The sequence below is a fragment of the Frondihabitans sp. 762G35 genome (assembly GCF_002074055.1).
In the GTDB taxonomy this organism is placed as follows: Bacteria; Actinomycetota; Actinomycetes; order Actinomycetales; family Microbacteriaceae; genus Frondihabitans.
The window spans coordinates 3,237,351-3,293,924 of sequence record NZ_CP014619.1; the positions used below are offsets into that span (position 1 = coordinate 3,237,351).

Consider the following 56,574-nt stretch of genomic DNA (forward strand, 5'->3'; position numbering starts at 1 on the left):
TGCGGTGATCGCTCCGGGACACGAGGGTCGGGTCGACCGTGCGGACGGCGGTCCCCGTCGCGGTGTACTCCCACGCCTGGCCGTCGAGCCGGGAACGCCCGATGGTCACGCCGACGACGCCCTCCGCTCCGAGGAGCGCCGCCTCGGTGAGCATCCGGTCGAGGGCACCGTGCCAGGCGGCCTCGTACGTCTTGACGTAGGAGCCGAAGCCGCTGCTCCTGCCCCTCGCGCCGCCCGTCGTGAGGACGGGGCTCGTCGGGAATGTCCGGGGCCCGCCGGTGGTCCACGCCGACTGGTAGGCGTTCACGGACGACGCGTAGCCGAGGCCGTAGACGCCGCAGGTGCCGCCGGACCAGCCGATGTTCATGACGAGGCAGCCGAAGACCTCGCCGACCGGGGCGAGGCCCGCGCTCCGGAGGGCCGCTGCGGCGGGCGCCGAGAGAAGGGAGCCGGCCGTGCCGCTGGCGCGCTGGCGCTCGATGCGCTCGTGCGCTGCCGGGGGGAGGTCGCCCGTCCACTGGTCCACGTGCTCATCCAACCACTGCGGTGCCGGTGGGCCGCCCGGCCCGGGGCGTTCCGCGGCTCCTGCCGCCCAGACTCCACGACTCGCCGCTCACTTTCGGGAAAACGCGCCAAACGTGGAGTCTCGCGGGCGGACAGGGGGGGGCGCCCGCGGCTCCGGCCGCCCAGACTCCACGATTGGCCACGCCGGCGGAAAGTGAGCGGCGTGTTGTGGAGTCTCGCGGGGCGGGACGGGACGGGGCGGGACGGGGCGGGGCGGGACGGGGCGGGACGGGGCGGGGCGGGGCGGGACGGGCAGCGGGGCGCGCTAGACCGCGCGGACCCGGGCGGGCAGGTGCAGCAGCATCGCGATGCCGACGACGATCAGCAGGATCCCGCCCACCGTGACGAAGGCGGCGAGCGCGGCGACGGGCAGGATCATCATCACGACGCCGGCCGCCACGGCCACCACTCCCCCGAGGATCGCCGTCCACCGGGGTCCCGCGGAGTAGCCGACGGCTCCGGCGAGGATGCCGGTGATCCCCTCGAAGAGCCAGCCGATGCCGATGATCAGCCCGAGCACAGCGAGCGACTGACCCGGGTCGATGAGGCAGACGATGCCGGTCACGAAGATCAGGAGCCCGACGATGCCGACGAACCAGCGGACCCCGGAGCGGAGGCCCTTCCCGAGGAAGGCGAAGACCGCGCGGAAGAGACCGACGACGACGAGCGACAACCCGAAGAGGACGGCGATGGTGACGAGCGACGCGCGCGGGAAGAACACGGCGACGACCCCGAGCACGATGGCGACGACGGCCACGCCGACGATGAGCCCGCGGTCGACGGAGTCGCGCGGTCGTGCGCTGCGGACGGATTCGGACATGTCGGCCTCCCGGTGCGTTCGTGATCACCCGGAGCGTAGGGCCGTTCCGGTCTTCGCGACACCGCCCGAGGTCGTGCGACCCACTCGGGGTCTGGCGCGGACGGCTCCGGGTCGTCAGACTCTCTCCATGAGCAAGCCCATTCGCGTGAGGGTGCTCGACGACGAGGTCGAGCAGGAGTGGATCCGGGACGGCGAGGACTACGAGGGCGTCGCCGCGCTGAAGATCCGCGGAGAGAAGGAGTGGCCCTGGCAGGTCGCCGTGGCCGCCGCCGAGTTCGTCCGGGAGGAGCCTCTCGAGGACGACCTGGCCGACGCGGTCACCAGCGCCCTGAGAGCCGTCCGAGGCGTCGTCGAGGTGGAGCACGAGGACCGCGAGGTCTGGATCGTCTCCGGCCGCCCGCGCGGCAAGGCCCTCGTCGTCGCGGCGGCCGCGGCGGTCGACGGTCTGGCCGACAGACTCCGGCAGGAGTTGGCGCGCGGGTGACCTCGGTCCGCTGCGGTGGGCGGCGGGTCGCCCCGCACTAGCCTCGACCCATGGAACCGCGCATCCGACTCCTGCTGGCCTCGCCGCACTCGCGCTTCGTCGGCCGGCCCGCCGACGGCCCCGCCGAGGCGAGAGGGCAGGAGTCGCACGAGAGCGTCGAGATCCGCGCCGGTCTCGGCGTGGTCGGCGACCGGTACTTCAACGCACCCGCGCACCGGCGGGCGTCGGTGACGCTCTTCGCGATCGAGTCGCTGGAGCACGTGCACGAGGTGCTCGGGCTGGCCGAGCCGCTGGATCCTGCCGCGCCCCGGCGCAACGTGGTCACGGAGGGCGTCGACGTCGACGCGCTGGTCGGCGAGACCTTCGCCCTCGACTCCGGCGACGGGCCGGTGCTCTTCCAGGCGAACCGCCCCGCGAACCCGTGCGCCTGGATGGATCAGGTGCTCGCCCCCGGCGCCTTCCGCGCGCTGAAGGGCCGGGGCGGCGTGCGGTGCGAGCCGCTGTCGAGCGGGATCCTGCGGCTCGGTCCCCTGTCGGTCGAGACGGAGCGGCTGGGTGACAGCCGTGCCGTGTAAGAAGAGACCATGAAGCGCGCACTCGTCCTCATCGACCTCCAGAACGAATACGTCGACGGCGGGCTGCCGATCTCGTATCCGGCGCTCGACGTCAGCGTCCCCAACATCGTGCGGGCGCTCGACGCCGCCGACGCCGCGGGTATCGCGACGGTGGGCGTCCAGCACGTCGACGACGCCTCGTCGCCGGTGTTCGCCCGGGGCAGCCGCGGCGCCGACCTGCCCCCTGCGCTCGACGGGCGCGTGTTCGCGCACCGGGTCGAGAAGCAGGAGGCGTCCGCTCTCGACGGCACCGACCTCGCCGACTGGATCGCGCGCGAGGGTGTCGACACCCTCACCTTGATCGGCTACATGACCCAGAACTGCATCGAGGCGACGGCCCGCGACGCGGCGCAGCGCGGCCTGTCCGTCGAGGTGCTCTCCGACGCCACCGGCACGCTCGACCTCGCGAACGAGGCCGGCAGCATCTCCGCGAAAGACCTGCACGAGAGCGTGCTGATCGTCCTGCACACCGGCTTCGCCGCCGTGGGCACCACCGAGGCGTGGGTCGGAGCCGTGGCCGCGGGCAAGCCCCTGGCCGCAGGCGACCTCTACTCGAGCACCGAGGTCGCCCGCAACCGAGCCTGACCGAGGCGCGATCGCCGACGTGACCTCCGAGAGCGACCCGCGCTGGTCACGACGCTCCTCACGACCGAGATCGTCGCTCTCGGAGTCGGCCTCGTCGTGTCGGTTCTGCTCTGACCGAGGTGCCTAGGGCAGAGCGTCGGCCGGAGCCGTCACTTCAGCCTCGTGCTCGCGCGCGTAGCGGCGGGCTCGACGGATGCGACTCGTGTACAGGGGGATGAACACGGCGAGCGCTGCGATCGAGAAGCCGACAAGAACCATCGGGAAGACATCGCCTCTGATGAGCGCCCCGACCTGCTGCAACATGATGCCGGCGTAGAGCAGAACGAGGTACGCGAGCTGAACGGGCATCGTGATCGACGTCACGGACGCGAAGCGCGCCGCAGCCGTCTTGTCCTGCTCGTCCAGGTCGAGTGACTTCCGACCGAGGACGACCTTCGCCACGCGCCGGAGTCGGGACGGATCCCGGTCGGTGACCTCGCGCAGTCGGCGGGACCAGGACAGAGTCGAGAAGACCAGGACGAGGCCCGCACCGATGACGGCGAGCGAGAGCGAGTAGGGCAGCAGCGCCAGTAAGCTCGGGGCGTCAAGACCAAGCCCGGTCAGGGCCGCGGCGGCCACGACGGCGAGAACCACCAGGGCGCCGAAGACGACGAACGCGATCAGGATCTTCCGCCTCACCTCGGCCGGCTGGATCGCGACCCAGCCGCGCGAAGGCGCGGGGTGCGCGCGATCCCAGCGGGCGGCCACCGGTCCCACGATCAGGGCCGCTGCGGTGAGCACGATGCCGATCCCGACGAATGCCAACGAGACGACCCAGCCGCTCGACCTCGCGACCGCGACGCCGACCGAGGCGATCGCGGCGACGACCTCGAGTCCGAGCGTGATCCGGACGACGCGGCGGTAGTAGGTCCGCGACTCCTGCGAACCCTCGACGTCCCAGGCCGCACGGAAGGAGCCCATCGTCAGGGGCCCGTAGACGAGCACCGTGAGGGCGAGGGTCTGGACGATCAGCGAGACAGGGTCGAGGGCGTCCTGCCCGAGGACGAGGAGGACCACGCCCCCGAGCAGGATGCTCGTCGAGAGAAGGACGACGATGACGAACGCCGCGATGCGCATGGGCCGACTTCCGGGTAGAAGGTGAGGTTCCGTCATCCTGCCATGCGCCCGCGGCGCCGGCTCAGCCGACGAACCAGTCGCGCGGGTGCTCGTCCGCGGTCAGAGTGCGGAGCTCGACCCGCGGCGCGACCCACTCGGCCGCGTTCGCCAGCACACGACGGATGTCGGGGTGGTGGTAGACGGGATACTCCTGGTCGCCGGGCGAGAAGTAGAACACCCGGCCGAGCCCGCGCTCGTAGGCGACGCCCGAGCGGAAGACCTCGCCACCCTCGAACGTCGACAGGAAGATCTCCTCGTCGGGACGCGGGATGTCGAAGAACTCCCCGTACATCTCCTGCCGCGGGATCTGGATCGGGTGCGGCACGCCCTCGGCGATCGGGTGCTGGGGGGCGATGGTCCAGACCAGCTCGCGCTCGCCGTCGTTCCGCCACTTCAGCGAGCACGTCGTGCCCATGAGGCGCTTGAACACCTTCGAGTAGTGGCCCGAGTGCAGCACGACGAGCCCCATCCCGGCGTGGACACGGTCGACGACCCGCTGCACGACCTCGTCGGAGACCTCCTCGTGCGCGATGTGGCCCCACCAGAACAGCACGTCGGTCTCGGCGAGCGCCTCCTCCGAGAGACCGTGCTCCTCCTCGCGCAGAGTGGCGGTCGACACCGTCGCCCGGTCGCCGAGCAGCTCGGTGAGGCCGTCGGCGATCACGCGGTGGATGCCGTCGGGGTAGTTCTCGACGACGACGCGGTCGCCGCGGGTCTCGTGGACGTACTCGTTCCAGACGCGGATGCGGAGGGTCATCGTGCCTCCCCCTGGACCTCGACCTCGCGGCCGATGGCGGCGGACTCGTAGATGGCGTCGACGACGCGGCTGCGGTGCAGGGCGTACGAGCCGTGGTGCCCGGCGTACCGGGGTGCCGAGGCGCCTTCGCCGGCGCGGATCGTGGCGAGGAACTCCGCGATGACGCTCTGGTGGTGCCCCGAGGGGACGTGGACCGCGGGCTTCGACACCGTCGGCGCCCCGTTCACGTCGGAGTAGAGCGTCAGCGTGCCGTCGGTCGAGTAGTCGTCGACGTGGAGGCGCGCTCCGCCGGTCGCTCCGAGGAGCTCGACCTCGATGTCCTCGTGCACCTTCGAGTAGGACGCCCACGAGGCCTGCAGCTGGAGGCTCGAGCCGTCGTCGAAGCGGAGAAGGGCGCTCGAGAAGTCCTCGACGTCGAACGGCCGGTCGCTGAGGGCCGAGACGGGCTTGCCGCCGCCGCCTCGGCCGGCGCGACCGAGCTCGCCGTAGGCGACGGCGGACGCCGTGACGACGCGCGGCTCCCCCATCAGGTGGAGGGCGATGTCGAGGACGTGCGATCCGAGATCGATCAGCGGTCCGCCTCCTGCGGCCTGGCGGTCGGTGAACCACGAGCCGAGACCGGGGATGCCGGAGCGACGGAGCCAGCTGGCCCGGGCGTGGTAGATCTCGCCGATCGGGGAGTCGCGGAGGTAGTCGTGCAGGAAGGCCACGTCGGCGCGGCGGCGGTGGTTGTACGCCACCTCCAGCACGAGGTCGTTCTCCTCGGCCGCGCGGACCATCTCGGCGGCCAGGTCGCCCGTGACCGCCAGCGGCTTCTCGCAGAAGACGTGCTTGCCGCTCTCGAGCGCGGCCATCGCGATCGGGTGGTGGAGGCTGTTGGGCACTCCGATCGAGACGACGTCGAGGTCGTCGCGGGCGACGAGATCCTGCCAGTCGGCGTAGAGGTGCTCGACGCCGCGGCTGGTGCCGAGCTCCTGCAGACGGGCCGGCTCCTGCCCTGCGAGGGCGACGACGCGCGCTCCGGGGAGGGCCGTGAAGGCGTCGAGGTGGGTGGACCCGGCGAAGCCGAGCCCGACCACGCCGACGCGGAGCTCGCGCGTCTCCGTCGTCGTCGTGGGGGCCGTGGTCGGGATGGTGGTGGTCATGCGGTTCCTTCCGTGGTGCTGTCGCCGTCTCGGTGCGCGAGGGCCCCGGGGTCCGGGACCCCGGGGCGACCGCTGCTACTTGATCGCGCCCTGCGTCACGCCGGCCATCACCCAGCGCTGGGTGAAGAGGTAGACGATGATCGCGGGAGCCATGGCCATGAGATACGAGGCGAACGACACGTTGTAGTTGTTGCTGAACTGGGTCTGGAACATCTGCTGCAGCACCGGCAGCGTCTGCATCGCGGGGTCAGACGTGATCAGCGACGGCATCACGAAGTCGTTCCACGAGGCGAGGAAGGCGAAGATGCCGACCGTCGCGCTCATCGGCGCCAGGAGCGGGAAGATCAGCTGCCAGAAGACCTGGCCGGTGGTCGCGCCGTCGATGCGCGCGCTCTCCTCGAGCTCGTCGGGGATCGACCGCAGGAACGCCGTGAACAGCAGCACGCTGAAGCCGAGCTGGAACATGACGTGCAGGATGGCGACGCCGAGCGGGTTGTCGAGGTGCACGAGCCCGGTCAGCTTCACCTGCGGGAGGGCCAGCACCGGGAACGGGAGGAACAGTGCCGCGAGCAGGTAGTAGAAGGAGCCCTTGAAGAGGCGGTTGTTCCAGTTGCGCGAGATCGCGAAGGCCGCGAACGAGCTCAGGATGATCGTGCCGGCCACCGTGATCGCTGAGACGCCCACCGAGATGGCGAAGCTGCGCGGGAAGTCGGTGAGGTTCCAGGCCTGCACGAACCCGTCGAGGCTGAACGGCGCCGGCAGCGAGAAGGCGTTGCCGTCGACGGCCTGGGCCGTGCTCTTGAAGGCCATCGTGACGGTGACGTAGAGCGGGATGAGGACGGCGAGCGAGCAGACGACCAGGACGATCGTGAGCGGCCAGTTGAAGCGCTCGCCGCGCGTCCGGATCCTGCCGCCCCGAGGGGTGTCGGCGTTGCGCGTGGCGATGCTGCCGGTGGCGGTGCTGGTCGAGAGGGGGATCTGCGTGGTCATCAGAACGAGGCCCTTCCGCGCGTCGCGCGCAGCTGGAGGAGAGCGATCGCGATGGCGATCAGGAAGAAGATGGTGGCGTTCGCCATCTGGTAGGAGAAGTCGCCGTTGGTGAAGCCGGTGAAGATCGACATCGCGATGCTCTGCGTCGAGGTGCCGGGGCCGCCGTTGGTGAGGCCGACGATGATGTCGTAGGTGTTCAGGAAGTTCTTGAAACCGATGATGAGGTTGATCACGATGTAGCCCGCCGTGAGCGGGATCGTGATCGACCGGAGCTGCCGCGACGCCGAGGCTCCGTCGAGGGACGCCGCCTCGTAGACGTCCGAGGGGATCGACAGGATGCCCGCGATGTAGATCAGGATCGTCGACGGGATCGCCTGCCACGCGGTCACGATGACGATCGCGACCCAGGCCCAGTTCGGATTGGCCAGGAGGCTCTCCTCGAGCGGCTTGAGGCCGAGTGCGGTCGCGGCGGCCGGCACCGAGTTCGAGAAGAGGAAGTTGAACACGTACGCGATGACGATGCCCGAGACGACCATCGGCAGCACGAAGACGGCTCGGAGGGCGACCTTGGCCCGGATCCGCGCCGTGAGGCCGATCGCGAGCAGGAACGCGACGATGTTGACCACGACGACGGTCGTCAGCGCGAAGAAGATCGTGAAGCCGTAGGCGCTCAGGATCGCGGGGTCGGAGAAGAGGGCGATGTAGTTGATGAAGCCGGTGAAGCTGAACTCGCCGAAGCCGACGGAGTTCGTGAAGCTGTAGAAGATGCCCATCACGGCGGGGAGCGTGATCGCCAGCGTGAAGAGCACGATCGCCGGCAGGAGGAAGGCGTAGAAGGTCTTGTCGACGCGACGCCGGGAGCGGGGTCTCGCTCCGGCGCGCTGCGGGGTGGGGACGACGGCCATGTCGTTCTCGTTTCTGTGAGGGAGAAGTGGGGGAGGGGCGCTACGAGCGGAGCGCCAGGCGCGACCAGTCGTTGTCGAGACGCGACAGCAGGCGCTGGGGCGAGTCGCCGAGCGCGATCGACTGGGCGTAGTTCGCGACGGGGATCTCGGACGGGATGAGCTGCGACGCACCCAGGTAGAAGGCCGCCGAGTCGTAGTACTTCTGCATCCCCTCCAGGGCCGGATTGGCGATCGGAGGCGCGTCGGTTGTCGTGCCGAAGCCGTTGTTGTCGGCGTTGTACTTGTTCTGCACGGCCGGGGTCATCAGGTACGACAGGAAGGTGCGCGCGGCGTCCTTGCGGGGCGACGCCTCGGGGATCCACAGCGCGAGGTCGACGTTGACCCGGACCTTCAGGTCTTTCGGGTCGTTCGTGACCGGCAGCGGGAAGGTGCCGATGGAGAGGTCGGGGGCCGTCTTGGCGACCTCGATGAGCGCCCACGGCCCCTGCAGGTACATGGCCGCCTTGCCCTGGGCGAAGGCGAGGTTGCCGTCGCCATAGGCCCGGCTCGCGGCGTTGCCGTTGGAGTACTTCGTGAGCTGGCCGAGGCGGTCCATCGGGTCGCGGAGCGTCTTCTCGAACGAGACGGCGGATCCCTTGCCGACGTTCGTGCCCTCCTTGTCGAGCTGCGTGAAGAAGGCGGGCGTGTCGATCATGCCGCCGATCGTGTAGTCGAACATGCCCTGGGCGACGGTCCAGGTGTCCTTGTAGGTGTTGTAGAACGGAGCGATCCCGGCCTTCATGAAGACCTCGCACGCAGCCGTGAGCTCATCCCACGTGGTCGGCACCTCGACGCCGTACTTCGCGAAGATGTCCTTGTTGTAGAGGACGGAGGCGGCGGTCACCGAGTAGGGGATGGCGCTCGTGCGGCCCGGGTACGAGGCCGTCTGCGCCATGAGCGGGGCGATGTCGGGGTTGATGCGCTTCGCCTCCGGCATGTCGCTGAGGTCGGAGAGCGCACCGCGCTCGACGAACTCGACGACGGAGAAGTTGTAGTTCCAGCAGGCGAGATCGGGCGGCGAGTTCCGGACGAAGTCGGCCGACATGTTCGACGTGGAGTCGCGGATCACGCGCACCTTCGACTGCGTCTTGTGGAAGTCGGCGATCACCGTGTCGAAGTAGGCGATGACCTCGGGCTTCGACACGTAGAACGTGATGGTGGTGGCGCCGCCGGTCGAACCGGGGGACGCGCATCCTGCGAGCGCGATCCCGGCGCCGAGGGCGCCGGCACCGGCGAGGAAGGTTCGTCTTGTCAGCTGGGACGGGGGTTTCGGATGCACGACACTGTCTCCTTTTCACGAGGTCCGGCTCCGTCGCCGACCGCTCGCGACAAAATCTACAGTCTAAATTTACTTTTCGCATCATCCGATTCCGTGAGAGCGCTAACGTCGAGCCATGACGATGGAACGGGCGATGAATTCCCCGCAGGTTCTGCGTCGGATCAACTCCGAGGCGGTGCTCCGCTTCGCCCTCGCGAAGAGCGCCTTCGGGGCGAGCGAGGCGATGGAGGCGACCGGTCTCACCCGCTCGACCGTCATCAGCCTTTGCGAGGGCCTGATCGAGCTCGGATGGCTCGAGAAGCTGCCGAACGCCCGCACGAGCGGTGGCGGCGAGTACAGCAAGGGGCGTCCGGCCGGTCGCTACCGTCTGCGGGAGACGTCCGGCCACCTCGTGGGGATCGACGCAGGCCAGCACACGGTGACGGCGGTCGTGGCCGACCTGCGGGGGAAGGTCCTCGCGCGCGAGACCGCAGCGCTGGCCGACGACGGGCTGGATCCCGCCCTCCGACTCGAGGCCGCGGCCCGGACCGTCCACGATGCCCTCGCCTCCTGCGGCGTCGACGCGTCGACCGTGCACGCGACCGTCATCGGCGTCCCCGCGCCGGTCGACCTCGAGGGACGCTCGCCCGACGGCCACGAGCACTACTGGGCGACCATGAACCCCGGCTTCGCCGACGCCCTGCCCGGCCTCGGCCGGATCGTCGTCGACAACGACGCGAACCTGGCCGCCACGGCGGAGCGCACGCTCGGCGCCGGCGTCACGTCCACCTCGTTCGCGGCGCTCCTGTCGGGCGAGCGGTTCGGTGCGGGTCTCATCGTCGACGACGTGCTGATCCGGGGGCGCCACGGCGGAGCCGGCGAGATGCGCGCGCTCGACCTCGTCGAGGGGGTCGGCTCGGCCGCCGGCCTCGCGGCGCTCGCGCGCGACTGGGCGCAGGAGGAACGGCTCGTCGGGGCGATCCCACCCACGTCACCCCTCGCGCGCATGCCGCTCGCCGAACTTACCGCCGCGCGCGTCTTCGAGGCGGCCGAGGCGGGCGACCCCGGCAGCATCGTGATCGTGCGGCGTCTCGGCGAACGCCTGGCCCGGATCTGCCTCGTGCTCGCGAGCCTGCTCGACGTCGAGCGGATCGTGCTCGTCGGCGCCCTCGCCGCCTCCGCGGGCGGCGTGCTGGAGGAGGCGCGGGCGGTGCTCCGCGACGAGTTCTACCCGCCGGTGCCCGAGCTCGTGGCGTCGCCCCTCGGGGCCGACGCGGTCGTGCTCGGCGCCGTCGCCCGGGGGCTCGGGCTCGTGCGGGCGGAGCCGCTGGCGTTCGTGCCCGCGGGCGCGGCGGCTGGCGCCGCTGCTCCCGCCGCTGCTCCCGCGCCCGCCCGCGCCCGCGCTCGCGCCTGAGACTCCACAACACGCCGCTCACTTTTCCGAAAACGCGCCAAACGTGGAGTCTCGCGGGCTGGCCGCAACGGAGACGCCGACCCGGGGCTCCTGCGCGCCCGCGAGACTCCACGAAGTGCGGCGTTCCACGAACATGAGCGGCGAGTCATGGAGTCTGGCCCGGGGAGCGTCCGGGGATGCCGCGGGCGGCAGGAGCCCCAGCCTGCGACTCCACAACACGCCGCTCACTTTTCTGAAAACACGCCGAACGTGGAGTCTCGCGGGGTGGCCGCTGCGGAGACGCCGGCCCGGGGCTCCTGCGCGCCCGCGAGACTCCACGAAGTGCGGCGTTCCACGAACATGAGTGGCGAGTCGTGGAGTCTCGCCCGGAGAGCGTCCGGGGATGCCGCGGGCGGCAGGAGCCACGGGCACCGAGACTCCACGAAGTGCGGCGTTCCACGAACATGAGCAGCGAGTCGTGGAGTCTCGAACCGAGCCACACCGACTCCCACGAGCGACCGGTCAGACGGACGAACCCGCCGGCACCAGCCACACGAACCCCTGCGGCCCGAGCCGCAGCCCCTGCGTCAGGTCCACGACGGACCCCGTGACGAGGTCGATCCACTCCGGCGCCAGCGCCGCCAGCCCGGACAGGGTGGTCGACTCGATCGTCCGCATGTCGTCGGCCAAGTTCGCGAACACGGCCAGCCCGACCGAGCAGGGCGACGAAGCTGAGCCGGGCGACGAAGCCGAACCGGCGCCCGGCTGCTGATACCCCAGGAGCTGCGCGTCGTGCGTGTCGAACGGCACCAGCTCTCCGCCGGCGAACACCGGGTGCGTCGACCGCAGCGCGATCAGGTGCCGCAGCCCCGCGTAGATCGCCCCGGCGCTGGTCCGCGCGTCGTGCCGGTCGGCGTAGCGGCCCGCCGGATACCGCGGCCGCCCGACCCACCGGCTGTCGTCGCGCTTGCCGGGCTCGTCGGCGTAGCGGTAGTCGTTGAGCTGGCCCACCTCGTCGCCGAGGTAGATCAGCGGGAGGCCCCCGGTGCTGAGCGCGATCGAGTGGGCCAGCAGGATCCTGCGGACCGCCCCCTCGTCACCCGCCTCGAGCCCGGCGAGGGAGGCCGTGGTGCCCGCGATCCTGCTGTCGCCGGTCTTCTCGTTGGTCTGGAAGGCGACGCCGCGGGCGAAGCTGCCCGGGAACCGGTCGACGTAGAAGCGGTTGAGGAACGAGCGGTGGTCGGTGCCGTCGATGCCGAGGAGGGCGGCGTCCTCGTCGGCGAAGGTCCAGCCGATGTCGTCGTGACTGCGCACGTAGTTGACCCACGCGGTGCCGGGCGGGGTGGCGTGGCGGGTGGCGAGCGCCTGGCCGAGCATCCTGCTGTCGCGGGTCGCCAGGGAGTTCCAGATGAGCGCCATCTGAAGCGGGTTATAGCTGAGCTGGCACTCGTCGGGGCTCATGTACTCGACGACGTCGTCGGGGTGCACGATCGCCTCGGAGAGGAAGAGGAGACCCGGCGCGACGATGCGGCACACCGCGTTGAAGGCCTGCAGGAGCAGGTGCGCCTCGGGGAGGTTCTCGCACGAGGTGCCGAGCTTCTTCCAGATGAACGCGACGGCGTCCATCCGCAGGATCTCGACGCCCTGGTTCGCGAGGAACAGCATCTCGTTCGCCATCGCGCGGAACACGGCGGGATTGCCATAGTTGAGATCCCACTGGAAGGTGTGGAACGTGGCCCAGACCCACCGCCCGTCGGGCAACGGGACGAACGAGCCGGGGTGGTCCTCGGGGAAGATCTCGCGGGTCGTGCGCTCGAACGCGTCGGGCATCTCCCGGTCGGGGTAGATCCAGTAGAAGTCGTCGTAGGCGGGATCGCCCGCGAGGGCGCCCTTCGCCCAGGCGTGCTCGTTCGACGTGTGGTTGAAGACGAAGTCGACGGCCAGCGAGATGCCGTTGTCGCGGAGCTCGGTCGCGGTCGCGCGGAGGTCGTCCATGGTGCCGAGCGCAGGATCCACGTGCCGGTAGCTCGAGACCGCGTACCCGCCGTCGGAGTTCGGCGACGGCGCCTGGAACAGCGGCATCAGGTGGAGGTAGGTGAGCCCCAGCTCACGGAAGTACGGCACGTGCTCGAGGAGCCCGCGGAGCGTCCCCGCGTAGCGGTCGACGTAGCAGACCCCCGCGAGCATGCGGTTGGACTCGAACCACTCCGGGTCGCCCTGCCGCTTCCGGTCGAGGATCTTGAGCGCGTCGGGCCGCTGCCGCCAGGCCGCATCGACGTCGGCCAGGAGCGCCGCCAGTTCGCGGTCGAGCCGGGGGTCGTCGCCGTAGATGCGCCGCAGGAGGCTCTCGAGCCGCCGCCCCTCGACGTCGCGACGGGTGGCGAAATCGGGGGGCGTCTGGGGCATGTCCTGGCTCTTCGTCGAGGGGGCGTGGGTGGGGCTCGAGGTGTGCATCGCGGAGTACGCGTGCCTGATCAGCGTATCGGGGCACGCCGCGCGAGCGGGCCGTGAATGCCGTCACGGCCTAGCATTCGAGCATGACGTCGGTGGGGACGCGCCTCGATGCGCGGGCGAAGAGGGAGATCGCGGGCTGGGCGGCGCTCGCGGCGGGGATCTTCGCGCTCATGGCATTCGCCCTCGCCGCCTCGGCTCCGGCTCCGATCTGGATCGCCGGGCTGGCGACGGGCGCATCGGCCGTTCTGGGCGCGGCACTCGGCGCGTTCGGGACGAGGTCCCGGTGGAACGCCGAGGGCGGCCTCGCGGCCTACCGCGAGGTGGACGGCTGGATCCGCGACCGCCGCCTCCCGACGGACCTGCCGCTCGGCGGGGCGCTCACCCGGCTGGAGAAGCGAAGCGTGAACCTGCGGGTCGGGTTCCCGATCGCCATGGTGGTGATCAACACGACGCAGGCGTTCTTCCCTCACCCCGACCGTGACGGCTGGCTTCTGGGACTGCCCATCGTCCACGCCGGCGTGGCCCTGTTCTTCGCGGGGCAGCTGGCCCACAGCCTGATCCTCCGCCCCAGGATCACCGCGCTGATCCGGGAGGGCCAGCGCCGCTTCGCGTCCGGCGAGGCCGGCGCGGCCGGTTCGGCCGGTACCGCGGGTTCGTCCGGTTCGGCCGGTTCGGCCGGTTCGACCGGTGCACCGCCTAGCGGAGCGAGCAGTTCGGCGCCGACCCGGTAGGGACCGCGGCGACGATCTCGCGCCGGGAGTCGACGACGACCGTGGGGTGCAGGATGCCCAGGGTCGCGCCCGACGCGCTGCGGAGCCGCACCTCCGCCGAGTAGCACGACCTGCCGGAGACGGTCCGCGGGTAGCCGGAGGCCGGATGCTCCAGCGCCGTCCGCGCCGCCGACACCATGAAGTCGTCCCAGAGGGCGCGGGAGCGGTGGGCGCTGAGGACCTTCTGCCACTGGCCCTGCCAGGCCGACCGGATGTGGACGTAGCCGGACGTCGAGTCGCCGCAGTAGAGCGTGATCCGGCCCTGCTTGCGCGTCGAGAACGTCGCCACGGAGACCCGGCTGTACCCGGTGTTGCAGAGGCCGATCGTGACCGGGGGCAGGTTCGGGTGCATCCTGCCGGCTGTCGTCGACGGACCACCGGTGACCCCCTCGACGCCGGTGTCACCCACCCGCTGGGCGTCGCCCGTGGCCAGTGCCGGCTGCGCCAGCGCGCCGAGCAGCACGAGCGCGACGGCTACGGCCGCGATCCCCATCCGGTGTCGTCGCATGATCCCCACTCTCCGCCCGCACCCCCGCGCGGACTCCCGGCGCCATCATGGCACCTCGGCGGGACTCCTCCCAAGGCACCGGAGGATGATCTTCGATGGTCGGGACGACGGCTCCGGCAGGGGCGGGGCGGCCGCACGGGCGACGGTCGGCGTCACGCCGGCACGCGCGTGAAGACCTCCCGGCGGAGTCGCTCGAGGGCATCGGCCGTGTCGGCCCGCGTCGCGGCTCCGCGATCGAGGTCGCTCAGGATGGCCACGAGGGCGAGCCGCAGCCGGGCCCGGTCGAGGAGCGAGAGCTCCGGGGAGGCGTCGAGCTCGGTGGTGATGTCGAGCCGGGCGCGGAGGATGTCCGCCAGCACGGGATCGTGCGTCATGTCGTACTCACTTCTGCCGACCTCATCGTCGGCGGAGACCACACTAAGCGATTCGGTAGGCGCTCGGGGGATGCTCGGTGCTCTCGCGCGCCACGCGAGACTCCACGACACGCTGCTCACTTTCGTCCCGCGGGGCGAAATGTGGAGTCTCGCCGGGTCCGGCGCCTGTCTCGCAACCGGGGACCCGGGCTCGACCGGATACAGGTCTTAGGTTAGGCTTGCCTTATGTCGACGCCCGCGCGGGTACTGCCCGAGGATCCCCGGATGTTCCGCGCCGCCGTCGTCCGCAGCGAGCGCGTCACCCCGTCCGTCCAGCGGGTCACCGTGGCCGGCGACGAGCTCGATTCGTTCGACTGGGTCGGATTCGACCAGTGGTTCCGGCTGTTCCTCCGCCGCCCCGGCCAGGAGGAGCTCATCGCCCCGCCCGTGACCGGGTCGGGCTGGTGGCCCGCCTACCTCGCCATGCCCGAGGAGCACCGACCGCACTGCGCCAACTACACGGTGGCCGATTTCCGGCCTCGCGCATCCTGCCCGTCCGGGGTCTCCGAGCTCGACATCGACTTCGTCGTGCACCGCGGCCCCGACGGCGCGCTGGAGGGCCGCGCGGCGATCTGGGCCTGCGGCGCCCGACCCGGCGAGCCGGTCGTGCTCCTCGACCAGGGCGTCCTGTTCGACGCACCGTCCGACGCGAGCAGCGTCCTCGTCGTCGCCGAGGAGACCGGGCTCCCGGCCGCCGTCGGCATCGCGCGCTCCCTCCCGCAGGATGCAGTGGGCCGCCTCATCCTGGAGGTCCCGACGGCCGCGGATCGCCGGCCGCTCCACGCCCCGGCCGGGGTCGAGGTCACCTGGGTGGTCCGCGCCGAGCCCGCCGCCGTCCCGGGGGCGGCCGCTCTGGCGGCCCTGCGCGAGCACGTCCCGGCGGACGACCGCGGCTACGCGTTCGTCGTCGGCGAGTCGACCCTGGCCACGGCCGGGCGCCGGCACCTGCACCGCGCGGGGCTGCCGAAGTCGCGCATCACGTTCTCCGGCTTCTGGAAGCACGAGGCGCGCGTCCCCGCGCACGCCTGAGCGCCGGCCCCGGCTGCTGCCCCGGCCGTCGGCCCCGGCCCGAGCCCCGGCCCCCAGCCCCAACCCCAGCCGCAAGACTCCACGATTGGCCACGTTCCACGAAAGTGAGTGGCGAGTCGTGGAGTCTCACACGTGGGCACGCCGAGCGACCTAGGCGACCGGGTCGATCAGCTCCTGCAGGAGCCGCCCGTACCGGACGACGAGCACCTCGTGGTCGGTCGCCAGCAGCACCTCGTCGCCCACGACCCAGAGCGCGTAGAGCAGCCCGCCGACGAGCGCCGCGGCGAGTCGTGCCCGGAGCTCCGCATCCGGCCCGGTCAGTCGCGCGCGCAGCGGCTCGACGAAGTCGACCTCGTGCCGGTGCCTCACTCGCGCCGCCACCCCGTCCGTGTCGCTCCCCCGGATCAGCGCCAGGTAGATCGCCCGCACCTGCTCGTCGGCCGTCAGGACGAAGCGGATGAACCGCTCACCGAGCGTCGACGTGGGCCCTTCGAGCAGCGGCTGGTCGGGCTGCGCGAGCGCCAGGGCCTCCAGGAACAGCTTCTCCTTCGATCCGAAGTAGTGGATCACGAGGGCGGCGTCGACGTCGGCCAGCCGTCCGATCTCCCGCAGCGTGGTCGCGGCGTAGCCCTGCGCCACGAAGGCCTCGGCGGCGACCGCCAGGATGCCCTGCCTCGTCATCGCCCGTCGGTCACCCATCCGTCGAGCCTAAGCCTGGGAGGATGCCTCTTGCGCCTCTCTTTTCAACGGTGTTGAATTCCAGCATCAGTTCATTCAACGGCGTTGAACAGCGGCGCCGACGGATCGCAAGGGAGCGGATCATGTCCGACAGCGTCGTCATCCTCACGGGTCAGTCCACGATCGGGACCTGGCTCGACCACCCCGAGGGGCGCGGGCTCCTGCTCGACCTCCTCGCTCCGGCCGGTACGACGGCGGAGACTCTCGCCCCCGCGCGGGGCATGGCTCTGCAGCAGCTGGTCGCCATGTCCGGCGGCGCTCTCCCGCAGGAGGCGATCGACGGGATCGTCCGCGCGGCGAACGGCGGCGAGCTCCCCGAGACGGACGAGTCCGCCGGTTTCCAGGAGATCGTCACGCCGGGTCGGTTCGCCGGGAGGACCGTCGTCGTCACCGGCGCCGGATCGGGCATCGGCCGAGCGACCGCCTCGCGTGTCGCCCGCGAGGGAGGCCGCGTGATCGCCGTCGACATCGCCGACAAGGGCCTGATCGCCCTCGCCGAGGAGCTCCCCGACGCCGAGATCGTCACCGTGACCGGCGACATCACCAGCCAGGACGACATCGACGCCGTCGTGGCGGCCGCCGGCGAGCGCATCGACGCCCTGGCGAACGTGGCGGGCGTCAACGACGACTTCTCCCCGCTGCACGAGACCTCGGACGCCACCTGGGACCGCGTCATGGCGATCAACGTGACGGGCGCGTTCAAGCTGACCCGCGCGATCCTGCCCGCCATGATCGCGGCAGAATCCGGATCGGTCGTCAACATCGCGTCGGAGGCGGGCCTGCGCGGCAACGCCTCGGGGAACGCGTACACCGTGTCGAAGCACGCGGTCATCGGCATGACGAAGAGCGCCGCGTTCATGTACGGACCGCGCGGGATCCGCGTCAACGCCGTCGCCCCCGGCGGGGTGGCCACGGGCATCCCGTTCCCGCCGCACGTCTCCGAGGAGGGGTCGGCGCGGCTCCGGCCGTTCCAGGCGGCGATCCCGTCGCTCGCCACGGCGGCCGAACTGGCGGCGTCGATCACGTTCCTTCTCAGCGCCGACTCGGTCAACATCAACGGCGTCGTGCTGCCGTCGGACGGCGGCTGGTCGGTGCAGTAGCCGCTGCCGCTGCGTCCGCCGCCGCCGAGACTCCACGATTGGCCACGTTCCACGAAAGTGAGTGGCGAGTCGTGGAGTCTCGGGCGTGGGGCCGGCGCCGCAGTCGGCTTCCCGTCCGCGAGACTCTACGATTGGCCACGTTCCACGAAAGTGAGTGGCGAGTCGTGGAGTCTCGCCCGGCTGGGCGAGGGCGAGGGCGGGCCGGGCCGGCCGGCGCTAGCGCTTCGGGGCGCGCGTCGACCAGAGGGCCACGGCCACGAGCAGCGGCTGGAAGACGAGCCGCACGGCGCGCTTCCGGTCGGTGTCGAGCCCGAGGGCGGAGGTCTTGGTGACGAACTGCGAGATGTTCCCGGGGAAGATCGCCGTGAAGAACAGCGCCGCGAGGTTCCCGATGCCGCGCTGGTGGCCGCCGAGGAGGACGAGACCCGAGCCGAGCGCGATCTCGACGACACCGGAGGCGAGGACGACGGTGTCCTTCGGCAGCGGCACCCACTCGGGCACCTGCGCCTGGAACGACTCGCGCGCCGACGTCAGGTGCGTGACGCCGGCGAAGGCGAGGACGCCTCCGAGGGTGACGCGCGCGATCGTGCGGGGGATGCTGGTGCGAGTGCTCATGGGGTCCTTCGGGTCGGTGTCCTCTCAGGCTAGAGCCTGGGCATCCTGCGGTCCGACCCGGAGGGGCCCGCGACGACCGACCGCCCAGACGGTCAGGGCGAATCCGCTGAGGACGGCTCCGGCGAGCATGATCGCGGTCCAGCCGCCGTGCGCCCAGAGGAACGACGCGAGGCCGGAGCCCACCGCCCCGCAGAGGAAGTTGCTCGTGACGAAGGCGGTGTTGATCCGGCTGCGAGCCGACGCGTCGACCAGGAACATCCGCGACTGGACCGTGATGTTGTGCCCCTGGATCGCGACATCGAGCACCAGGATGGCGACGACGATCGCGACGACCGACGCCGCGCCGAGCCCCGCGATCACGAAGGCGACGAGCACGAGCACCCAGGCGACGCCGATCGCGGGGAGGCCGAGGCCGCGGTCGCTGAGGCGTCCGGCGCGCTGCGCGGCGACCGCTCCCGCGAGGCCGACGAGGCCGAACAGTCCGATCACGGTCACGCCGAACCGGTACGGCGGGGCGCTGAGGAGGAAGGTGAGGGAGGTCCAGAACATCGTGAAGACGGCGAACGAGGTGCCGCCGAGCACGAGGCTCCAGCGGACCGCCCGCTCCCGCTTCACGATCGCGAACACGGAGGCGAGCAGGGCCGGGTACCGGAGCGTCGTGCGCGGCTCGAGCCGCGGGATCGCCGCGAAGAGCAGGGCGGCCAGCAGGATCGCGAGCCCCGCGGCCACGACGTAGATCGCGCGCCACCCGAGCGCCCCGGCCACCAGCCCGGCCACCGTCCGCGAGACCAGGATGCCGATGAGGATGCCCGACACCACCGTGCCGACGACGCGCCCCCGGTCGGCGTCGTCGCTGAGGTCGCCGGCGAGCGGCACCAGGATCTGCCCGGAGATCGTCGTCAGGCCCACGAGCGCCAGGGTCGCGAGCAGGATCCCGAAGGTCGGCGCGAGGGCGCTGGCCACGAGGGCCGCCGCGGAGCAGAGCAGGGCGACGGGCACCAGGATGCGTCGGTTCAGCACGTCGCCCAGCGGGACGAACAGGAAGATCCCGAGCGCGTAGCCCAGCTGGGTCGCGGTCACCAGCCAGCCGGCCGCTGCCGTGTCCGTGCCGAGGTCGCGGGCGATGAAGTCGAGCAGCGGCTGCGACCAGTAGAGGTTGCCGACGGCGGCGCCACCGGCGACGGCGAAGAGGAAGGCGAGGCGGCGCGTCACGCGTGGACGGCCCTGCGGACGGTCCTCGTCGGGCACGAGGGGGATGTGGGAGCATCGAGGGAGAGCATTCGTCCAGTCAACGGCATCGGGCCGATCCGTGACGCGCGCTTCTCACGGAACCGCCCGCTCAGCCGCCAAGGAGTCGCGATGCCCCGGATCGACCTCATCACGGCGACCCCCCTCGCCTCCGCCATCAAGCGGAAGAGCTGGATCGCCATCGTCTTCCTCGTCATCGAGTACCTCATCAAGGTCGCGGCGATCGGGATCGTCCCGGAGAACCGCAAGACGGGGTCGTCGTTCGCCTGGCTGATGCTGATCCTGTTCGTCCCGGTGATCGGGCTCCCCCTCTTCCTCCTGCTCGGCAGCCCGTACGTGCGCGGTCGACGTCACAAGCTCCAGGGCGAGATGAACGACCTGATCACGAGCCAGGCGAAGACGCATCCCCTGTCGGAGCAGTACACGCGCGACATCCCCGGCGTCGACTCGATCGTCGCCGCGAACCGGCGCCTGGCGTCGCTGCCGCTCGTGACCGGTCGGAACGAGGGGCTGCACGGCACCTACGACGACGCGATCCGCGAGATGGCGCGCGCCGTCGACGAGGCCCGGTCGACCGTCCACGTCGAGTTCTACATCATGGCGTGGGACGACACGACCGACGTCTTCTTCACCGCCCTGGCCGACGCTGTGAAGCGCGGGGTCACGGTGCGGCTCCTGTTCGACCACATCGGCACTCGGGGGTATCCCGGCTACGGCGAGTTCAAGCGGCGGCTCACCGCGGCGGGTATCCAGTGGCACCCGATGATGCCGATCGACCTCCTCCACGGGCGGTGGCGGCGTCCCGATCTGCGCAACCACCGCAAGCTGCTGGTGATCGACGGGCGTCGCGGCTTCATGGGGTCGCAGAACATGATCGACTCCGGCTACCTCAAGCCGAAGCACGCTCGGGTCGGGCGGCACTGGAAAGACCTGAACATCGAGGTGACGGGGCCGATCGTCGACTCGCTCAGCGCCGTGTTCGCGATCGACTGGTACACCGAGACGAACGAGGCCGTGCCCTTCGAGGCGTACGACCCCGACGACGACGTCGCCTCGTCCGACCGGCACGACGGGGCGTTCCAGCTGGTGCCGTCGGGCCCCGGCTTCCCGACGGAGCCCAACCTCCGGATGTTCGTCTCGCTCATGCACCGCGCTCAGCACAAGCTGATCATCACGAGCCCGTACTTCATCCCCGAGGACTCCCTCCTCACGGCCATCACGACGGCCGCGTACCGGGGCGTGGAGGTCGAGCTCTTCGTCTCGGAGCAGGCGGACCAGTTCATGGTCCAGCACGCGCAGCGCTCCTACTACGCCACGCTGCTCGACGCCGGCGTGAAGATCTACCTGTACCCGAAGCCGACGGTCCTGCACGCCAAGCACTTCACGGTCGACGACGAGATCTCGGTCATCGGCTCGAGCAACATGGACATGCGCTCGTTCGCCCTCGACTACGAGATCATGCTGCTCGGCTTCGGCGCGTCGTTGGCGTCCGAGCTGCGGACGATCCAGGACGGCTACCGCTCGGCGTCGCGGCTCCTCACCCGCGAGGCGTGGAGCAAGGAGCCGTGGTACCGCCGCTACGTCGACAACGTGATGAGGCTGACCTCCGATCTGCAGTAGCCGCGGCTCCTGCGGGCGACCCGCCCCACCCCGCGTGCCCCGACCCCGTCTCCCCCGACCCCTGAAACGAGACCCGTGAAGAACGTCCGCTCCCACCTGCAGTCCGCGTCGCTCGGCGTGCTCTTCGGGTACTTCGCCCTGACCTGGTTCGTCCTCACGTACGCGTTCGCGGTCCTCCTCGGCAGCGCCCGCGTCAGCCTCTCGGAGACGATCGGCCGCGCCGTCGGCGCCCTCGTCTTCGGTGGCGTCATGACCCTGGTCGCGGCCCGCCAGCGCCGCCGGAGCGGCGGCGTCGAGAACCTCGTGGCGATCAACGCGGCCGTCAGGACCGGTACCGTCCCGGAGGACGCCGAACCGTCGATCTGGGTTCCCGCCCTCGACGAGCGCCGCCGTCAGAACGTCCGCTCGACCTGGCTCAGTCCGGTGATCTTCGGCGTCTTCACCGTGCTCGGAGTCGTCCTCGCCCTGAGCGAACCGCAGGATGCCGTCCTCTGGGGCCTCACCGCGTTCATGGCGTTCGCCGCGGTGTTCTGCGCGTTCGCCGCCGCGCGCCAGGTGAGGAAGATCGACGCGCTCCTCGCGCAGCTCCGCCCCGCCGGGACGACGGCAGCGGGGCGGGGACGGGAACCCGGAGCGGGAGTCAGACGTCCGTGAGGAACGTCAGGCTCGAGCCGCCGTCCGCCACGAGATCCCTCAGGACCGCGTTGAACGCCGCCGAAGCCGACGCCGACAGGTGCGCCTGGAACGCCTCCTCCGACTCGTACCGCTCGTAGACGAAGAAGCAGGCAGGATCCTCGCGCTTGCGATGCACGACGAAGGCCACCGTGCCCGCTGCCCGACGTACCTCGTCGCCGTAGTCGTCGATCAGCCGCGCGACCTCGTCCGCGCGACCCGGCAGCGCCGTGAACTCCGCGTAGAGGACGGTCGGATCCGCGACCGGCCGCTCCCGGGTCGTCGTCACGACGACGACGCCGAGCTCGCCGCCGCTGAGGCCGCGATCGACGCATCCGGCCCGGGGATGAGCCCGGTGATCGTCCCGAGCAGGCTCTCGGCGTCGAAGCTCGCGGTCGGGGCGTCGCAGACGATCCGCCCGAGGCGGAGCACGACGACGCGGTCGGTGGCCTGGAGGACGTGCGGGAGCGTGTGCGAGATGAAGATGACGCCGAGCCCCTTCGCCTTCGCGGACTTGATGACGTCGAGGACCTCGTTGGCCTGCCGCGCACCGAGGTGGTTGGTCGGCTCGTCGAGGATGATCACGTCGCGCGCCCACGCCACCGCGCGGCCGATCGCGACCGCCTGGCGCTGACCGCCGGAGAGCTCGGCCACGGTGCGGTCCGAGGACGCCACGCCGATGCCGACGCGGTCGAGGTCGGCGTGCGCCTCCGTGTCCATGCGCTTGTCGGCGAGGAACCCCAGGCGCCCCAGGATGCCCTTGGCCATGAGCTCCCGGCCGAGGAAGACGTTCGCCCCGACGCTGAGGTTCGGCGCGAGACCGGAGTCCTGGTAGAGCGTCTCGATGCCGGCCTGCATGGCGTCGTGCGGCGACTTCCACTGCCGCTCCTCGCCGCGCAGGAAGATCTGGCCCGCGTCGGGCCGGTGCGCCCCGGAGAGCACCTTCACGAGCGTCGACTTGCCGGCGCCGTTGTCGCCGACCAGGCCGACGACCTCGCCGGCCCGGAGCGACAGGCTCACGTCGTCGAGGGCGACGACGCTCCCGTAGTTCTTCGAGATGTGGGTGACCTCGAAGATCGGGGCGTCCTGGGTCGGGGACGACGACGAGGACGATGAAGACGACGTGACGGTCATGACTTCCTCCGCTGGATCCCGCGCAGCACCTGGAGCGACACGGCTGCGGCGATGAGCAGCGCGACGACGATCTGGTTCCAGTTGGGGTCGATGTTGATGATGATGAGGCCGCTGGTGACCGTGACGAGGATGAGGGCGCCGATGATGGTGCCGCTCATGCGTCCGACGCCGCCCGTGAGGCTCGCGCCGCCGATGACGACGGCCGCGATGGCGCTCAGCTCGAAACCGGTGCCGGACGTCGGCGAGCCGGAGCCGAGCGTGAGGAACGTGACCATCCCGCCGAGTCCGGCCAGGAGAGGGGTCCGAGCCACGGGACGCTCAGTCCGATGGCGCTGGCGGGGCCGCCACCGACGGGGCCGCCGTGCGTGAGGACCAGCGCCAGACCCGATCCTGCGCCGAGCGTCGCGAGGGTCGCGATGAACGGCACGAGGCGGGCGACGTTGATGAGCGCGGCGTTGAGGAGGCCGACGGTCAGGCCGACACCGGCCGAGACGCCGACGCCGAGCAGGATCGACAGCGGGTCGGCGACGCCGTGCGCGGTGGCGGCGGCCATCGCGAAGGCCCCGATGACGCCCGAGACCGTCAGCGTCGAACCGACGGAGAGGTCGATCCCGCCGCCGATGACGACGAACGTCTCCCCGATCGCCAGGAGGGCGACGGGCGCCCAGCTGACCAGGACGTTCCCGAAGACGGGGACGCTGAAGAACGTGGGGTTGAGGAGCGAGAACGCCGCCACCATCGCGACGAGCACGAGGACGAGGAGGACCTGCTGGTTGGCCAGGATGCGTCCCACGGGGACGGCCCGGAGGCGGGGCGCCGCGGCGTCGTCCGGGTGGACGGACTCCGCGACGAGGGGGGAGGCGGTGCCGGTCTTCTCGAGACCGGCACCCTTCTCGTCCCGACGGTCGTGCACTGCGGGAATGGCCACGGTCCTAGCCGGCGGTCTGCACGTAGGTGTACTTGGTGAGGTCGGCGGCCGAGGTCGACGAGTCCAGGACGATGTTCGGCAGGGTGACGGCCTTGTCGATGCCGGTCGTTCCGCTCTTGACCGCCTTGATCAGGGTCTGCACGGCGAGCTTGCCCTCCTGGGCGGGGTCCTGGGCGATGAGCGCCGTGAAGACGCCCTTCTTGATCAGGTCGACGTTCGTCTTGTAGGCGTCGTAGCCGATGAGGGCGACCTTGCCGTCGAGGCCCTTGGCCTGGAGAGCCGAGGAGGCGCCCTGGGCGTTGGTGCCGTCGATGGCGAAGATGCCGTTGAGCTTCGGGTACGCCGTCAGCCAGTTGGAGATGTTCGTGTTGGCCGTGGTCGGGTTCGACTGCGAGTAGCCGGTCGCGACGATCTTGATGCCGGGGTACTTGGCCGCGATCTGGTCCTGGAAGCCCTTCAGGCGGGCGACGTTGGTGCTCGCCGTGGCCGAGGTGAGCCCGACGACGACCTGGTAGCTGCCTCCGGCCTTGTAGCCGATGGCCTTGGCCATGGTGTCGGCCGCGACGGATCCGCCCTGGCTGTTGTCGCCCGTGATGAAGGAGACGGCGCCGCCGAGGTCGGAGACGCTGCTGTCGACGTTGAGGATGGGGACGTTGGCGGACTTGGCCTGGGTCATGGCGTTCTGCAGCGCCGTCGGGTCGGTCGGGGCGAGCGCGATGCCGGAGGGCTTCTGCGCGAGCACCTGGTTGAAGATGGGGATCTGGGTGGCCGGGGAGTACGTCGTCGCGTCGCCCTGGAAGATGAGCTTCGCGCCCTCGGCCGTGGCCTCGGCCTGCGCGCCGACCTTCATCGCCTGGAAGAACGGGTCGGACGAGGCGCCGACCACGAAGGCGATCGTGATCGTCTTGCTCGAACCGCCGGCGGACGACCCACCTGCCGCGGGGGTCGAGGACGAGCTGCAACCGGTGAGGGCGAGACCGGCGACGGCGACCAGGCCTCAAGTCGGTCTCCCGGGTCATCAACGACGAGCCCAACGTCTCCGACGCCCTCCGCGCCAAGGTCGAGGCCGCCATCGCGAGCCTCGATTACCAGCCCAACCTCCAGGCGGGCAGCCTGCGCCGCTCGGGCGGCGGATCCAAGTCGATCGGCCTCGTCGTCTCCAGCGTCGCCAACCCCTTCGCCAGCACCCTGCACCGCGGGGTCGAGGACGCCGCGGCTCTCAACGGCGTCGCCGTCTTCAGCGCGAGCGGCGACGACGACCCGGCCCGCGAGCAGGCCATCGTCTCGGCCCTCGTGCGCCGCCGCGTCGACGGGCTCGTCATCACGAGCACCGCCGCCGACCACGGCTACCTCGTCAAGGAGCAGGAGCGGGGTACACCGATCGTCTTCGTCGACCGCCGGCCGACCGGCCTCGACGTCGACGCCGTCGTCTGCGACAACGCGGAGGGGGCCGCGGCCGCCGTGCGCCACCTCTTCGAAGCCGGCCACCGCCGCATCGCCTACCTCGGCGACCGCAACGACATCCGCACCGCCCTGGAGCGGCGCGACGGCTTCCTCGAGGCGATGGGCCAGGGCGGTGTCCCCCTGAACGAGATCGTCGTCGTCGAGGACCTCCACGACGAGGAGGTCGCGCAGGCCGCGGTGGAGGCCGTCCTCCGGCTCCCCGAGCCGCCGACGGCGCTGTTCACGAGCCAGAACCTCGTCACCGTGGGGGCCATCCGGGCCCTCCGCCGCCTGGGGCTCCAGCACGAGATCGCCCTCGTCGGCTTCGACGACGTGCTCATGGCCGACCTCCTCGAACCGGCCGTCACGGTCATCTCGCAGGATCCCCACCGCATCGGCGAACTCGCCACCGAACGGCTGTTCGCGCGGCTCGCCGGCGACCGATCGGCGCCCCAGACGCTCGTCGTCCCGACACGCCTGATCGCGCGCGGATCCGGGGAGATCCCGCCCCGGGGGTGACGCGGATCCTGCGAGCCGCCGGGGTACAAAGCCACGAGCCTCCGAGTCTCCTGCCCCTTTCGACCGCTCGGGTCGCCGCGGCCCTACCGTTCAGGCTCCAGCACCCATCGAAGGAGCACCCCATGGCACAGGCCATCGAAACGATCGACGTCGACGTCCCCGTCTCCGTCGCGTACAACCAGTGGACCCAGTTCGAGGAGTTCCCGAAGTTCCTCGACGAGGTCGAATCCATCACGCAGACCACCCCCACCCTGACGGTGTGGAAGGTGAAGGTCGGCCCGGTCGAGAAGACGTTCGAGGCGGAGATCACCGAGCAGCACCCCGACGAGCGCGTCGCCTGGAACAGCACCGGCGGCGAGGTCGACCACGCCGGCGTCATCACGTTCCACAAGCTGAGCGACACCACGACGCGCCTCACGGTGCAGATCGACTGGGAGCCCACGGGCTTCCTGGAGAAGGTCGGCCAGACCCTCGGCGCCGACAACCACGCCATCAAGAAGGACCTCAAGAACTTCAAGGGGTACATCGAGAAGCAGGGCACGGCCGACGGCGCCTGGCGCGGCGACGTCGACGCCTGACCCATGGAACTCATCCACTACGCCGACGGCTCGATCATGACCGGGTCGGCAATCGCGCAGGCGCTGCTCGACTACGCCCAGGTGCTCGCGTCACGGGGCAGCGCCGCGACGGTTCAGGTGCCCACTCGGATGGATGACGGCACCCTCGGGTCGGCCACCTTCCTCCTCGGGCCCGCCAGCCAGATCGTGGCGGTCACGACGACCTCCCCGTTCGACGAGGTGGAGGACGCCGCACTCGTCGAGCGCCTCGAGACCGAGACGGCCCGCCAGCGGGGCGCCGCCGTGCGACCCGAGGAGCAGCAGGAGTTCGACGTGCAGGAGGGCGACCTGGAGACGGGCGACTTCGTGCCGACCGATCCGCCGCGGACCACGTGAGGCCGAGCCGGCGAGAGCGGGCCGCGGGTGCGCGTCCCCGCTGGCTCGTCGGCGTGACCGAGTACGCCGGAGTCACGGGCTACACCGGGGGGATCGGGCGTCACTACGCGTCCCTCCTCCCGGCACTGGTGCGGGCCGGCGTCGACGTCGATCTCGCGCTGTTCGACGGCGGCCGTCTGATCCGTCCGGATGCGCCGGGCGGCGTCACGCTGGTCGCTCACCGCCGCTTCGCGCGGGTACCGGCGGTGTTCCTGCCCGTCGTCCGCGCCGCGGCCTTCCGTCGCCTGGCCTCGAGAGGCCGCTACGACCGGATCCTGCTGCCGGAGTGGGGTGGTATCGGGGCGCTCCTGGCCTCCCGGGAGAACCTCGTGACGAACCTGGCGACGAGCATGCGGCTCTCCAACGACGTCTCGGGGGTCCGCGTCGCCGACCTCCCCCTCTCCCGTCGCGCGCTCGTGGCCGTGCAGAACACCTGCGAGGACCGCCAGATCCGGCGTTCGCGCGGCGTCATGCCCATCTCGCGGGCGATGGAGGCGCGCAACCGCGACCTCCTCGGACGACTCCCCACCGCCACGGTGGTGCGCAACTGCATCGACGTGGCCGAGGTCCAGGCCCGTGCGGCCGGGAGCGCGCCGCCCCGCGACTGGCCCGTCGGCCCGGGCCCGATCGTCCTCTTCCTCGGCCGTCTGGAGCGCCGGAAGGGCGTCGTCGACGCCGCGGACGCCTTCGCGACCGTGGCCGCGCGTCACCCCGACGCCCGGTTCGTCTTCGCCGGCTCGCCCGGCGACAGCCGCTTCGAACCGACTCGGCAGGAGCTGCTGCGCCGCACGGGATCTCTGCCCGAGGGCCGCGTGACGCTCCTCGGCCACGTCCCCGGCGACGAGCTCTACGCCGGGATCGCCCGCGCGAGCGTCGTCGTCTGCCCGTCCCGGTGGGAGGGGTTTGGGCAGGTGGCGCTGGAGGTCAAGGCCATCGGCCGGCCGCTCGTGGTGACGTCGGGCAGCGGATACGACGACTTCTGTCGGGACGGCGTCGACGCGCGGATCGTCCGCCCCGGGGCTCCTGCGGAGCTGGCGGAGGCCGTCGCGAACCTGCTCGACGATCGGGGCACCGCCGAGCACCTGGGCGAGACCGCCCGGCGCGGGATCGACCGCTTCACCGCCAACGCCGTGGCACCGGACGTCGTCGCCGCCGTCACCGCCCTCGGGGAGCCGCCGCGCGGGTCCACGAGTCGCCGTCGCGCCTGACCAGACCCTCGCGCTCGAACGCCTCCAGCCAGCCGAGCATCGGCCACTCGTGCCAGCGCTCGGCGAAGAGCGCCCCGTTCCGCAGAATGTCGTCGAGGTGGGCGCGGGGCGGCGAGGACGTGGGGTGGTACTGGTGGTAGGCGTCCGCGCCGCCGACCCAGACCAGCGGCACTCCTCCCTCGCGGAGTCGGAACGCGTAGTCGGTGTCCTCTCCGCCGTAGCCCTCGTAGGCCTCGTCGAAGCGCGGGCCCTGCCGCCACCGGGTCGCCGTCACGGCGAACGAGAGCGACCAGAACAGCGGGTACTCGTCGGGAGAGGCGACGCGCAGGATGCCCGGGGCCGGGTCCGGCCGCGCCGCGTGCGGTGCCCGGTGCCTCCGCATCACCCCCGCGTCTCCCGCCTCGACGCCCTCGGGGAGGTACGTGACCGGGCCGCACAGCACGGCGTCGGGCCGCTCCCGGGCGGCGTCCGCGTACCGCGTCACGAGCTCCGTGTCCGGGACGCAGTCCGCGTCGAGGAAGACGACGAGGTCGGCACCGTCGGCGACGGCGCGGTCGGCTCCGGCGTTCCGAGCGGCGGCGAGGCGGAGCCCGCGGGGCCCCGGCGGCACGGCCAGGACGACGTCGGCGGGGAGGTCGGGCGCCGCCCCCTCGTCGAGCCACACGACGACGCGCCGGTGACCGAGGGCCGCGACCGCCGCGAGCTGCACGTCGAGGTGCGCGCGACGGGCGGCGGAGGCGGTGGTCACGACCGTCGTCCCGACGACCGGTGCGCCGGAGGTCACGGTGGTGGACATCGCCGCGGTCACCGAGCCCACCGCGCCGCCGTGTCGAGGATCGCGTCGGCCGCGCGCCGGGCCGCACCCTGCGTCTGCCAGGCCGACCAGTCCGGCTCCTGCCGCCGAGCGATCTCGACGAGGTCGGCCCAGCGCGACGCGGTCGGCCAGGTCGGCTGCACGACGGCGAGCCCGAGGCGCTCCAGCGCCTGACCCGTCTCGACCTGCTCGTCGAAGGGGCGCGGCTGCGGGATCACGACCGCGCGCGCGTCGGCCGCGGCGAGGTCGGCGACGGAGTTCTGCCCGGCCCAGGCGATCACGACGGCGGCGGCGGTCAGGTCGGGCCAGGGGTCGTCGCGCCAGGTGCCGCCGGGTTCCAGCACGGTCACGGTCTCGCCGGTCAGAGCCGTCCGGAGTCCGTCGACGTCGCCGGCGGTGACGCCGCCGCCGCCCGAGCCCAGGAGCACGAGGACACCGGAACGCTCCACCCGGGGAGCGACCGCCCGCCCGTCGAATCGGCTGATGCCGCCGGTGTGGACGACGTCCGCGCCGTCGAAGCGTGGTCGGTCGACCGCGCCCTCGGGATAGGGGGCCAGGATGCGGGTCGCCGCACGGTACGCGGTCAGGTGCGGCGTGTCCGAGCGGTCCCCCGGCTGAGCCATGACCACGACGGGCACGCCGAGGAGCCGCACGAAGAGGGTCACCTCGACCGAGACGTCCACGACGAAGGCGTCCACCCCGTGCCGCTCGATCCCGTCCGCGATGCGGGCGAGTCGGGACCGGTGCCCGCGGTGACCGAGGGGCGCCCAGTGCAGGAGCCCCGCGGCGCTCGGGGACGCCTCCGCCGGCGCGTGCTCGACGCCGTGGGCGTCGACCTCCACCCCGTCGTCGGTCGCGAGACGCACCCACGTCGTCCCGGCGGGGAGCCCGCTCGGCTCGGGGAGCGAGCTGAAGCAGACCACGTCGGCGTCGAGGTGCGGTCGGATCGCGAGGAATCGCGTGACGTGGCCGTGGCCGTGGTGGTGGACGTACCAGCCGACCGTGGGCCGGGTCACGCGGCCGGCTCCGCCTCGGCCGCGGTGCGCTCCAGGACCCTCTCGAGCTCCCGGATCCTGCCCGTCAGCCCGAAGCGGCCGACGGCAGCGTCGCGGACACCGCGGCGGAACCCGGGATCGGTGCGGCCGGCCTCGACGAGCGCCGAGACCGCTCCGGCGAGCGCCTCGACGTCACCGACCGGCACCAGGCGGAGACCTCCGGAGTCGTGGTGCAGCTCCGTCACGCCGCCGACGGCGAACCCGGCCACCGGGGTGCCGCAGAGCAGGGCCTCCGGGGTCACGAGGCCGAAGGGCTCGTCCCAGAGCGGGGTGACGAGGGCGCAGGAACTGCGGCCGACGAGGTCGACGAGGTCGGCGGTCCCGAGGGGGCCGACGTAGCGCCGGTCGTCGTCGAGGAGGGGCTGGATCTCGGCGTCGAAGTAGGCGCGGTCGCCGATCCTCCCGGCGATCGTCAGGGGGCGCCCGAGGAGGTGCGCGACGCGGAGGGCGAGGTGCGGGGCCTTCTCGGGGACGATCCGCCCCGACCAGACCAGCGAGTCGCCGCCCGGCCCCTCGACCCAGGTCTGCTCGTCGACCCCGTTGTGCAGGACGTCGGACGCGATGCCGACGCCCCGCCAGGTGCGTGCCGTATGCCCGCTGACGGAGAGGAACCTGCTCGATCGGCCGACGGCTCGCCCGTGCGAGGCGACGAGCTCGGGGACCACCGGCGTGTGGAGGGTCGAGATCATCGGCACGCCGAGGGACCCCGCCCGGGCGAGCGGCAGCCCGTGGAGGCAGTGGTTCACGACGACGTCCAGGGATCCGCTGCGGCGGCGGACCTCGTCGAGGGCGCGATCGAGCGCGGGGAGCGCTCGGTCGAGGTACCCCGGCGGGTAGGTGTCGTCGGCGGCGCTCGGATCGCCCCGCCAGTCGACGGCGGGCAGGGTGTACGACGCGGGACCGAGGTCGAGGAAGTCGGAACCCTCCGTCGCGATCAGCTCGACGTGGTGGCCGCGGGCACGGAGGTGCCTCACCTCGTTCCAGACGGCGGACTCGAGTCCCCCGGCGAACGGCAGCCGGATCGGGAAGCGGAGGGGCGCGATGAGCGCCAGGCGGAGGCTCACGAGGCCTCCCTCCCGGCGAGGAGCCGGCGGTAGAGGTCGACGTGCGCCTCGACGGTGGCCGCGTCGGTGACCGCGCGGGCCCCCCGGCGATTCGCCACGAGGCGGCGTCGCTCCGGCGTGCCGGCGGGCGGTGCGGCGGCGAGAACCCGGGCGAGCGCGGCCGCGAGGGCGGACCCGCCGCCCTCCCACGCGAAGGACGCGACGGTCGGATCGTCGTGCTGCTCCCGGAAGAAGCCGACCTCCGGAGCCGCGACGGCCACGCCGAGGTCCCAGCAGAGCTCAAGCCAGCCGGAGTGCGTCCCCGACCGGTAGGGCAGGAGGCACGCGTCGAGGTGCGACAGGCTGTTGGCGAGGCTCGCGTCGTCGAAGCGCTCGTGCTCGAGGAGCACGACGTCCGCCCGGGCGGCGCAGAGCGCGCGGACGACGGCCCGCTGCTCCTCGTCGCGCACGTGCCGGTGGAGGTGCACCTCGCCCGTGGCGGCGAGTCCCCGGTCGCGGAGCCCGTCGAGGGCGCCGAGGAGCGTCGCCACGGCGAGGGGTCCGTCGACGTTCGGCCGGAGGTCCTTCAGGTGGACGCCCACGACGCGGTCCGGCCGGGGGAAACCGACCGCGGGAGGGGCGTCGTCGGCGAGGAGCCGGGGGTGCGGCAGGACGAGCGGGCGGCGGCCCCAGCGCGCTTCGACGGCGGCCGCGGCTCCTGCGGTCAGGGTGATGAGGGCGTCGACGACCGGCACGAGGGCGTCGAGGCGCTCGAGGTGCGGGGCCTGATCGGCGAGCTGCGGGTTGACGAGGTCGTGGACGGTCAGCACGACCGGCCAGCCGACCCGGTGCGCCGCGTCGACGACCTCCACGAGGTCGGCCGATGCGAACGACTCGAAGCCGAAGTGGAGGTGCAGGAGCCGGGCCTCGTCGGGGTGCTCCTCGATCCACCCCGGCGAGAGGACGACCGGCGGCCACCACTGGCCCTCGGGCGCCCCGTCGGGTCGCGGGTCGGGCAGGAGCCGGAGCTCGCCCGAATCGAGGATCCGTTCGACGTAGGGGTGGCCCGCGGGAACGGAGCAGACGGTGACGGACTGCGCCAAGGATCCTCCTGTCGTGGGCACGCGTGCCCCGAGCGAGCATCCGTTTCACCGTACGGACGTACCGCCCTCCCCGGCCCATCTCGTCGACCCCATTGACTGCGAGCCCACCTCCGTGCAACGTTCGAAGGATGCCCGAAACGCCCCCGACCCAGCTCGTGGTCGGCCGACCCTCGCACGGCGTCGCGGAGTACGCGGCGGATCTCGCCGCCGCCGTCCGCCGTCGCGTCCCCGAGACCGTCATCGAGGTCGTCGAGTCGCCCGAGGAGGCCGAGGGCGTCGCCGCCCGCCACGGCCGCGTGCATCTCCACGTCACCGACGGCCTGCTCGGGACCTCCCCGGAGGCGGCCGCCGAGCGGGTCCGTCGCCTCGCCGACGCCACGAGACTGAGCGTCACCCTCCACGACCTGCCGCAGGAGTCCGACGGCGAGCGCAACCTGCCGCGGCGCGCGGCGGCGTACGCGTCGATGGTCGCCGGGGTGTGCGGCGTGGCGGTGAGCAGCCGACACGAGGCGGCGCTCGTGCGCGAGCACCTGGATCCTGCGCTCGACGCCGTGGTGGTGCCGCTCGGGACGCGGGTCGCCGAGGCCCCGTCGGGCCTGTCGGGCTCGTCGGGCCTGTCGGGCTCGTCGGGCCTGGCGGCGGTGCCTCACAGCGCCCCGGACGCACTCGTCGTGCTCGTCGCGGGCTACGTCTACCCGGGCAAGGGCCACGCGGAGGTCGTCGACGCCGTCGCCGGACTCGAGCGGGCGCCCGGCGCGAGCGTCGAGGTCGTCGCGCTCGGCGGCGTCTCGGCGGGGCACGACGCCGAGGCCGCGGAGCTGGGTCGCCGCGCGACCGCGCACGGGGTGCGCTTTCGCGTGACGGGCTACCTCGACCCGGAGGAGTACCGGAGGCTGTGCCGCTCGCCGGGCGTCCCCGTGGTCGCGCACCGGCACTACTCGGCGTCGCGCTCGCTCCTCGACTGGGCGGAGCAGGGCAGACGCCCGGTCGTCCTCGACACCCGGTACACCCGCGAGATGGCGGCCCTCCGGCCCGGCACGCTCCACCTCACAGCCCTGGACGACCTCGGTGCCGCGATCGAGGCGCGCCGGCAGGATCCCCGGTCCACCGTCCTTCCGCCCGGCCACCCGATCGGCCCGACCCTCGACGACGCCGCACGCTCCTCCCTCGCCTGGTGGGAGACGCTCCCGTGGTGACGCCCGGCTCCGTGCCCGCCGGGGCGACGTCGCCCCGCGGGATCCCGCTCCCCCGCAACGAGTGGGACCGCCTGGACGGCGTCGAACCCCTCGAGGCGCCGCGGGTGTCGGTCGTCGTGGCGCACTACGAGCAGCAGGCCCAGCTCGACCGCACGCTCCTCGCGCTGCGTCGCCAGGACCACCCCGCCTCGCGTCTCGAGATCATCGTCGTGGACGACGGCTCGGTACGACCTCCCCGCGTGCCCGGCGATGTCCGGCTGATCCGGCAGGAGGACCGCGGGTTCCGCCTCGCGGCCGCCCGGAACGCCGGGCTCGAGGCCGCATCGGGCGACGTCGTGTGCTTCCTCGACGCGGACACGGCTCCCGAGCGCTCCTACGTGCGCGAACTGACGCGGCTGCCGGCGCTGGCCTCTGACGTGGTGACGGTCGGGCGGCGACGGCACGCGGAGCTGGGGCGACTGGAGCCGTCCGCGGAACTCTCGTCCGAGGCTCCTGCGGTCGCCCTGCCGGACCCGGCCTGGCTGACCGACGCCTACGCGCGGAGTCGGGACCTCCGCGACGCCGACGACCGCTCGTACCGGTTCGTGATCGGGGCCGTCATCGCGGCCGACGCCGGGCTGCTGCGCGAAACCGGAGGGTTCGACGAGACGTTCTCCGCGTACGGCGGCGAGGACTGGGAGTGGGCCTACCGGGCCTGGCTCCGCGGCGCCCTCCTGGCACACGTGCCCGCAGCGACCGCCTGGCACGACGGCCCCGAGTGGGCCGGACGACCCGAGGCCGCACTGGCCCGCAAGAACGCGGAGGCGCAGCGCCTGGCCGACCTGATCCCGGTGCCGGGGTCGGCGGGTCGGGGGCGGCCGGGACGGTTCGCGGACGTGGTGGTCTCGGTTCCCGCGGGGGCGGGGCAGGAGGCGGCGCCCTGGTTCGTCACGCTCGACTCGGTGGCGGCGGAGCTCCCGCTCGCGGCCCTCCCGGGCGACGAGCGGTCGATCGAGCGCAGCAGGATCCGCGTGGAGGCTCGTCGCCCGTTCCGCACCTCGCCGGGGGCGCTGCGCGCCGCGGTCGAGCGGGTGTCGCGCGAGGGGCTGGGCGCGCTGGTCGTGGTGGACCCGGCCGACGGGTCGGTGCTGTGCGTGATCCACTCCCGCCGCGCCGAGGCGCGGGCCGCCCGCTGGGGTCGGAGCGACCTCTTCGACAGCGTCGCCGAGGCCGTGCCGGGCGTCCGCGGGGTGGGCGGCGACGTCGACGTGGAGGCCTACCTCGGCGGCTGGGGCTGAGCGGCGCAGCGCCCCGGCTCCGTTCGCGTCCGCGGCTGCGCCCGGCCGCGCCGAGCTCCCCTCACGCCCCGGCCACGCCGCCGACGCAATTCAGGCCTGAATACCGTTACTTAGGCGAAGACCGAGCCCGATGCCCGCAACGCAGGACGAACCCCGCCCCCGCGCACGTTTCTCAGGAGCGACACGCCCCACCTCCTGATCTACGTCGGGGGGGCACGGCGGCTCAGGCCGCGGCCTGGGCCGTCCGGCAGTCGTCGCAGAGACCCCAGAAGGTGACCTCGGCGGTCTCCAGCGAGAAGCCGTCGGCCGACGACGGCTCGAGGCAGGGTGCGTGCCCGACGACGCAGTCGACGTCGGCGATCTTGCCGCAGTTCCGGCACACGATGTGGTGGTGGTTGTCGCCGAGGCGGCGCTCGTAGAGCGCCGCGGATCCGGCCGGCTCGATCCGGCGGACGAGCCCCTTGCCGGTGAGGTCGTTGAGCGCGTTGTAGATCGACTGCTTCGGAGTGCCCGGCAGGATGCCCGACACGATGACGTAGAGCGACTCCGCGTCGGTGTGCGGGGCGTCTTCGAGGGCCTTCAGGACGGCGAGGCGCCCGCCCGTGGCCCGGAGCCCGGCAGTACGGAGTTCGTCTTCGAACGTGGTCGACATGCGTCCACTCTATTCTTTTTTGATCAAATCAAGATGGGTGGCCCGAGGGCTACGAGGCGATGACGGGGGTGCTGCTCGTCACGGTGCGGACCGTGCGCGGGGCGCGGCGACGAGCGGTGGCGAGAGCCGAGCTCGTGTAGCGCCCGACGACGTCGGTGAGCGTGCGGCGCCCGACGTAGGTGCCCACCGTGGCCGAGACGGTCCCGGTGTAGCTGCCGCGACCGGCGCGCTCGGCGAGGGCCGACACGTAGTGGCCGGCGGGGACGAAGGCGGGGGTGGTGGCGGTCGTGGTGGCGGTCGTGCTCGTGGTGGTCTGCATGGGGTGCTCCCTGTGGTGAGAAGTGGCTCGTTCGGGCTGAGCACCACAGTAACACGGATTTGATCAAATCAAAATAAGTGGCCGGTCGACGCAGAACGCCGACCGGCCGCACGACCTAACTCACTGGTGGGTGAGCGTGATCGAGTCGAGTTCCGCGTAGCCCGAGCCTCCCGCGAACCCGGGTGAGCCCTTCGCGAGACGGATCACGTTGCTACCCGCCTTGAGGCTCACCGTCGTCGACACCGAATTCGAGAACGCCCCCCAGGAGCCGGTGGTGGGGTACGAGAGGGTCGACCAGGCTCCCCCGTTGTAGGCGAGCCCCTGCGTGGCGGTCGCCGAACCTCCGTTGGCGTAGCGCACGGCCACCGTGTAGTTCCCCGCCGTCGGCGCGGTGACGAGGAAGTCCACGAAGCTGTCGGTGCGAGCATCGCCCGTGCCGTCGATCCGTCCGACGTAGCCGCCGTTCGAGGCGGTCGGAGCGGACAGGCGCTGCGCGTTGACGACGGTGGCGTTCTCGGCCTCGTACACCTGCTGCGTGGCGGTCGTCGGGCCGGATGCGGGCGTGACGACGATCTCGTACGCCGCGCGCGAATCCTGGTTGGTGATGGGGACGCTGACCGTGCCGTTGACGATCGGGACCGTCGTCGTCAAGACCGGGGTCGGTTGGCCGGCATTCGTGGTGCGACCGCTGATTCCGGACGCCGTCAGCGTCACCGTGGCCTGGCTGCCGAAGCCCCCGAGACCCTTGACCGTGACCGTGTTGGACCCGTAGACACCTCCTGCGACGACCGTCACGATCTTCCGGGACGAGTCGAGCGAGGCGATGCCGTCGAAGTCGCCCGACGCCGTGACCGGCACCATGTTGCCGGTCATGTCGCCGTACCACTTGTACATCCAGTAGCTCGCCGTGGGCTTGTCGTTGTAGAGAAGGCCGTTCACGGTGCCGGACTCGTACCAGTAGGCCCGTTCGGCGTCGCGGATGCCGTAGCGCTCGAACTGCGAGATGTAGTGGAGCGAGGCGCTCGGCACGTCCACCTGATCCGTCCAGGCGTACTCGTTGATCGACACGGGACGGGGTGAGATTCCGAGCGAGTTCTCGATGGCTCGGAGGTCTGCCATGTGATCGCCGATGCCCGCCCAGCCCTGCGAGAGCTCGTGCCAGCTGATGACGTCGGGGACCGCGTTCTTCGCCTTGGCGTTGGTGAGGAAGGCGAGCATGAGGTCGTGGTTGTACTGGCTGTAGCTCGGACCGACGATCGGCGTCACGGTGTCGAGCGACCGCACCTCGTTGTAGATCTTCACCCAACCGTCGTTGAACGGGCCGGCGTTCGTGGTGTCCCACGTGCCGTCCGGCTCGTTCCAGAGCTCCCAGCCGTTGATGTTGGTCGTCGAGGTAGCCGCGAGCCGCGCCTTGACCATGGTGTCGACCTTGGTCAGGTAGTCGTTCCAGCTCACCCACTTGTAGGGGAAGTCCGGGTAGATGTCGGGCATCCGGATGGTCTCCTGCGCACCCGAGGCGATGGCGACCGGAGCCACCTTCAAGGCGTCGCCCGTGGGAGTCGTCGCGCCGTTGCCCAGCTGCTGGACGCCGGGGGCCGGCTGCGTGAGCTGGTTCAGATGGAGCGGGGGGAGCTGCGTGGGATCGGGGGTCGTCGTGGTCGCCAGCGCGTACAGGCCCCCGGATGCGACATGGGTGACCGGTCGGAGGACGCTGCCGGCGTCGACCACGAGGGTCGTACCGTCGGCGGCGGCCGGAAGACCGGGGACGAGGAGGGCCGCGGAGACGACCGCGACCGTTCCCAGCCCGAGAGTGATGTTCCTGCGTTTCATGAGCGCTCCTTTGCGTTCGATCGGTCGGCCGCGGGGTGGTTCTCCCCGGGCCTCTAGTCCCTAGGGAGTCGGCTGCTCGCCGACGCTCCGGGGCGTAGGGGGTGCGGGGAGCCAGACCCGCATCGTGGACGGACCGTGGTTGGCCCACGTCGAGTAGGGGACGAGCTGCAGGGTCCCGAGATCCTGCAGGGTGGCGGGTGTCTTGCCGTACGGCCAGGGGGCGGAGTCGACGGCGGCCCTGCGCCCGGTGACCGCGGCTCCTCGGTCCGTCGTCCAGAGCGTCGCCGAGGTGTCAACCACGACGTCGTTGACGGACGGTCCGTCGGCGGCTTGCTCGAGGCAGAGGACGAGCGGGCCGCGCTCGACGGCCACGGTGCCCCGGACGGCGTCGATCCGCGGATCCGGCGTGACCCAGCGGGCGTCCATCGGCAGGTCGAGGGTGATGACGTCGCCGGGGTGGAAGACCCGGGTGATCTCGACCGTCCGCCCCGTGACCCGGCTCACGCCCTCGGACCCCACCTGCACGTCGGCGTGACCCGCCCAGGCGGGGATGCGCAGGGTGAGCGTGACCGGTCGACGCGTCTCGGCGCGGGAGGTCACCACGACGGAGCCGCGATAGGGGTAGCCGCTCGTGACCGAGAAGACGACGGGCGCGCCCGAGTCGAGCGTCGTGTCGACGTCGAACTCGCCGTACTGGTGGATCTGCACGCCGTCGGCGGTCTTCGTCGCGAAGTAGAGCTCGACGCTGGCCAGCGTCCTGGCGACGTTCGTGGGGCAGCAGGACACCTCGAACCACGGCGCCCGGAGGCTGGAGAGGGCCCGGACGCTGAGGTCGTCCTCGGCGGGGACCGTACCGGGATTCCGCTGGTGGAGCGTGTTGGTGTAGAAGAACGCCGCACCGTCCTCCCTCGGGGAGGCCATGACGTTGTTCAGCAGGGTGCGTTCGAGGAGGTCGGCGTAGGCCGGGTCGCCGCTCTGCAGCAGGAGCCGCCACGACAGCATGTTCGACCCGATGCCCGCGCACGTCTCGGAGTAGGCGCGGTCCGGCGGGAGCTCGAAGTCGACGCCGTAGGCCTCGTCCTGGTGGTGCGAGCCCATCCCGCCCGTGAGGTAGGTGCGTGTCGCGACCGTGTGGCGCCACTGCTCCTCCACGGCGGCGGCGAGCGTCTCGTCACCCGTCTCCACGGCCACGTCGAGAGCGCCCGCGGCGAGGTACAGCGCGCGGACGGCGTGACCCCGCAGGGTCGCCGCCTCCCGCACCGGGAGGTCGTCCTGGAAGTACTCCTGGCCGTACTCGATCGGCCTCAGGAGCCCGTGCCCGCGTCGCTCGACGAAGAGCCGAGCCAACTCGATGTAGCGTCGGTCCCCCGTCGCGCGCCCGAGCTCGGCGAGCGCCGGTTCGATCTCCGGATGACCGCACACGGCTTCGCGGCCGTCGGGACCGAACGTCTCGTACACGTGGTCGGCGAGCCGGACGGCCACATCGACCAGGAGCCCTGATCCGGCCGTGCGGATCCGGGCGACGGCCGCCTGAATCAGGTGACCGAAGCAGTAGAGCTCGTGGCCCCACTCGAGGTCGGAGTACCGGGCGCGCTGCCAGGGTCGCCCGAAGCTCGTGTGCAGGTAGCCGTCGGGCTCCTGCGCGGCGGCGACCCGGGCGACCAGTCGCTCGTAGCGGTCCGCGAGCTCCGCGTCGTCGGAACGCCCCAGCTCCCAGGCCATGCCCTCGAGGAGCTTGTAGACCTCGGAGTCGACGAATTCGATGCCCGCGTGTTCCCAGCCGGGCTCCGAGGAGGCCGCCCGGTCGAAGTTGCCGATCCAGCCGATGCGCTCCATCCACGACTCGCAGTGACCCAGGACGACCTCGGCGTTCGTGCGCTGCCAGCGCCTCCAGTAGCCCCCGGTGAGACGGATCTCGGCAGAGGTCAGGGGGTGGAGGAGCGACGAGGTCGGCATGACGGGACCGCCGCGGAGACGGGTCGCAGGAGTTTCGGCCAGGGTCGGGTCGGCGAGGGTGTCGGTCATGGGTCAGTCCTTCACGGCGCCGGCCGTGACACCGGCGGCGACGTAGCGCTGGGCGACGACCAGGAGGATCGTCGCAGGGATGGAGGCGACGACAGCGGTCGCCATGATGGAGTTCCAGTCCTGGTTGTTGTTGCCGATGTAGCGGTAGATGCCGAGCGTGATCGTCTGGGCGGTGCCGCCGGAGTTGAGGGTCGACGAGAAGACGAAGTCCGACCAGGCCCAGAGGAAGGCGAAGAGGCTCACGGTCACGATCGAGTTGCGGCTGACGGGGAGGACGACCGACACGAAGGTCCGCCAGGTCCCGGCGCCGTCGAGCTTCGCGGCCGACATGAGCTCCTCCGGGATGCCGCTCATGAAGGCGGTGAAGATCAGGACCCCGAACGGGACGGCGAGCGTCGAGTCGGCGATGACGAGACCGAAGGGCTGGTTCAGGATGCCCAGGTTGAGGTAGATCGCGTAGAAGCCCATGGCCACGATCACCTGCGGGATCATCTGCGCCACGAGGAGCACGAACGACAGGGCGCTGCCTCCCCGCGGGCGGAGCTTGGCGAGCGAGTAGGCCGCGGGGGCCGCGACCGCCACGGTCAGGACGACGGTGCCGAGCCCGATCACGAGGCTCGTCCCCAGGTAGGGCAGCTGCTGCTGGACGACGGCGACGTAACCGTCGAACGTCGGCGCGAAGGGGAACCACGACGGCGGATCGCTCCGCATCTGCGACGGCGGCGTCAGCGAGACGTTGATCATCCAGTAGATCGGGAAGAGCATGATCGCGGTGAAGAGGACGCCGAGCGCCGTCTTGTGCCACGTGGGTCGGCCGCGTCGACGGCTGCCGGCGGGACGGGCGGCCGCCGGGCGGGCGCCGGCCGGGTGGAGACGAGTGGTCGCGGTGGACATCACTGTTCCTGCTTTCTCTGCACGCGCAGGTAGACGAAGCCGAAGACGAGGGCGAGCACGATGAGGAGGTTGCCGACGGCCGCGGCCGGACTGAAGCTGGGGAGCGTCGACCCGAATCCGAGCTGGTACGACCAGATAGCGAAGGTGGTGGACGCGTCGCCCGGACCGCCCTTGGTCATGATCCAGATGATGTCGAAAACCTTCAGCGTGTAGACGAGGCCGAGGAGGATCGTGATCGCCGACACGGGGCGCAGGAGCGGGAACGTGATCCGCCAGAACTTCTGCCAGGCGTTCGCTCCGTCGAGGGAGGCCGCCTCGTAGATGTCGCTCGAGATGTTCTGCAGCCCGCTATAGAGGATGACGAGGTTGAACGGGATCCCGATCCAGATGTTGGCGATGATGACCGCCGTCAGGGCCCACTGGGGCGACGTGAGCCAGTTGATCTGCGATCCGCCGAAGCTCTTCACGACGGAGTTGATGATCCCGGAGTCGCTGTTCATCATCCACGACCAGGTCGAAGCACTGACGATGAGCGGCAGGAGCCACGGCACGAGGAACAGTGCGCGGAGCGTGGACGACAGCCGGAAGTTCTGGAAGAAGAACACCGCCAGCGCCATGCCGATGGAGAACTGGAACAGGATCGAGACACCCGTGAAGAGCAGGGTGTTGGTCAGTGCCGGACCGAAGGTCGGGCTCTGGAAGATCGCGACGAAGTTCTCGAACCCCACGAACGGCGCCGTGCCGTCGATGAACGAGCGCACCGTGTAGTCGCGGACCGAGAGGTCGACGTTCCGGTAGAGCGGGTAGGCGTAGAAGATCGCCAGGTAGAGGACGACGGGGGCGATGAAGGCCCAGGCCGTCCACTGATCGGCCCGGAATCTCTTCTTCAGAGTGGGGCGGGGCGGTCGGTCGGCGGAGGGGGCCGGCCTCCCGTCCGGCGCGGCGGCCTCGGAGCGTTCGATGATGGTGCTGCTCATGTCTCGTCTTCCTCTTCGGCCGCCGTGCCGGCGGTCATCGGTGCTACTTGGTGGCGGCGGCCGCGGCCGTCTGCGCCTGCTTGAGGGCGTCCTCCGGCGATGCGGAACCGCTCAGGCTGTTCTGGACGGCCTTCCAGAGCTGCTCCGAGATCTTCGGGTACTTGGTGCCGAGGTTGTCACTCGTGCGACCCTTGGCGTCGGAGACGGCAGTCACCCACGGCTTGAGGTCGGCGTTCTGCGCGACCTGCTCCGTCTGGGCGGCCACGGTCGGAGCGACGTAGGAGAGGGTGTTGTCGGTCGACACGAAGTTCTTCGTGCTCGTGAGGCACGACTGGATCTTCTCGGAGATCTGGTAGCGGGCCGAGTCCTTCTGGACGGGGATCGTCAGGAACTCACCGCCGGTGGGAGCGGGAGCCGCGCCACCGTCCTTCGCCGGGATCGAGATGATGCCGTAGTCGATGCCGGACGCCTTGACTCCTGCGAGCTGCCACGTGCCGTTCTCGCTGAAGGCGAAGTTGCCGGTCAGGAACTCCTGCCACGACGTGGTCTGGGTGTTGTTGATGACCGAGTTGGGCGCGTAGCCCTTCTTGACCCAGTCGGTCCAGAGCGAGAGGGCCGAGACCGCGTCCGACGAGTCGAGCTTGGTCAGGTTCGCGCCGGAGCCCCAGTAGAAGGGCAGGAACTGGAAGCTTCCCTCCTCCGTCCCGATGCCGGAGAAGGTGATGCCCTTCTTGCCGGTCGCGGTGACCTTGGAGAGAGCGTCGGTGAGCGAGGACCAGTCGGTGATCTTCGTCGCGTCCACGCCGGCCGCCGTCAGGATCTTCTTGTTGTAGTAGAGGGCGAGGGTGTTGGCGCCGATGGGGACCCCGTACGTCTTCCCGTCGATCTGGCCGGCCGCGAGGATGTTCTTCTCGATGTCGGTCGTGCTGGTCTTCGTCTCCGACGTGTCGGTCAGGATCCCGGCGTCGGCGAGGGTGGAGACGACGGGGTTGTCGACGAGCAGCAGATCCGGGGAGTTGCTCTGCTGGCCGGCGAGGAGCGCCTTGCTCGTGAGGTCGGAGGTGTCGTAGCCCGTGCGCTTGACGGTCACGCCCGCTTCGGTGCCGCACTTCTCGACGAGCTTCGTCCACGGCGAGGAGCCGTCGAACTGGGGGTACGGGTCCCAGAAGGTGTACGTGCCCTTGGGCGCGGCACCGTTCGAGGAGGGGGACGACGAGGCACAGCCGGTGAGGGCTGCGGAGGCGGCGACGAGGCCGAGGAGCGCCACCAGGGAGCGCTTGCGGCGGAAGGACGAGATCACAGTGAATTCCTCTCTGAATGCAGCGTGTCTGCACGATGCAGGTGGGAGAGGCCCGCTGTGTGGGTGATCTCTCCGCTGAAATCGAAACCGAAACTGGTTTCGGAGAGAACTTAGATTCGCTGGCGATTGCTTGTCAAGCGCAACTGAACTAATTTCGGAATATGGCACCAGACAGGATCGGCCGCATCGAGGAGGGCCGCGCGACGCTCTCCGACGTCGCCCGGGCGGCGGGAGTGTCGGTCGCCACCGCCTCCAAGGCCCTGAACAAGCGGATTCACGTCAAAGAAGAGACCCGGAAGCGCGTCGAAGCGGCCGCTCTGTCGCTCGATTTCACCCCGAACTTCTTCGCGAAGGCCCTGAACTCGGCGCGGACCAATACCATCGGGATGGTCACGAGCGACCTCGACAACCGATTCGTCCTCCCGATCCTGCTCGGCGCCGAAGACGCTTTCGGAGCGGGATCGCTCTCCGTCCTCCTGGCCGACGCTCGCGACGACGCGATGCGCGAGCGCCTCCACATCGAGACGCTGCTCACCCGGAAGATCGACGGTCTGCTCGTGGTCGGCCGGACGACCAACCCGCGACCTCCCGTCTCCATCGCCGCCGACGTGCCCGTCGTCTACGTCTACGCCCCCTCTACCGACACGGCCGACGCCTCCTTCACGCCCGACAACGTGCTGGCCGGGCGCCTGGCCGCCCGCCGGCTCCTCGAGGCGGGGCGGCGCTCCATCGCCCTGGTCAACGGCGAGTCCTCCTACGCCGCAGCCCAGGACCGCGCGCGCGGCGTGACGCAGGAGCTCCGTGAGTGGGGCATCGCGCTCACGGGCGGCGAGAGTCTCTTCGGGCAGTGGGGCGAGCGGTGGGGACGCGACTGCGCCCGGCTCGTCGCCTCCGCGCATCCGGATCTCGACGCCATCGTGGCCGGCAGCGACCACATCGCCCGCGGTGTGCTCGACAGCCTCGAGCGGCTGGGTCGCCGCGTGCCCGACGACATCGCCGTCGTCGGCTTCGACAACTGGGACATCCTCGCGGCCGAGTCGGAGCCGCCCCTCACCAGCATCGACATGAACCTCGAGCACCTCGGACGCGCGGCCGCGCAGGCGCTCGTCGAGGCGATCGACGGGCGCCCGCGCACCGGGCTGCACCAGGAGGTCGTGCGCCTCGTCGTGCGGGAATCCGCCTAGGCGCGCACCCGCACCCTCCGCCGCCGCAGCACCAGCAGCAGCCCCGCCATCATGGCGAGGAGCGCCGCGCCGAGACCGGTCCAGACCCCGTTCGCGCCGGTGAAGGCGAGCCCGGGAGCGGGAGTCGGGGCAGGAGCCACGGGGGCCGTGTTCGACGACACCAGGTTCGGGTCCGTGCCCGTGGTGGGCGTCCCCGGGCCGGGCGGCACCTGGGCGGTGGCGCTCGTGACCGTGGCGGTGTTGACGATCGAGTCCGGCGCGTCGCCGGCCACGAGCGTCGTCAGACGGATCGTGCGCGTCTGCCCGACCGCGATCGCGCCGTCGAACGAGCAGCTGACGGTCGCGCCGGTGACGGCGCAGCGGACTCCCGCGCCGCTCGACGACACGTACGACAGGCCGCGGGGCAGCCGGTCGACGACGGTCACGGCACCCGGGTCGGGCGTCGGACCGCGGTTGGTGACGGCGAGCAGGTAGTCGAGCGTCTTGCCGCGCACCGCGTCCCCGACGTGCGTCTTCCGCAGCACGAGCTGGCTGAGCGCCGGGACGCTCACCCGGTCGCTCGCCGCGTTGTTCGCCGGGTCGGAGTCGACCGTCGTGGACGACACGTCGGCGGTGTTGACGACCGCCGGGTAGGCACCGGCCGTGACGGTGGCGTTGACCACGAGGGTCGGAGCGACGGCGTTCGCGGGCAGCGTCCGGCCGAGCACGCAGGTGACCGGCGTGCCCGTCGAGCCCGCGGCTCCTGCGGTGCAGTCCCAGGCGGGGTCGCTGCCGGCGGCGTCGACCCAGGTCAGGCCGGTCGGCAGGACGTCGACGACCTTCACGCCCTCGGCGTCGGACGGACCGCCGTTGGCGACGCCCAGGCGGAACGGCACGGTCGTGCCGATCGTCGTCGGCCCGCTGTGCGTCTTCGTGATCGAGAGGTCGGCGACCGCCCCGATCACGATCGTCGAGGTCCCGGTCCCGTTCGTGCCGATGTCGGTGGTCCGCGACGACACGGCGGCCGTGTTCGTCTCCGACGAGTTCGTCAGGCCCGGGTCGATGTGCGCCGTGAGCAGGAGCCGCGGCGCGGTCGCCCCGGCCGCCAGACCCGATCCGTCGGCCGTCTCGCAGGTGACGGTCTGCGCGTCGAGGGCATCGACGACGCAGGTCCAGTCGGCGTTCGACGCGACGAAGGAGAGGCCGGCGGGCAGCGTGTCGACGACCCTCAGCGGACCGACGGCGTCGGACGGCCCGTCGTTCGTCACGGCGATCGCATAGCGCTGGTCGGTGCCCGCGTCCGCGGTCGTGACCGGGTCGCCGTTCGCGTCGACGGCGGTCTTGGTGAGCGCGAGGGACGCGTTCGCCCGCACGGTCACGTCGGCGGTGCTCGTGTCGGTGTAGCTGCCCTGCGTGTCCGTCCAGGCGACGCGCGCCGAGTTCGTCAGGACCTCCGGCTCGGCGTCCGTGCCCTGCAGGACGGACGCCGCGACGTGCGCGGTGAGAGTCAGCGTGCTGGTCCCCGGCGGGAGGAGAGCGCGCGAGCAGGTGCCCGTGGCGTCGTCGCAGGTCCACCCGGCGCCCGTGACGGAGACGATGGTCATGCCGGCCGGCACGAGATCGGTCAGGAGCACCGACCGCGCGGCCGAGGGGCCGTCGTTGGTGACCGCCAGCGCGTAGGTGGCGTCCTGCCCGGCGACCACCGTGGCTCCGGACGTCACCGTCTTCACGAGGTGCAGGGTGGCGCTCGACGTGATGACCGTGGGGTCGGATGCCGTTCCCGGCGTGCCGATCGACCCGGCCGGCGGGGTCGCCGTGGCCGTGTTCGTCACCGTCTGCGGGTCGAGCGAGGCGTCCGTGGTCGCGGTCACCGTGATGGGCGCGAAGTCGACGTCCACGCCGGCGGTCGCCGCCGTGTCGCAGGTGACGACCTGGCCGGCGTCGGAGCAGGTCCAGCCCGTCCCGGTCGCCGACGCGAACGTCAGGCCGTCGGGGAGGGTGTCGACGACGTGAGCGCCGTTCGCGGCGACCGAGGGGCCGGCGTTCGTGGCGACGAGCGTGTACGAGACGCTCTCACCGGCGCGGATCGCCCCGGAGGGGTGCGTCTTCGTCAGCTCGAGGTTCGTCGTGGGCGTGGAGCCGTTCGTCCAGCTCCCCGTCGTCGACGGGGCGTTGTCGGCGGATCCGGTGGCCGTGTTCGTGACGGTGCCGGTGAGGTCGGCGGGCACGCGCGCGGTGATCGAGACGGTCGCCGTGCTGCCGCCGTCCGCCGCGGAGAGCGTCCCGGCGAGGTCGCAGCCGACGGTCGAGGGCGGGCTCGACGTCTCCGAGCACGTCCAGGTCCCGACCGAGCTGGACGACGACAGGTAGGTGAGGCCGTTCGGGAGCGGGTCGCTGATCGACACGTTCCGCGCATCCGCGTCGCCGGTGTTCGTGACGCTCACCGTGAACGTCGCGGTGGAGCCGGGCACGATGTCCGGCGAGGCGAGGGTCTTCACGACCCGGAGGGTGGTGTCCGTCGCGGTGGCGGTGCTGGCCGTCGCCGTGTCGTTGCCGGGGTTCGGATCGGTCGTCGTCCCGGTCACGGTCGCCGTGTTCGAGAGGGTTCCGGTGAAGGAGCTCGCGAGCGTCCCGGTGAGGGTGATCGGCGTCGCGGGCGTGTTCGCCGCGAGATCGCTCGGGAGCGTGCACGTGACGACCCCCGCCGCGACGTCGCAGGTCCAGTCGGAGCCGCCGGTCGCGGTGACGCCGGTCACGCCGGCGGGCACCGTGTCCTTCACGACGATGTCGGCGCGCGACGTCGACGGGCCGAGGTTCCGCACCGCCAGCTGCCACGTGACGGTCCGCCCGGCGTGGACGGCGCCCACCGACTTGGCGATCGCGAGGTCGGCTCGCTGCGCCGTCGTCACCGTGCTCGTCGCGCTGTCGTTCGAGGGGTCCGGGTCGAAGGTCGCGCCCCGGACGGTCGCGGTGTTCGTGAGGGACTCGACGGCCGCGTCGGAGGCGACCGCGACGCTCACCGAGATCGCCGGGAACGAGCGGCCCGAGGCGAGGGTGTCGGAGGACGCGGTCCGCGAGCACGTGAACGAGCCGTCCGACGCGGGAGTGCCGCAGCTCCAGCCGGATCCGGTCGCCCCCGTGATCGTCACGCCGGCGGGCAGCGTCGCCGGGGTGTCGGTGACCGTGAAGGGGCCGACCGCGGTGTCGGGGCCGCGGTTGGTGACGGTGATCGACCAGCCGGACACCGTGGATCCTGCGATCAGCGCCTCATCGGGCGCCTTGGCGACGGCGAGGTCGGCCGAGGCGATCGTCGTCGACGCGGTCGCCGCGGGGCCGCCGTAGGAGCCGTCGGCGTTGCCGCTCGCCCCCGTGCGATCGGTCGCGGCGGGCGTCACCCTGTTGACCTGCGGCGTGTCCACGCCCGGGTTCGTGGTCGCGCCCGCGCCGGGTGTCGCCTGGTAGCGCAGCGTCCCGAAGGCGTTCGTGGCGAGCGGTCCGAGGTCCGACCAGACGAGCGTCTGAACGGCGCCCGAGACGGTGACCGCAGGATCCGGGACCGCGGCGAGCGCGGCGCCGTTCGTCGAGTACCGGGCCGATCCCGCGACGTAGGTCCAGTTCGCCGGCAGCACGTCCGTGGCCGACACCGTCGCGGCCGGGGCGCCGCCGTTCGTCAGCGTGACCCCCCAGGCGAAGGGCTGGTCGACGTAGGCGAGAGCGCCGCCCACGGCCTGCTTCGCGGCGGTGACGCGCGGGAAGGCGGGCGTGACCACGGCGGTCGCGGGCTGCGAGGGCCCGTAGGCGACTCCTGCGCCCTCGACCGACCTGTAGGACTGCACGGTCGCCGTGTTCGTCAGCCCGGCGGTGTGGAGATTCGCCGACCCGGTCAGGGTTGCGCGGTAGGTGTAGGTCTTCGAGGCTCCCTTGGCGATGGTGACGCCAGACCACGTGATCGTGCCGCCGCCGTTCGCACCGGCGCCGCTGAGCGTTGCGTTCGACGCGAGGGAGGCGGTGTCGACGACGACCCCGTCGGGGACCTGGTCGGTCACGACGGTGTCGAAGGCGCCGCTGGTGTTCGCGGTGTTGTCGTTCGTCGCGGTCACCGTGTACGTGAAGGTGTCTCCGGGCTGCGGGGTGCCGGTGCTGACGCCCTTGACGATCGTGACCGCGGGCGTCGTCACCGTGCTCGTGACCGTCGCCGACGTGGCGTTCTGGTCGGAGGGCGAGGTGACGGACGTCGGGTCGCCCTTGTCGGTCGCGTTCCAGGTCAGCGTCGAGCCGTTCGTGACCTGCGTGCCGCGGGCGATCCCCACGGTGGTGGACAGCTTCGCGGTGAACGACACCGCGAGGGTGTGACCGCCCGGGGCCGCGGCGACCGTGCCGAACGACCAGCCGACGGTGGTGCGTCCGCCCGCGGTCGCCGGCGTGAGCGCCACGCAGGTCACGGGCGAACCGTCGACCGTGCACGTCGGCGTCCCGGTGACGGTGAGACCGGCCGGGAGCCTGTCGGTGAGCGCGACGTTGTAGAGGTTGACGTTCGCAGGCACGGTGGCGGTCAGACCGTAGACGAGCGAGTCGCCGGCGGCCACGGTCGGTGCGCTGACAGACTTCGCGATCGTGGGCGCGGTCACGCTGACGGTCGCCGTGGCGAGGGCCCCGACGACGCTCTCGTTCGCCGTGCTGATGCCGCCGTCGGCGAGGGTCGAGGTCACGACGTTCGCGGTGTTCGTGTACGACTGCTTGCCGGCCGCGTTCGGGTCGACGGTCGCGGTGATCGTGAGCGCCGAGGACGCCCCGGCCGGGAGGTCGCCGATCGAGAAACCGGTCAGGGTGGTTCCCGTCGGGCAGCCCTGGCTCGTCGCCGTCTGCGTCGTGCCGGTTCCCGCGGTGGGCGTGATGGACGTGACACCCGGGGGCAGGGTGCCGTACGCCGTGAAGGTCAGGCCGGCGGGCAGGCAGTCGACGAGCTGGGTGTCGTGTCCCGTGGGGCTGCCGGCGGCGTTGCCCGGACGGAGGGTGAAGACGACGTCCTGCCCGGCTCCGACGTTGGTGGCCGGGTTCGCGGTCTTCACGAGCGTCGGCGCAGGAGCCACGACCGTGACGCTCTTCGTCGCCGTCCTCGGCGGCACGGCCGCCGCTCCGGTGTCCCCCGACACCGTGCTGGTGAACGTGGCGGTGTTGACCTTCGCGCCGAGGGCCGCGCCGGGGGCGACGCGGAGACCCGTGACCGTGACGAAGAAGACCTTCGCGCTCCCGGCTCCCGCCGTGAAGTTGTCGTAGCTCGCGGGGAAGGTGAGGGTGCCGGTGGCGCTCAGGGTGAACGAGGCGCCGCCGAAGGAGAACGTGCCGGGACCCTGCGTCGTGCCGTCGGGCAGGGTGGCGACGTAGGCGGTCGCGGCCGTCGTCTCGATGCCGGTCGGCAGCGCATCCGCGAGCACGCCCCGGTAGACGGAGCTCTGCGCCGGGACCGTGACGCCGTAGGTGTAGGAGACGTTCTCCCCGCCGACGGCCTGGTTCGCGGCGTCGTTGCCCGTCTCGGCGATCGAGGTGACTCCGGTCTTCGTGACGGCCGCGTCGGGCACGGTGAGCGTCGCGGAGTCGTTCGCTTGCGGTGCGTTGGCGTCGGCGCTGTGCGTCCGGTCGAGCGAGGAGGCGGTGTAGAACTGCGTCGTCCCGCCGTTCGGCGTCCCGTCGCTGTTCTGAGCGGTGAACGACGTCACCGAGGCGTCGTTGGTGAGGGCCGTCGACACGCTCACGCCCTGCGGGACCGTGACCGAGTACGTGACAGCGCTCGAGCCGGTCGCTCGGACGGTGGGGATCGTCCACACGATCACGGACGCGCTGCCGTGGGCCGGGTCGATCCCGGCGGGGGGCGTGTCGGAGCAGACGCCCGAGTCGGACACGGCGGAGACGTCCGAGCAGGTGATACCGGGCGGGAGCGCGTCCCAGACGGTGACGGCGTTCACGTCGCGGGCGTTCCCCGCGGCCGCGGTCCCGAGGTTCGAGACGCTCAGCGAGAATCCGACGACGGAGCCCTCGCGGGCGGTCGCGGCTTTCACCGGCTGGGCGACGGGGTCGGTGCTGTCCGAGACGATGGTCTTGGCCAGACCGACCTGCGGGGCGGGGGCGACGCGGAAGCCGGCGCTGTCCCGGAGCGCCAGCGCGGCTCCCGCCGTGTTCGCCTGACGGTACTTCATCAGGTTGTCGACGAGATCAGGAGCCGCGGCCTGGGTCTTGGCGGTGGTCACGGTCGCGCTCAGGTAGAGGACGGCGACGGCGCCCTTGGCGACGAAGAGACCCCGCTGCCCCGGCTGCGTCGTCCCGAGGTCCCAGACGGGCGCGCCGGCCGTCGACCGGACGGTGTCGACGGCGACCTGGTCGGCGGGGAGCGTGTTCGCCCCGCCGAGGGCGTAGTCCTGGCCCGCGACGGGCGTCGTCGGAAGCGACAGGTTCGCCGGGAGGAGGTCGGTGATGCGGGCGTTCCGCGTGATGGTGTCGGCGGAGAAGTTCACCGTCAGCTCGAAGCAGACGCGGTCGCCCAGCTGGAAGATCGGGCCGGTCGCCGTCGTCGACGCCGTGTACGAGCCCGCTTGCGCTGCGCAGTCCGTGGCCGTCGCGACGTTCTGGCGGGCGAGGATCTTCTTGCTGATCGAGGGGGCCACGGTCGACTTCGACGCGCGGGAGTCGTCCGTCACGTCGACCGTGGCCGGCGTCTGGCCGGTCGCGGGCACCGCGGTCGAGCGGCCGGCGATGGAGACTCTGTTCGTGAAGGAGTCCCCGACCGCCGTGGGCTGCCCGGCGCGCGGCGTCCCCGAGTAGGCCGTGCGCATCAGCACGTTGTAGCCGATGTGCACGGCGGTGTCCGGCGCGTGCGGCTGGTCCGTCGGCACCAGCGTCAGCGTGAACTCGCCGGTGGACGCGTCGTAGGCGAGGTTCGTCGCCGCAGCGTTCGTGATCGTCGCCTGCGAGCCCGTCCAGACGGACGGGGCGCAGTCGGCCGGGATCGGATCGCCCGACGTCGGAGTCCCCGCGGGGACGGCCGGGCAGAGTCCGTCGTCGAGGACGTCGGTGATCGTCATCCCGTCGTCGGAGACGTACTCGCTCGACCGCACGAGGAGGTCGTACGGACTGAGCTGACCGGCCGAGAACGTCGGATCGGTCGACTTCACGATCGACAGGTCGGAGGCCTTGACGGTGACGGAGTCGGTCGCGGAGACGGCCGTCGAGGCTCCGGACGCCACGGCTCCGGTGTACGTGCCGGTGGCGACGACGGCGTTGGTGAAGGCCTGGGCGTCGCCCGTCTGGCGTGTGAGCGGTCCGGAGTTGTTGTCGAGGTTCGCCGTCTGGTCGCCGGAGGTGGCGGTCGGGCGGGGGCCGGTCCAGGTGTCGGTGTTGGCCCGGAGCGGGACCGCCGCGTAGTAGGAGACGGTGACGGGCGCCGCCGCCGTCAGCTGGCCGATCGACCAGGTGACCTTCGTGTAGACCCCGGCCGGGCGACCGACGGGGTTCGTGACCGTGTCGACCGACACGGGAGCGGGGCAGTCGGACGACGCCAGCGCGGTCGGAACGGTCTGGTCGAGGCGGTTCGCGCCGGGGTACTCGACGACGCCTGTGGTCGTGTGGTCGACGGCGCCGCAGCCGAGGAACTCCAGGCCCGCCGGCAGATAGTCGACCACCGTGACGGCGTTCGTCGGGTTCGACGCCGTGTTCCGCACGGTGAACGAGTACTTCGTCGGCTGGTCGTGCACGCCGCGCATCAGTTCGTGCTCGGGGCTCGGCTCCGTCTTCGTCACGGCGAGCGCCGACACCGTCGTGGTGCTGCTCGAGGCGGTCGCACTATCGGTGAACGACCCGGGCACGACCGTGTTCGAGGCGTCGAACTTCGGCAGCATCCGGGCGTCGGAGTTCGCGTACGCGGCGGCCTGGCCCGTCACGGTCGAGCCGACGGGGAACACGGCCGGATCCGGCTGCACCGAGAACGAGATCGATTCGGTGTCGTCGGAGGAGAGGTCGGAGACGTTCGACCAGACGAGCACCTGGTGCGTGACCGCCGGGGGGCCCGCCTGGTCGGTGATCGTGACGATGGTCGGCTCGCCCGTTGAGGCGCCCGCGGAGCCGGCGACGTAGGCCACGCCGGTGGGGAGTTCGTAGCGGTACGAGAGGTTGTACTCGTCGGTGGTCGACGGGTTGGACGCCGACAGGGTGACCGACACCGGGGCTCCGGCCAGGATGCTCGGGGACGCCGTCGCCGTGAGCGTCATCGTCGTCGCGGCGGACGCGGCCGTGAGCGGCACGGCGACGAGCCCCGCGGCGAGGAGGAGGATGGACAGACCTCCGGCGAGGAACCGGGTGATGCCCTTCACAGGAGACCGCTGACAGCGCGGCGTGCGGAGGTCGCAGCGGAGGACGCGGCGCGCACCCCGGCATAGGGTGCTGGCTGGAAGGTCATGATCGGTCCCTCGACGTCGCGGCGGTGCGGGCAGGATCCGCGGTGGTCTCGGGAACGAGGTCGTCCGCGGCTCCTGCTGGTCATTCTGTGGGTGAATGTCTTGCCTGTCGAGCATTTCGCATTATCGAATTACTGTCTCCACCCCCGTTCGGGGCACCCGCGACCTAGCTGACGAGCCAGGCGCGGGCCGTGCCGACGAGGGCGGCGACGCCGTTGGCCAGGGTGGGCCGCTCGACCGGGTGGTAGCTCGGCGAGTGGTTCGACGGGAGCGAACCCACGACGGACGCGATGCCTGCCATGCCCTGCGCCCCGGCGAACAGGGCCGGGTCCGCTCCGCCGAGGAGCCAGAAGACGATCGGCGCACCGGCCGCCGTCGCGAGCACCTGCACGTCCTCGCTGCTCGGCAGGGGGCCGGGATCCATCACGCGGCCCTCCCCCACGACGGCCTCGAGGGCCGGCCGCGCCCGCTCGCAGGCGTCGACGTCGGTGACGAGGGTGGGCGACGACTCCTCGAGGATCAGCTCGGGGAGCCTCGGGGCTCCTGCCGCCTCCGCCTCGGCGTTCACGATGCGCGTGATCGAGGCGAGGACGCGATCGCGGACGGCCGGGTCGTAGGTGCGGGCGTTCACGAGCAGGGTGGCCGTCTCGGGGATGATGTTGTGCTTCGTACCCGCGTTCACGGCTCCGACCGTGACCACTGCGACCTGGGAGGCGGACGTCTCGCGCGCCACGATCGTCTGCAACCGCAGGATCGTCGCGGCCGCGATCACCACGGGGTCGACCGTCGTCTCGGGGCGCGATCCGTGCCCGCCGCGGCCGAAGATCGTCACCCGCATCGAGTCGGTGGCCGCCCACATCGGGCCGGGAGTGAGGCCCATGGTCCCGGCCGGGAGCGGCGCGACGTGCTGGCCGAGGACGACGTCCGGTCGGGGCAGCCTCGCCACGATCCCGTCGTCGATCATCGCCCGAGCGCCCTTCGCGAGCTCCTCGGCCGGCTGGAACACGGCGACGACGGTTCCCCGCCAGTCGTCCGCCTCGGCGAGCTCCTCGGCCGCACCGATCAGGCACGCCACGTGGACGTCGTGTCCGCACGCGTGCGACACGCCCGCGACGGTGCTCGAGTACGGCAGGCCGGTCTCCTCCTGCACCGGCAGGGCGTCCATGTCGGCGCGCAGCCAGACGGTGGGGCCGGAGCCGCAGGTCAGGACCCCGACCACGCCCGTCCCCGCGATCCCCTCCTCGACCGTGAAGCCGAGGTCGCGGAGCGCTCGGGCGGCGATCCCCGCCGTCCGCGTCTCGGCGAACGAGACCTCCGGGTGGCGGTGCAGATCCTCGTAGATCTCGACGACTCTCGACTCGCGCGCTGCGTCCATGGGCGCCACGGTAGTCCTCTCCGGCGTCCGACCCGAAGGCGTTCCGCGCCGCACGGGGCGCCTAGGTCGCCGGGAGGACCGCCGACACGGTGATGAGCTTCACGGTGTCGCTCGAGCAGCCCGTGAGGCCCGGGAGAGCGACGTAGAGCGGTTTCGAGGAGCCGGGCGGGGTGATGCTGATTCCCGTCGCGGCGCGTGGGACGCAGGTCGACGACGGGTAGTTGAGAGCCTGCGTGATCCTGATCGGGATGATGGCCGTTCCCCGGGGCGGCAGGGTGACGGTCGGATGCGCGACCTCCTCGTTCCGCTGCGACGGAGAACCGATCGCCGGTCCGCCCGCCGCGGCGACGAGGGCGACGGACGGCCACCCCGTGAGCACGCACGACGTCGCCGAGGTGTTCGTCACGACGACGTCGGGGAGGATCGACCCGGCGGCTCCCCCGTCGCCGCTCGAGACGGCTCCGGACAGCTCGTCACCGGCGCAGGCGGAGGAGCGGAAGCTCGGGACCGTGGAGGACGCCCTCGGCGTCGTCCCGTCGGTCGCGGTGGGCACGCCGGCGGAAGAGCATCCCGCCAGGGTCATCGCGACCGCGAACGCGACTCCGGCAGCCGTGAGACGTGCCCGAGGGAGCGTGAGGCGTGCACGCGGGAGGAGGGGCCTGGTCATGGTGTCCTTTCGTCGGTCGCACCGAGGGTGAGGGTGGCGGTGAGACCTCCGCCGGGGGTGTCGGTGAGGTGCAGGGTTCCGTGGTGGACCTCGGCGATCCACTCGACGATCGCGAGGCCGCGCCCCGTTCCCGACCCCGCTCCGACCCCGGCGTTCCGGACCTCCGCGCGGAGTCCTTCCGCGATACCGGGCCCGTGATCCGCGACGGCGAACGACCGGGGGCCCACCGTCACGTCGACCACGCCGCCGCCGCCGTAGCGGAGAGCGTTCTCGAGGAGGTTCCTGACCGCCTGGGCGAGCAGTTCGGGGTTCCCTGTCACGACGGACGGGGCCGCGTCGGCGCTGCTGCGGAAACGCTCCGGCGCGTATTCGCGCACCTGCGCCTCGACGAGCTGGTCGAGGCGGAGCGGCCGGAACTCGAGGTCGGCCCGACCATCCTGCGCCCGCGCCCTCGCGAGCAGACCCGTCACGAGATCGCCGAGGCCTCGCACCTGTGCTGCCGCTCGGTCGATCGTGTCCCGATCGGTGAGCGCAGGATCCCGCCCCTCGACGTCGAGGATCAGGCTCAGCCGGGCGAGCGGTGTGCGGAGCTCATGGGAGGCCTCGACGAGGAACTGCTCCTGCCGCTCGAGGCTCCGCAGGGCGGGCCTCATCGCGAGCCCGGAGACGGCGTGGCCGACCAGGGCCGCCAGGACCGTCAGTAGGGCCACGGTGCCCGTGAGGAACGAGACGAGGGACCGGTGCTCGTCGGCGCCGGGTGTCGGCCCGCCGACGATCACGACGGCACCGACGCGGCCCAGGTCGAGCACGGGCACGGCTGCCCAGCGATAGACCTCGCCGGTGCTCGTCGGGAGGACAAACCTCGCCACCGTGGTCGTCGTCGTCATCGACCGGACGATGGTGGCGAGTCCCGCGTCCGTCGGCAGGACCTCCTGCGAGGGCGACGCGAGGACGATCTTGCCCCCGGACACGACGCCGTAGACCTCGTCGTCGGGAAGCGCCGTGCGCTGGTCGAGAGCACCGAGCTCGAGGCCGTGCGTCCCGAACTGGACCTGGTCGGCGACGAGCGACACCTGCTGCGCGCTCTCCGTCGCGATCCGGCTCTCCCGCTCCGACGTGTCGACCCGGATCGCGATCACAGCGAGCACCACGAGACAGAGCACCGTGGTTCCGGCGAAGACGACGGTCATCGTCCAGCGGATCCGGCGCAGTCGACGAGCACCGGGAGACCGGCCGGGGCGGACGATGGTCACGGCAGGGCGCTCACGACGCGGTACCCGACGCCGCGCACCGTCTCGACGGGGTCCGGCGCCCCGAGTGTCCGGCGAAGTTGCCAGACGACGACGTCGACCACGTTCGACGCGGGATCGTGGACCTCGTCCCAGCACCTGTCGATGAGCCGCGATCGGGAGACGACGGCACCCGGCTCCTCCATCAGGACCTCGAGGACGGCGAACTCCTTCGGCGTCATCGACAACAGGACACCGGCACGGGTCACCTGGTGGCGCAGCGGATCGAGACGGAGGTCGCCGGCGGTGAGCTCCGTCGTCGGAGGTCGGGCGGCGCGGCTCGAGAGGGCACGCACCCGCGCGACGAGCTCGGCGAAGGCGAACGGCTTCACGAGATAGTCGTCGCCGCCGTGCTCGAACCCGTCGACCCTCTCGGCGATCGAGTCCCGGGCCGTGAGGAACAGCACCGGCGCGGCGACGCCGGTCGCTCGGAGCGACGAGACGAGATCGACCGCGTCTCCGTCGGGGACCGTCCGGTCGAGCACGAGGCAGTCATAGGCGGTGACGTCGATCTGGAAGCGGGCGTCCGAGAGGGTCGTGACCTCGTCCACACCGAATCCTGCGCGCCGGAGCCGCCCGGCGACCTCGTCGCGCAGGACCTCGTCGTCTTCCAGGAGCAGCAGTCTCACGGTTCGAGACTACGAGCCCGGAAGGACGGCGGACGCCGTCAGCAGCGGGGACTTCGCGTCGGCGCAGGCCGTGAAGCCCGTCGCCTTCACGAAGAGGGCGGTCTTCGATCCGGGCGGGTACACGCGGAAACCGTCCGCGGCGACGGGGCTGCACGACGACGACGGGAAGTTCGCCGCCTGCACGATCCGCAGAGGGACGATCGCTCGAGCACCGGGCCGGAGCGTCACCGTGGGATGCGACGCGGTCCGATTCTGGACCGCTGCCGCCCCGATCTGACGGCCGTCGCCGTGGCCCACGAACGAGACGCCCGGCCAGCCCTGGAGGGTGCAGGTCGACGAACCGCGGTTGGTCAGGACGAGGTCGGGTTCGACGGATCCGGCCGCCCCGCCGTCTCCCGCTGCCAGGGAGCCCACGAGGGAGC

General features: G+C 71.5%; 52 protein-coding genes (2 of these 52 running past the window's edge). 16 read left to right on the top strand and 36 right to left on the bottom strand.

What is annotated here, in order from left to right; genetic code table 11:
- Together AS850_RS15385 and AS850_RS15390 are read right to left on the bottom strand one after the other, a co-directional pair.
- On the bottom strand, positions 1-526 hold the 5' end (the start) of the coding sequence (locus AS850_RS15385; protein ID WP_119869913.1) for a heavy metal-binding domain-containing protein. 545 nt of this gene lie to the left of the window's left edge; 526 of the gene's 1,071 nt are visible here — the first part of the coding sequence; the start codon lies at positions 524-526; its stop codon lies off the left edge, out of view.
- A 303-nt stretch (positions 527-829) separates the two neighbouring features.
- Positions 830-1,384, bottom strand: coding sequence for an HdeD family acid-resistance protein (locus tag AS850_RS15390; protein ID WP_119869914.1), 555 nt, complete (start codon positions 1,382-1,384; stop codon positions 830-832).
- A gap of 127 nt (positions 1,385-1,511) precedes the next feature.
- Between AS850_RS15390 and AS850_RS15395 the strand changes: the two genes are divergently transcribed.
- Genes AS850_RS15395 through AS850_RS15405 form a run of 3 tightly spaced genes read left to right on the top strand, consistent with a single transcriptional unit; the run spans position 1,512 to position 3,067 of the window.
- The gene (locus AS850_RS15395) at positions 1,512-1,868 is read left to right on the top strand and encodes a hypothetical protein (protein ID WP_123955551.1); all 357 of its coding nucleotides are present in this window, start codon (positions 1,512-1,514) and stop codon (positions 1,866-1,868) included.
- A 50-nt stretch (positions 1,869-1,918) separates the two neighbouring features.
- Positions 1,919-2,443, top strand: coding sequence for an MOSC domain-containing protein (locus AS850_RS15400; RefSeq protein WP_119869916.1), 525 nt, complete (start codon positions 1,919-1,921; stop codon positions 2,441-2,443).
- 9 nt (positions 2,444-2,452) lie between these two features.
- Positions 2,453-3,067 (top strand): cysteine hydrolase family protein, encoded by a 615-nt coding sequence (locus tag AS850_RS15405; RefSeq protein WP_119869917.1) that lies wholly within the window; start codon positions 2,453-2,455, stop codon positions 3,065-3,067.
- Positions 3,068-3,190: 123 nt separating this feature from the next.
- Here AS850_RS15405 and AS850_RS15410 read toward each other — a convergent pair whose 3' ends face one another.
- The 6 genes from AS850_RS15410 to AS850_RS15435 all read right to left on the bottom strand — a co-directional run bounded on the left by AS850_RS15410 (position 3,191) and on the right by AS850_RS15435 (position 9,337).
- Complete coding sequence (locus tag AS850_RS15410; protein WP_119869918.1) at positions 3,191-4,183, bottom strand: hypothetical protein; 993 nt, start codon at positions 4,181-4,183, stop codon at positions 3,191-3,193.
- Positions 4,184-4,244: 61 nt separating this feature from the next.
- Entirely contained in the window at positions 4,245-4,979 is a 735-nt protein-coding gene (locus AS850_RS15415) for a ThuA domain-containing protein (protein WP_119869919.1), read from the bottom strand.
- Positions 4,976-6,124 carry a Gfo/Idh/MocA family protein gene (locus AS850_RS15420; RefSeq protein WP_119869920.1) on the bottom strand — a complete coding sequence of 383 codons (1,149 nt, stop codon included), beginning with the start codon at positions 6,122-6,124 and terminating at the stop codon, positions 4,976-4,978. Before AS850_RS15420 ends, AS850_RS15415 begins: the two co-directional genes overlap by 4 nt.
- Before the next feature lie 75 nt (positions 6,125-6,199).
- Positions 6,200-7,114, bottom strand: coding sequence for a carbohydrate ABC transporter permease (locus tag AS850_RS15425; RefSeq protein ID WP_119869921.1), 915 nt, complete (start codon positions 7,112-7,114; stop codon positions 6,200-6,202).
- Positions 7,114-8,019: a carbohydrate ABC transporter permease gene (locus AS850_RS15430; protein ID WP_119869922.1), complete on the bottom strand. Its 906-nt coding sequence runs from the start codon at positions 8,017-8,019 to the stop codon at positions 7,114-7,116. The genes AS850_RS15425 and AS850_RS15430 overlap by 1 nt, the downstream gene beginning before the upstream one ends.
- A gap of 40 nt (positions 8,020-8,059) precedes the next feature.
- A complete protein-coding gene (locus AS850_RS15435; RefSeq protein WP_119869923.1) occupies positions 8,060-9,337 on the bottom strand; it encodes an ABC transporter substrate-binding protein in 1,278 nt (425 codons plus the stop codon).
- A gap of 115 nt (positions 9,338-9,452) precedes the next feature.
- Between AS850_RS15435 and AS850_RS15440 the strand changes: the two genes are divergently transcribed.
- The gene (locus tag AS850_RS15440) at positions 9,453-10,730 is read left to right on the top strand and encodes an ROK family protein (protein WP_119869924.1); all 1,278 of its coding nucleotides are present in this window, start codon (positions 9,453-9,455) and stop codon (positions 10,728-10,730) included.
- A gap of 501 nt (positions 10,731-11,231) precedes the next feature.
- Here the strand turns inward: AS850_RS15440 and AS850_RS15445 are convergent.
- Positions 11,232-13,115 carry an alpha-amylase family protein gene (locus AS850_RS15445; RefSeq protein ID WP_236940762.1) on the bottom strand — a complete coding sequence of 628 codons (1,884 nt, stop codon included), beginning with the start codon at positions 13,113-13,115 and terminating at the stop codon, positions 11,232-11,234.
- Between the two features lie 131 nt (positions 13,116-13,246).
- On the opposite strand from AS850_RS15445, the gene AS850_RS16600 reads away from it, so the two are divergent.
- Positions 13,247-13,894: a hypothetical protein gene (locus tag AS850_RS16600; protein WP_164088343.1), complete on the top strand. Its 648-nt coding sequence runs from the start codon at positions 13,247-13,249 to the stop codon at positions 13,892-13,894.
- On the opposite strand, the gene AS850_RS16605 is transcribed toward AS850_RS16600, so the two are convergent.
- Positions 13,860-14,441, bottom strand: coding sequence for a hypothetical protein (locus tag AS850_RS16605; protein WP_164088486.1), 582 nt, complete (start codon positions 14,439-14,441; stop codon positions 13,860-13,862). The two genes, AS850_RS16600 and AS850_RS16605, sit on opposite strands and share 35 nt — an antisense overlap.
- Before the next feature lie 152 nt (positions 14,442-14,593).
- Positions 14,594-14,815 (bottom strand): hypothetical protein, encoded by a 222-nt coding sequence (locus AS850_RS15455; protein ID WP_123955552.1) that lies wholly within the window; start codon positions 14,813-14,815, stop codon positions 14,594-14,596.
- 264 nt (positions 14,816-15,079) lie between these two features.
- Here AS850_RS15455 and AS850_RS15460 point away from each other — a divergent pair, with 264 nt between their 5' ends.
- Positions 15,080-15,883 carry a siderophore-interacting protein gene (locus AS850_RS15460; protein WP_236940763.1) on the top strand — a complete coding sequence of 268 codons (804 nt, stop codon included), beginning with the start codon at positions 15,080-15,082 and terminating at the stop codon, positions 15,881-15,883.
- A 150-nt stretch (positions 15,884-16,033) separates the two neighbouring features.
- Here the strand turns inward: AS850_RS15460 and AS850_RS15465 are convergent, their stop codons facing one another.
- Positions 16,034-16,582, bottom strand: coding sequence for a TetR/AcrR family transcriptional regulator (locus AS850_RS15465; protein WP_119869929.1), 549 nt, complete (start codon positions 16,580-16,582; stop codon positions 16,034-16,036).
- Positions 16,583-16,704: 122 nt separating this feature from the next.
- Here AS850_RS15465 and AS850_RS15470 point away from each other — a divergent pair, with 122 nt between their 5' ends.
- Entirely contained in the window at positions 16,705-17,721 is a 1,017-nt protein-coding gene (locus tag AS850_RS15470) for an SDR family NAD(P)-dependent oxidoreductase (RefSeq protein WP_119869930.1), read from the top strand.
- 216 nt (positions 17,722-17,937) lie between these two features.
- On the opposite strand, the gene AS850_RS15475 is transcribed toward AS850_RS15470, so the two are convergent.
- Together AS850_RS15475 and AS850_RS15480 are read right to left on the bottom strand one after the other, a co-directional pair.
- Positions 17,938-18,336, bottom strand: coding sequence for a DoxX family protein (locus AS850_RS15475; RefSeq protein ID WP_119869931.1), 399 nt, complete (start codon positions 18,334-18,336; stop codon positions 17,938-17,940).
- Between the two features lie 24 nt (positions 18,337-18,360).
- Complete coding sequence (locus tag AS850_RS15480) at positions 18,361-19,548, bottom strand: MFS transporter (protein ID WP_216819792.1); 1,188 nt, start codon at positions 19,546-19,548, stop codon at positions 18,361-18,363.
- 147 nt (positions 19,549-19,695) lie between these two features.
- On the opposite strand from AS850_RS15480, the gene cls reads away from it, so the two are divergent.
- The gene (gene cls, locus AS850_RS15485) at positions 19,696-21,204 is read left to right on the top strand and encodes a cardiolipin synthase (protein WP_119869933.1); all 1,509 of its coding nucleotides are present in this window, start codon (positions 19,696-19,698) and stop codon (positions 21,202-21,204) included.
- Positions 21,205-21,279: 75 nt separating this feature from the next.
- Positions 21,280-21,858, top strand: a complete 579-nt coding sequence (locus tag AS850_RS15490) for a hypothetical protein (protein ID WP_119869934.1) — start codon at positions 21,280-21,282, stop codon at positions 21,856-21,858.
- Here AS850_RS15490 and AS850_RS15495 read toward each other — a convergent pair.
- Genes AS850_RS15495 through AS850_RS15515 form a run of 5 tightly spaced genes read right to left on the bottom strand, consistent with a single transcriptional unit; the run spans position 21,845 to position 24,824 of the window.
- Complete coding sequence (locus AS850_RS15495) at positions 21,845-22,165, bottom strand: putative quinol monooxygenase (protein ID WP_119869935.1); 321 nt, start codon at positions 22,163-22,165, stop codon at positions 21,845-21,847. The two genes, AS850_RS15490 and AS850_RS15495, sit on opposite strands and share 14 nt — an antisense overlap.
- Positions 22,162-23,010 (bottom strand): ATP-binding cassette domain-containing protein, encoded by an 849-nt coding sequence (locus AS850_RS15500; protein WP_119869936.1) that lies wholly within the window; start codon positions 23,008-23,010, stop codon positions 22,162-22,164. Before AS850_RS15500 ends, AS850_RS15495 begins: the two co-directional genes overlap by 4 nt.
- Positions 23,007-23,285 carry an ABC transporter permease gene (locus AS850_RS15505; protein WP_119869937.1) on the bottom strand — a complete coding sequence of 93 codons (279 nt, stop codon included), beginning with the start codon at positions 23,283-23,285 and terminating at the stop codon, positions 23,007-23,009. The genes AS850_RS15500 and AS850_RS15505 overlap by 4 nt, the downstream gene beginning before the upstream one ends.
- Positions 23,225-23,938, bottom strand: coding sequence for an ABC transporter permease (locus AS850_RS15510; protein ID WP_123955553.1), 714 nt, complete (start codon positions 23,936-23,938; stop codon positions 23,225-23,227). The genes AS850_RS15505 and AS850_RS15510 overlap by 61 nt, the downstream gene beginning before the upstream one ends.
- Positions 23,939-23,942: 4 nt before the next feature.
- Entirely contained in the window at positions 23,943-24,824 is an 882-nt protein-coding gene (locus AS850_RS15515) for a substrate-binding domain-containing protein (RefSeq protein ID WP_164088487.1), read from the bottom strand.
- Positions 24,825-24,955: 131 nt separating this feature from the next.
- Between AS850_RS15515 and AS850_RS15520 the strand changes: the two genes are divergently transcribed.
- The 4 genes from AS850_RS15520 (at position 24,956) to AS850_RS15535 (ending at position 28,100) form a co-directional block, all read left to right on the top strand.
- Complete coding sequence (locus AS850_RS15520; RefSeq protein WP_119869940.1) at positions 24,956-25,900, top strand: LacI family DNA-binding transcriptional regulator; 945 nt, start codon at positions 24,956-24,958, stop codon at positions 25,898-25,900.
- Positions 25,901-26,022: 122 nt separating this feature from the next.
- Positions 26,023-26,478 carry an SRPBCC family protein gene (locus AS850_RS15525; RefSeq protein WP_119869941.1) on the top strand — a complete coding sequence of 152 codons (456 nt, stop codon included), beginning with the start codon at positions 26,023-26,025 and terminating at the stop codon, positions 26,476-26,478.
- Positions 26,479-26,481: 3 nt separating this feature from the next.
- Positions 26,482-26,853 (top strand): hypothetical protein, encoded by a 372-nt coding sequence (locus tag AS850_RS15530; RefSeq protein ID WP_119869942.1) that lies wholly within the window; start codon positions 26,482-26,484, stop codon positions 26,851-26,853.
- A 53-nt stretch (positions 26,854-26,906) separates the two neighbouring features.
- Entirely contained in the window at positions 26,907-28,100 is a 1,194-nt protein-coding gene (locus tag AS850_RS15535) for a glycosyltransferase family 4 protein (RefSeq protein WP_164088488.1), read from the top strand.
- Here AS850_RS15535 and AS850_RS15540 read toward each other — a convergent pair.
- The 4 genes from AS850_RS15540 to AS850_RS15555 are packed head-to-tail and all read right to left on the bottom strand — an operon-like array spanning position 28,048 to position 32,115.
- Positions 28,048-28,896: a glycosyltransferase family 2 protein gene (locus tag AS850_RS15540; RefSeq protein ID WP_119870373.1), complete on the bottom strand. Its 849-nt coding sequence runs from the start codon at positions 28,894-28,896 to the stop codon at positions 28,048-28,050. The two genes, AS850_RS15535 and AS850_RS15540, sit on opposite strands and share 53 nt — an antisense overlap.
- Positions 28,897-28,904: 8 nt before the next feature.
- Positions 28,905-29,930 carry a hypothetical protein gene (locus AS850_RS15545; protein ID WP_119869944.1) on the bottom strand — a complete coding sequence of 342 codons (1,026 nt, stop codon included), beginning with the start codon at positions 29,928-29,930 and terminating at the stop codon, positions 28,905-28,907.
- A complete protein-coding gene (locus AS850_RS15550) occupies positions 29,927-31,033 on the bottom strand; it encodes a glycosyltransferase (RefSeq protein ID WP_119869945.1) in 1,107 nt (368 codons plus the stop codon). Before AS850_RS15550 ends, AS850_RS15545 begins: the two co-directional genes overlap by 4 nt.
- Complete coding sequence (locus tag AS850_RS15555; protein WP_236940764.1) at positions 31,030-32,115, bottom strand: hypothetical protein; 1,086 nt, start codon at positions 32,113-32,115, stop codon at positions 31,030-31,032. The genes AS850_RS15550 and AS850_RS15555 overlap by 4 nt, the downstream gene beginning before the upstream one ends.
- Before the next feature lie 128 nt (positions 32,116-32,243).
- Between AS850_RS15555 and AS850_RS15560 the strand changes: the two genes are divergently transcribed.
- Together AS850_RS15560 and AS850_RS15565 are read left to right on the top strand one after the other, a co-directional pair.
- Positions 32,244-33,311, top strand: coding sequence for a hypothetical protein (locus AS850_RS15560; protein ID WP_119869947.1), 1,068 nt, complete (start codon positions 32,244-32,246; stop codon positions 33,309-33,311).
- On the top strand, positions 33,290-34,588 hold the full coding sequence (locus AS850_RS15565) for a glycosyltransferase (RefSeq protein ID WP_236940765.1): 1,299 nt from the start codon (positions 33,290-33,292) through the stop codon (positions 34,586-34,588). The genes AS850_RS15560 and AS850_RS15565 overlap by 22 nt, the downstream gene beginning before the upstream one ends.
- A gap of 223 nt (positions 34,589-34,811) precedes the next feature.
- Here the strand turns inward: AS850_RS15565 and AS850_RS15570 are convergent, their stop codons facing one another.
- From AS850_RS15570 to AS850_RS15600, 7 genes are all read right to left on the bottom strand, one after another.
- Entirely contained in the window at positions 34,812-35,240 is a 429-nt protein-coding gene (locus AS850_RS15570; RefSeq protein WP_119869948.1) for a Fur family transcriptional regulator, read from the bottom strand.
- Positions 35,241-35,289: 49 nt separating this feature from the next.
- Complete coding sequence (locus tag AS850_RS15575) at positions 35,290-35,559, bottom strand: hypothetical protein (protein ID WP_119869949.1); 270 nt, start codon at positions 35,557-35,559, stop codon at positions 35,290-35,292.
- Between the two features lie 120 nt (positions 35,560-35,679).
- Positions 35,680-37,389 carry a CBM35 domain-containing protein gene (locus AS850_RS15580; RefSeq protein WP_119869950.1) on the bottom strand — a complete coding sequence of 570 codons (1,710 nt, stop codon included), beginning with the start codon at positions 37,387-37,389 and terminating at the stop codon, positions 35,680-35,682.
- A 60-nt stretch (positions 37,390-37,449) separates the two neighbouring features.
- Positions 37,450-39,414, bottom strand: a complete 1,965-nt coding sequence (locus AS850_RS15585; protein WP_119869951.1) for a glycoside hydrolase family 127 protein — start codon at positions 39,412-39,414, stop codon at positions 37,450-37,452.
- Positions 39,415-39,417: 3 nt separating this feature from the next.
- Positions 39,418-40,308 (bottom strand): carbohydrate ABC transporter permease, encoded by an 891-nt coding sequence (locus tag AS850_RS15590; RefSeq protein ID WP_119869952.1) that lies wholly within the window; start codon positions 40,306-40,308, stop codon positions 39,418-39,420.
- Positions 40,308-41,285 (bottom strand): carbohydrate ABC transporter permease, encoded by a 978-nt coding sequence (locus AS850_RS15595; protein ID WP_119869953.1) that lies wholly within the window; start codon positions 41,283-41,285, stop codon positions 40,308-40,310. Before AS850_RS15595 ends, AS850_RS15590 begins: the two co-directional genes overlap by 1 nt.
- Before the next feature lie 43 nt (positions 41,286-41,328).
- Positions 41,329-42,585 (bottom strand): sugar ABC transporter substrate-binding protein, encoded by a 1,257-nt coding sequence (locus tag AS850_RS15600; protein ID WP_236940766.1) that lies wholly within the window; start codon positions 42,583-42,585, stop codon positions 41,329-41,331.
- A gap of 161 nt (positions 42,586-42,746) precedes the next feature.
- On the opposite strand from AS850_RS15600, the gene AS850_RS15605 reads away from it, so the two are divergent.
- Positions 42,747-43,769 (top strand): LacI family DNA-binding transcriptional regulator, encoded by a 1,023-nt coding sequence (locus AS850_RS15605; RefSeq protein WP_119869954.1) that lies wholly within the window; start codon positions 42,747-42,749, stop codon positions 43,767-43,769.
- Here AS850_RS15605 and AS850_RS15610 read toward each other — a convergent pair.
- The 6 genes from AS850_RS15610 to AS850_RS15635 all read right to left on the bottom strand — a co-directional run.
- Positions 43,766-52,108 (bottom strand): beta strand repeat-containing protein, encoded by an 8,343-nt coding sequence (locus AS850_RS15610; RefSeq protein ID WP_164088489.1) that lies wholly within the window; start codon positions 52,106-52,108, stop codon positions 43,766-43,768. The genes AS850_RS15605 and AS850_RS15610 overlap by 4 nt on opposite strands.
- Positions 52,109-52,358: 250 nt before the next feature.
- Positions 52,359-53,567, bottom strand: coding sequence for an amidohydrolase (locus tag AS850_RS15615; protein WP_119869956.1), 1,209 nt, complete (start codon positions 53,565-53,567; stop codon positions 52,359-52,361).
- Positions 53,568-53,628: 61 nt separating this feature from the next.
- Positions 53,629-54,234: a DUF4232 domain-containing protein gene (locus AS850_RS15620; protein WP_119869957.1), complete on the bottom strand. Its 606-nt coding sequence runs from the start codon at positions 54,232-54,234 to the stop codon at positions 53,629-53,631.
- Positions 54,231-55,487, bottom strand: coding sequence for a sensor histidine kinase (locus tag AS850_RS15625; RefSeq protein WP_119869958.1), 1,257 nt, complete (start codon positions 55,485-55,487; stop codon positions 54,231-54,233). The genes AS850_RS15620 and AS850_RS15625 overlap by 4 nt, the downstream gene beginning before the upstream one ends.
- On the bottom strand, positions 55,484-56,152 hold the full coding sequence (locus AS850_RS15630; protein ID WP_119869959.1) for a winged helix-turn-helix domain-containing protein: 669 nt from the start codon (positions 56,150-56,152) through the stop codon (positions 55,484-55,486). Before AS850_RS15630 ends, AS850_RS15625 begins: the two co-directional genes overlap by 4 nt.
- 9 nt (positions 56,153-56,161) lie before the next feature.
- Positions 56,162-56,574 carry the 3' portion of a DUF4232 domain-containing protein gene (locus AS850_RS15635; RefSeq protein WP_119869960.1) on the bottom strand. It continues 286 nt past the right edge of the window, so the window shows 413 of its 699 coding nt (coding positions 287-699); its start codon lies off the right edge, out of view; it ends in the stop codon at positions 56,162-56,164.

What these genes read in the sequence shown, in the direction of transcription:
- cls (WP_119869933.1), top strand. Translation starts at nt 19,696, where the DNA reads ATGCCCCGGATCGACCTCATCACGGCGACCCCCCTCGCCTCCGCCATC.
- AS850_RS15580 (WP_119869950.1), bottom strand. Translation starts at nt 37,389, where the DNA reads ATGAAACGCAGGAACATCACTCTCGGGCTGGGAACGGTCGCGGTCGTC.
- AS850_RS15445 (WP_236940762.1), bottom strand. Translation starts at nt 13,115, where the DNA reads ATGCCCCAGACGCCCCCCGATTTCGCCACCCGTCGCGACGTCGAGGGG.
- AS850_RS15390 (WP_119869914.1), bottom strand. Translation starts at nt 1,384, where the DNA reads ATGTCCGAATCCGTCCGCAGCGCACGACCGCGCGACTCCGTCGACCGC.
- AS850_RS15540 (WP_119870373.1), bottom strand. Translation starts at nt 28,896, where the DNA reads ATGTCCACCACCGTGACCTCCGGCGCACCGGTCGTCGGGACGACGGTC.
- AS850_RS15415 (WP_119869919.1), bottom strand. Translation starts at nt 4,979, where the DNA reads ATGACCCTCCGCATCCGCGTCTGGAACGAGTACGTCCACGAGACCCGC.
- AS850_RS15500 (WP_119869936.1), bottom strand. Translation starts at nt 23,010, where the DNA reads ATGACCGTCACGTCGTCTTCATCGTCCTCGTCGTCGTCCCCGACCCAG.
- AS850_RS15525 (WP_119869941.1), top strand. Translation starts at nt 26,023, where the DNA reads ATGGCACAGGCCATCGAAACGATCGACGTCGACGTCCCCGTCTCCGTC.
- AS850_RS15620 (WP_119869957.1), bottom strand. Translation starts at nt 54,234, where the DNA reads ATGACCAGGCCCCTCCTCCCGCGTGCACGCCTCACGCTCCCTCGGGCA.
- AS850_RS15440 (WP_119869924.1), top strand. Translation starts at nt 9,453, where the DNA reads ATGACGATGGAACGGGCGATGAATTCCCCGCAGGTTCTGCGTCGGATC.
- AS850_RS15460 (WP_236940763.1), top strand. Translation starts at nt 15,080, where the DNA reads ATGTTCCGCGCCGCCGTCGTCCGCAGCGAGCGCGTCACCCCGTCCGTC.
- AS850_RS15430 (WP_119869922.1), bottom strand. Translation starts at nt 8,019, where the DNA reads ATGGCCGTCGTCCCCACCCCGCAGCGCGCCGGAGCGAGACCCCGCTCC.
- AS850_RS15560 (WP_119869947.1), top strand. Translation starts at nt 32,244, where the DNA reads ATGCCCGAAACGCCCCCGACCCAGCTCGTGGTCGGCCGACCCTCGCAC.
- AS850_RS16600 (WP_164088343.1), top strand. Translation starts at nt 13,247, where the DNA reads ATGACGTCGGTGGGGACGCGCCTCGATGCGCGGGCGAAGAGGGAGATC.
- AS850_RS15595 (WP_119869953.1), bottom strand. Translation starts at nt 41,285, where the DNA reads ATGAGCAGCACCATCATCGAACGCTCCGAGGCCGCCGCGCCGGACGGG.
- AS850_RS15420 (WP_119869920.1), bottom strand. Translation starts at nt 6,124, where the DNA reads ATGACCACCACCATCCCGACCACGGCCCCCACGACGACGACGGAGACG.
- AS850_RS15465 (WP_119869929.1), bottom strand. Translation starts at nt 16,582, where the DNA reads ATGGGTGACCGACGGGCGATGACGAGGCAGGGCATCCTGGCGGTCGCC.
- AS850_RS16605 (WP_164088486.1), bottom strand. Translation starts at nt 14,441, where the DNA reads ATGCGACGACACCGGATGGGGATCGCGGCCGTAGCCGTCGCGCTCGTG.
- AS850_RS15575 (WP_119869949.1), bottom strand. Translation starts at nt 35,559, where the DNA reads ATGCAGACCACCACGAGCACGACCGCCACCACGACCGCCACCACCCCC.
- AS850_RS15455 (WP_123955552.1), bottom strand. Translation starts at nt 14,815, where the DNA reads ATGACGCACGATCCCGTGCTGGCGGACATCCTCCGCGCCCGGCTCGAC.
- AS850_RS15405 (WP_119869917.1), top strand. Translation starts at nt 2,453, where the DNA reads ATGAAGCGCGCACTCGTCCTCATCGACCTCCAGAACGAATACGTCGAC.
- AS850_RS15570 (WP_119869948.1), bottom strand. Translation starts at nt 35,240, where the DNA reads ATGTCGACCACGTTCGAAGACGAACTCCGTACTGCCGGGCTCCGGGCC.
- AS850_RS15395 (WP_123955551.1), top strand. Translation starts at nt 1,512, where the DNA reads ATGAGCAAGCCCATTCGCGTGAGGGTGCTCGACGACGAGGTCGAGCAG.
- AS850_RS15590 (WP_119869952.1), bottom strand. Translation starts at nt 40,308, where the DNA reads ATGTCCACCGCGACCACTCGTCTCCACCCGGCCGGCGCCCGCCCGGCG.
- AS850_RS15400 (WP_119869916.1), top strand. Translation starts at nt 1,919, where the DNA reads ATGGAACCGCGCATCCGACTCCTGCTGGCCTCGCCGCACTCGCGCTTC.
- AS850_RS15425 (WP_119869921.1), bottom strand. Translation starts at nt 7,114, where the DNA reads ATGACCACGCAGATCCCCCTCTCGACCAGCACCGCCACCGGCAGCATC.
- AS850_RS15605 (WP_119869954.1), top strand. Translation starts at nt 42,747, where the DNA reads ATGGCACCAGACAGGATCGGCCGCATCGAGGAGGGCCGCGCGACGCTC.
- AS850_RS15615 (WP_119869956.1), bottom strand. Translation starts at nt 53,567, where the DNA reads ATGGACGCAGCGCGCGAGTCGAGAGTCGTCGAGATCTACGAGGATCTG.
- AS850_RS15505 (WP_119869937.1), bottom strand. Translation starts at nt 23,285, where the DNA reads ATGGTCACGTTCCTCACGCTCGGCTCCGGCTCGCCGACGTCCGGCACC.
- AS850_RS15470 (WP_119869930.1), top strand. Translation starts at nt 16,705, where the DNA reads ATGTCCGACAGCGTCGTCATCCTCACGGGTCAGTCCACGATCGGGACC.
- AS850_RS15475 (WP_119869931.1), bottom strand. Translation starts at nt 18,336, where the DNA reads ATGAGCACTCGCACCAGCATCCCCCGCACGATCGCGCGCGTCACCCTC.
- AS850_RS15530 (WP_119869942.1), top strand. Translation starts at nt 26,482, where the DNA reads ATGGAACTCATCCACTACGCCGACGGCTCGATCATGACCGGGTCGGCA.
- AS850_RS15410 (WP_119869918.1), bottom strand. Translation starts at nt 4,183, where the DNA reads ATGCGCATCGCGGCGTTCGTCATCGTCGTCCTTCTCTCGACGAGCATC.
- AS850_RS15585 (WP_119869951.1), bottom strand. Translation starts at nt 39,414, where the DNA reads ATGACCGACACCCTCGCCGACCCGACCCTGGCCGAAACTCCTGCGACC.